Genomic DNA, 57,671 nt, shown 5'->3' on the forward strand with positions numbered 1-57,671 from the left:
GACAATCTATTTTGCCTGACCTTTTCTAGCCTGCTCTTGATAACAGGACTTTCGATAGCTTTCTCAAGATCTTTTTCTTCGATCCATAAGCAATAACGTGAATTACCTTTTATAAACTCTTGGCCTCCATACATTGGTCGAATATATTCCTTTGAAATGCTATCTAAAGACGACAGCTCAGAAAATGTAAAAAGAAGGTGACCACCATCCTTAGCAAAATTCCCAAGGAGCATTTCTGACAATCCTGAAAGTGGAGTCTTTCTGGATTTGATAAACACCGTTTTCCCGGGAACTAAATAGGGAGTGATGTTTGATGTTCTAGAGACGATACTTTCGCCATAAGCATTCTCATCGTATAATTCTTTAGAGTTGCCTGTATTCTTTGAAATACCGACTATCACAACTATTACCCCAGCGTTATGACTAGCAAGATTTTTCCACTTGAACGAGGTGTGCGCAAAAGAAATGGAATGGTTCATTTTAAAAATCAAAGGCCATAATACTGGAACTTGTTGTCCTTGACAGATTGAATTTGTAGAAACAAATGCAGAGGATGCTTGTGAATTATAACCGTATTCAGCTGCTTTAAAAAACCATCCTGCTACATAGTCCAATGACTTCCATTTCTTAGTTTTTTTTGAAAGCAAAGATTCAATATCAGCTTTTTGCTCTTTTGATTGTTTCTTGTCACCAATATACGGCGGATTCCCACAAATAAATGTCTCCCCGCCTTCGTTCTCAAAATCAATCTGTGCCTGATGCAGTGGCGTGCTAAACAAGTCATCCCCATACAATTTCACCCCCGTCCCCGTAGGCGGGCAGACCGTCAGCCAGTTGATGCGCAGGGCATTGCCGCAGGTAATCCAGTTTTCCGCATCCAGCGGCAGGAACTCCGCCAGGGCCAGTTGCTGCCCCAGGTAGAGCACATCGCATTGGTACTCCGCTATAATGAGGGCCAGGCGGGCAATCTCGGCCGAAAAGCCTTTGATTTCGATGCCCCGGAAGTTGGTCAGGGGGATTTCGGTGGGGCGGTCCGGCTCTCCCCGCCGGCGGTTGATTTCGTTTTCGATCTCCCGCAGCTGCTTGTAGGCAATGACCAGGAAGTTGCCCGAGCCACAGGCCGGGTCAAAAACGCGGATGCGGGCGATGCGCTTGCGCAGGTTAAGCAGTTTACGGGGGTTGTCGCCCGCTTCCTCCAGTTGCTCCCGCAGCTCATCCAGGAAGAGCGGGTTGAGCACCTTCAGGATATTGGGCACGGAGGTATAGTGCATCCCCAGGGAGCCCCGCTCGTCCTCATCCGCCACCGCCTGTATCATAGAGCCGAAGATATCCGGGTTGATCTGCTGCCAGTCGAGCCGCCCCACATGCAGCAGGTAAGAGCGGGCAATCTTGGTAAAGCGGGGGCAGTCCGTCGCCCCGGAAAACAGCTCCCCATTGACGTAGGGGAATTTACGCGCCCAGGTACGGATGCCCTGTGCTTCCCGCTCCTCCGCTTTGACATCCATCGCCCGGAATAGTTCCCCTATGATCTCATGCATATTGGAAGCATCCGGCGCGCTCATCTGCTCTACCGTGCCCGTGAAGAGGTTGTCGCCCTCAAAAATATTCGTGTCTTCCGCAAAGAAGCAGAAGATGAGGCGAGCCATGAAGTGGTTCATGTCCTGCTTGCGCTCCGGGGTCGCCCAGTCGGGATTGGCGCGCAGCAGCTCCATGTAGAGCTTGTTGAGCCGCCCCGTAGCTTTGATATCGAAGGAGCTTTCCCGTATCTCCTTCACCGTACTGATGCCCGCCAGCTCAAAGAAGAAGGTAAAGTGCTGATGGAAATCGGGGTAGGCGCAAGCCAGGGTCTCTCCGCTGTTCAGGTTTTCGGCCTGCAGCTCTTCGCCATCGGTAGCGAGTACGAATTTGGCTTTATTTTTGGCGGTTTCCGGGGCTTCCTGCAGCTGCCGCAGCGTATTGGCTACCGCGCCCGGTTCGCAGGTCGCAATGTGGATGTTGTTGCGCTGCAGTACCCCGCCTTCCATTTTAGACTTATTGGAGTTGCCCTTCCGCAGGCGCTTGACCGTCGTTTCCTTATTCCCATAGGCTTCCAGGAAGGCAAAGGGGAACTCGCCTGGGTCAAAGGGTTGGCTGACCAGTTGGGATACGGCTTCTTCTATTTCTACTGCGTTCATGATTGGCGCTGCAAGTTAAAGGCGGTTTAGGGCTCCTCCGGCTTGGAGATTTCAAACATGGGATTGTTGGGTTCGTCGCGTAAGGTTTGTCTGCCAAAATAGGAAAAACGGGGCAATTGCGCCTGTTTTTATTACGCTTTCCCTATTTTCACCCTATTAAACAGACGGTGACTGCACCATTAAGTGAGAGTGATGAACTTAGATACCTCTAACAGAACCTACCGGCAACTTATGGGAAACGGGCTGATTTACACCGTGCCCCGTTTTCAGCGCGACTACAGCTGGACGAGTACGGAGTGGGATGACCTGTGGCAGGATATTGAGGCGCTCTTTGAAGAAGGAGGAGAGCAGGAGCATTATATGGGGTATTTGGTCTTGCAATCGAGAGACAGCAAAAACTTTGATGTCATAGACGGTCAGCAGCGTTTAACGACTTTAAGTATATTGGTGCTGGCGGTTTTAGGGAATTTGCAGAATCTGATTGATAATGATATTGAGTCGGATCCGAATCAACGGCGCTTAGACCAATTGCGCAGTGCCTTTATTGGCTATCTTGATCCGGTCACGCTCATTCCAAAAAGCAAGCTCTACCTCAACCGGAATAACAACAACCTGTATCAGCGCTATCTGGTGCCACTTGAACCGGCTCCAAGACGAAACCTGAAAGCAACGGAGCACCTGATGCGGAAGGCTTACGACTGGCTCTATGATCAGGTGAGAAAGCGCTTTGCCTCCAATCAAAAGGGAGCGGAACTGGCACAGTTTATTGATTCTTTATCGGACAAACTCTTCTTCACGGTCATCACGGTAAATGACGAGCTTAATGCCTACAAGGTTTTTGAGACCTTAAATGCGAGAGGGGTCAAACTCTCCTCGACTGACCTGCTGAAGAATTACCTGTTTTCGGTGGTGCACAGTCAGGAAGGCGACGAGCACGAACTGCGCGAAATCGAAGATCAGTGGGAACGGCTGGTTGGGGTGATCGGTAACGAAAGCCTGCCCGACTTCCTGCGTGCCTATTGGAACAGTAAAAATCGGTTTGTACGCCATGCAGAACTTTTTAAACGGGTAAGGGAGCGGATAGCCGGAAAAAAAGCGGTCTTTGATTTGATCCGGGATGTAGAGCAAAATGCGCAGGTCTATGCCGCTTTGCCTCATGCGGAGGATAGCCTTTGGAATAATGAGCAGGCTGAATACATCAAATATCTGCGGATGTTCAATGTCCGGCAGTTGTACCCACTGCTGCTGGCCGCTCACCACAAACTACAGCCGGGCGACTTTACGGGCTTGCTGCGCGCCTGTTGTATCATTTCATTCCGGTACAATGTCATCGGAAGTTTAGCGGCAAATGAGCAGGAAAGAGTGTACAACCGGGTTGCTGTGCAGCTTTCATCTGACGAAATCAGGGGGTTACAGCAAGTGCTTACCGCTTTAAAGCCCATTTATATTGCCGATGATAAATTCAGAGGCGATTTTACAGATAAGGTTATGCGGACGACTCAGGCCAGAAACAAGCGGATCGTCCGGTACATCCTGTTCGAGATCGAACGGCATACTTCGGGAAGCAGCTATGATTTTGAGAGCGATGCGTACAATATTGAACACATCATGCCGGAGTCGTTACAGGAAGCATGGGATCATATCGGCGACAGAGATCACGAACAGTTCCTGTACCGTCTGGGTAATATGACGATACTCAACAAATCAGCAAATCGGGAGATAGGCAATAAAGGGTTTGAAACCAAGCGGGAGGCTTTTGCACAAAGTGAATTCAAAATCACCCAACGAATAGCCAGTGAGAACAACCGGTGGGATCCCGACCGAATCGTAGCTCACCAAAAATGGCTGGCCCGGCAGGCAACGGCTATTTGGAGGATCGCTCAGTTGAGTGACTGAAGCAGAACAACATGCCCGGCGACTACTTCATGATCCCCATCTCCGAAGTCAAAAACATCAACATTACCTACTACGGGGCTTTACCGGAGGCGTAAGTGGCAGATATCGAATGAGCACAACCGGATTATTACTATTTTAGCTTCCAACCACACCTCGTCCATGCAATACATCTCCGTCAGCCTGTACCGCAAAATGATCAACCACGCGCTGAGCGAGGGCATCGACCGTAGTGCCTTTGACGATCTGCCGGTGCCAATGGCAACACTCGATAACATACAAGCCGTGCCCGCTGAGGTGTTCTTTGCCCTGCACGAGCAGCTTGATAACGCCCTGGGGCCTGGCTTTTCCGTAAGGGTAGGGCAGCAGATGAAGATGGACGACTACGGCGTGCTGGGCTTGTCCTGGAAGACCTGCGCCAAGGCCGGCGAAATCTACGAGCGCAGCGAGCGCTACTTCAAGCTGTTGTCCAATACCTATGTTTTCAAAGTGGAAGCCGCCGGGGAGGTGTCCCGGGTGCATTTGCTGCGCGAGCCCTACCGCCGGGGCGTAGCTTTGTCCAATGAGGCGACCTTCGCGGCAACGGTGGTGGTGCTGCAAGCCATGACAGAGACCAATATACATCCGGTAGAAGTAGCCTTTCAGCACCAAGCGCCTGCTGACCTGAGCAGTCATGAAGCAGCCTTTCAATGTCCGGTAAAATTTGGTCAGCCCCACAATTACATTACCTACCGTACCGCCGACCTCAATCGCCGCACCGCCAAAGCCGATGTCAGCATCAACCGTTTCCTGGTGGAAAGGGTAGAGGAGGAGGCCAAAGGGATTGAGGTCAGCCCTTTAAAGGTGGCTGCTGATGTGGAAGCCCTCATCAAAGACGCCCTGCCCGGGGGCATTCCCGGCATCCTTCAAATCGGGGAGCATATGGGCATGAGCAGCCGGACGCTCACCCGCCGCCTGTCTGAAAGCGGGCTGTCCTTTCGGGAAATGGTGCGCCTTACACAGGAAAAAGTAGCCCGTGAGCTGCTGCGGGACACCGCTCACTCCATTGGTGAAATCGCATTCGAGACCGGCTTTTCCGAACAAAGCGCCTTCAGCCGGGCCTTCAAGCGGTGGACGGGGCAGTCTCCGGTGGCCTACCGGAACAACCTTTAGCGATTGAATATTAGGTTAGGTCAAGTGATAAAGAGGAAACCCAACGCTTCTGAGTGACTTCGTAGAAGTCCCATGCTTATAACCCATGCCCCCCTATGGCAGACCGACTTCGTAGAAGTCGCACCTTAAACCAACGCCATAAACGCAGCGTTTCCCCGCCACACCTCATCCTTCAGCCAAAGCCTCACGCCAATTGGCTTAAAGTGTCATAAGATTGGCAGGCAGGGTCAAGCGTACCCTCTCTTTTTGCCCCAATTTTGCTGCTGTAACTAATCAATAGCAAAATGAAAAAGCCAATCACCCCACTGTTCTTTTCCGGGCTGCTCTTTATGGCAACCCTGATTTTCCCGGCTTCAAACCTGCCTGTTTCACCTGCCCTTTACCCGGTGGGTGGAACAACAGGCTTTTCCGCCACCGACCTTAAAGCCGAAGCTTTCGCCATTCTGGATGCGAAGTGCAATACCTGCCACCGCAGACAGAACCCTTTTCGGGTCTTTACGCTGAAGAATATGAACCGCCATGGCGCTCGTATTTACAAGCAGGTGTTTGTCTTACGGCGCATGCCCAAAGGCAACGCCCCCCGGCTGACCGACCTGGAATACCGAACGCTGAAGCTTTGGATAGATACACTAAACCTCTAAAACCCTATTCAACATGGACTTTTCAATCAAATCCTTTACCCTGTTTGTCGCAGTGGTCCTTACCGGACTTTCTGCAGGTCTGTTCTACGCCTGGTCCGTATCCGTCATTCCCGGCACTCGCAAAATTCCGGACCCGGTTTATCTGGAAACCATGCAGTCTATCAACCGGGCGATCCTGAACCCTGCCTTTTTCCTGATCTTTTTTGGGAGCCCCCTGGCTTTGGGCATCAGCACCTTTCAGCAGGTGGGCGGCGGTTGGGCCTTCGGGCTGCTGCTTGGCGCAACATTGACCTACCTGGCCGGCACTTTCGGTGTAACCGCCCTGGGCAATGTCCCCCTAAATGACGCCCTGGACATCCTCGATTTGGCCGAGCTGAGCCAACAGGAAGCCACCGACTTCCGGCAACACTACGAGCAAAAGTGGAACCGCCTGCATCAGCTGCGGATGGCCTGCTCCGTACTGGCTTTTGCCTTGTCGCTGTTAGCGCTTTTTAAAGTTTAAAATCAACGAATTTTATTTTTTAACCATAGTGAGTAGTGTCAAGCAGGAGCGATCAATACCAGGTCCGCTACCCAACGCAAACGGGTACCGTTCCAACGGCTTTAGGGACCCATCACCAAATGCGCTGTGGCCTTTGCGAGTCCCTTCGCGCCCTTAGCGTGAACCCCCTTGATACCCCACTCATCCAAACCCAATTCTTATGAAAAATCCAAGTAACATCCTCGTCATCGGCGGTACCGGCAAGACCGGGCGCAAGGTCGTTAAAGGCCTGCAAAAGCACGGTCAAAAGGTCCGCATCGGCGGCCGTAACAGCCATCCCGCATTCGATTGGAGCAAGCCTGATACCTGGGCAGAAGCTTTGGAAGGCATGGACAAGGTCTACATCGTTTTCTACCCCGACCTGGCTGTGCCCGGTGCCCTGCAAGCCATCGAAAAGCTGACGGAAATGGCCAAACAGGCGGGCGTGCAAAAAGCCGTCCTCCTCTCTGGCAAAGGGGAGCAGGAAGCGGAACGCTGCGAGCAGGTAGTGGCCCAATCCGGTATGGACTACACCCTGGTGCGCGCTTCCTGGTTCAGCCAAAACTTCAGCGAAAGCTTCCTGATGGAGCCCATCCTTGCCGGTTATGTTGCCCTGCCCATGCCTGATGCTAAAATCCCGTTTGTGGATACCGGCGACATCGCTGAGGTCGTTGTGGAAGCTTTACTGGATGATACCCATAACGGACAAACCTATGAAGTTACCGGTCCACGGGCATTAACCTTCCGGGCCGCAGTACGGGAGATTGAAGCAGCTACCGGGAAGTCCATCGTCTACCGCGCGGTTTCCCTACAGGACTATAAGGCATCGATGGAGGCTGCGGGCCTTCCTGGCGACTACGTTTGGCTGATCGATTACCTTTTCCGCGAAGTGCTCAGTGTACCGGCCAATCAGGATGTCACCCGCGATGTGGAGCGCGTGCTCGGGCGACCGGCGACCGACTTTGCCGATTACGCGAAAAAGACTGCAGCAAGTGGGATTTGGGGGGAAACCGTCCCACAGTCTGTTTAATACGTGGAAATGCAAGGCTGAAGGGTTGTTTTCAGCCTTGCCAACCAACTCCTTAACCTTATGGACCAGCCTGTATTCCGAAGCGCAACCCGTATTGATGTGGCTGCAATCGTTTAGCTGTCCTACTGTTTTTAAAGCCACAGAGGATTGTGGCTTCTCGTGAATGGATGAAGTTGCATTTGGATTAGATTTTAAATGTATCCACATTGATTCAACAGATCCTACTGAATGTTCTTCCGGCTTTTTGATAGCCCCCGATTAAACCCTAATCCCAGGGGATTGTCAAATGGTACAAATATCATCAAGTATGAAACCAAGTGCATTCTGCCTTTTTTTGTTCTGCCTTATAGGGGCTGCAAATGCGCAAACCAGCTTTTGTCCCAATGACCCGCCCCTGAATCCATGGCTGGCAGATTCGCCCTATCCCATTTACCACAGGAACAGCTATGCGCAGGCCTCAACTTGCATTACAGGGGTATTGCCACAAGATAGTGTCGCCGTCCGAATGAGAAGAGATATTACGGGAGGCACCTCTCCATGGATCTATTTGTCCGAGGAGTACCCCGGCGGAGTAAGGACCATTCTCTACTCCAACTCAACGCATATTTTCAAATTCATTGATGATGGCACAGCACTGTTAGCGGTCGATAGCTTCCGGCTTGATTTCAATACCCTGACGTCGAATGGCTATAATCACCTGCTCAGCAAAAACAGGATTTGGTTCTCCTACGAACCCACCTATGATCCGGCAGATAACCGCTACTCCCGCTTATTTAAATTTTCTGATGCGGATACCACGGACCCGTATTCGCCAATTGTGGCGTTGGACACGCTGGACTTCGGAGACTATGGGATTAATCGGGTCAATATGTACAACCTTAATTACAATGGCGAAATTGTCTGGTATTCAGAAGAAGACGAAGTCAATAACATAGCCTACGCTGGTGTCATTGACCAGGATTTCAATATGCTCGACACCTTGGTCTTTGCCCGCCTGCCTAATGAAAGGATCAACCACAATTCTATTTCCGTTGACGAGAATAACACCTTCTACATCGTCACTTCGCACCGCCTGATTGCATTTGAATGGGATGGTACGGAAGTGGTCATCGGGTGGGAAGCCCCTTATGATTTTGTGCATGACGGACCGACCGGGAACTTTGCATACGGAAGCGGGACCACCCCCACCTTGATCGGCTGGGGAGCAGGGAATGACAAGCTCGTCGTCGTTGCTGATGGCCATGCCAATAATAACTTAGTCGCTTTCTGGCGGGAGCTCCCTGCCGGATGGACGGGGGTTCCGGGTATGCCGGTTCGTTTTGCCGACTCCATTGCCATTCCCAACGCACAGTCCTTTAGCAATTTATTTCAGTCGATTGAAAACTCCCCTACTGCGTATGGGTATGATGTCGCCATAGCCCAGTTTAATGGTTTTCTGGGTTATGATTGCAACAATTTCAAAGGGGTCTCGAAATTCAGATGGGATACTACCGCTAATGCATTCAATCTGGAGTGGACCAATAACAGCGTCAACATGAATGGCGTGCTGGCCTATTCTTCAGGCAGCAACTTAGTCTACGGAACAGGAAAGGAAACGGATTGCATTTATTACTACTATGGGTTAAATTGGGAGAATGGAGCGCTCGAACTAAGCATTCCGCTGGGGCCTGAAGAAGACTTTCCTGATGACCCGCTTTACGATCAGGGCGTTAACCACGTTATTGATGAAGACGGCAGTATTTATTATTCGGGGTCAAGGTCATTGGTTAAGCTGCAGCGGTTCCCCCGATTGACTTCCGTCAAAGGGGCAGAACGGGCTGCACCGGAATTTATCGTTTATCCGAACCCGGCCGGAAACGCGGCATGGGTTGACGGCATATCCCTGGAGGGAAATGCGTATCGGATATTCTCTGCTGAAGGGCGCTGCCTGAAGCAGGCCACAATCGTCAACCAGCGTATCGACTTGTCCGGAGTACCGGATGGATTGGTGTTTGTACAGTTTGTTGTCGGGGGGCAATTGGTGACGAAAAAAGTAATAAAGGCCAGTCAGGAGTAAGCCTTGCACTCTTTATTCTATGAAATTTGACGGGACAGCTCTGCCGCCGGAATCCAGATTTAAAAGATTTTGATTGCATCAGAGCCTGATGTCTCACAAAAGCCCTTCCATAGACTGCTTTAGTACGGAGGCAGAATGGTGCAGCGCCTGTTGTTCCGCCTCGCTCAGGTTGGCTACGAGCACTTTCTCAATGCCGTCTTTGGAGACCAGGCAGGGCACGCTCAGGCAGATATCATCCAGGCCGTACTCTCCCTTCAGCTTTACCGAAACGGTGAGTATGCTGTGGCTGTCGCGCAAAATGGCTTTCACGATACGCACGAGGGCCTGCCCAACGGCGAAGTTGGTCGCGCCCTTATAGTCGATGATGTGGTAGGCAGAGTTTTTGACCGCCTCGAAGATGCTGCGGCTGCGTTCCGGCCAGTGCTCTTGCAGCCCGTTAGACTGCACATATTGTTGAATAGATACGCCGCCCAGGTTGGTCAGCGACCAGGCCGGGAGTTCACTGTCGCCGTGCTCGCCAAGAATATAGGCATGCACGCTCTTGACATCCACCCCCATTTCCTGACTGATGAAGTAGCGGAACCGGGCACTGTCCAGTACGGTGCCGGAGCCAAAAATATGGCTGCGCGACCAACGCGAATGGTTGAGCGCCACCTGCGTCAGTACATCCACCGGATTGGTGACGATGACGACGATGGCGCGGGACTGCTGCTCAATGATGTCATCCATGATGCCCTCGATGATACTGGCGTTGCGCTTTAGTAAATCAAGACGGGTTTCTCCGGAGCGCTGGGCGCTGCCCGCTGTGATGACGATGACATTTGCATCGCCGTAGTCAGTCGCATCTCCCACTTCAATGGATACAGACGGGTAGAAAGGCAGCCCATGCGAGAGGTCGGCCACCTGCCCCTCTGCCAGGTTCTGGTTTTGGTCAATTAGGCAGATGTTGCTGGCGGCACCACTTTGTGCCAGCGCGTAGGCAAAGGTGGCACCAACGGCACCAGCGCCAACAATAACAACTTTACGGGGGGAGGATGGGGTGGGCATGAGGTTTAGGTTTTTATTTTGAAAAGCAAAACCACAAGGGAGCTCCTAATGTTCAGACGGGTTGAACGCCTTCAGCCTTATTCCTGCCTTCGTCTACCTGGCTTTCCAGTGCCAGGGTACAAAAAAATTAACAAAAAATTAGCCTCCGCCGCTCACTGCACATCAGAATTCCCCCGTTCTTTGCAAAAACCTTAAGCCATGGTAGTTCTGACCATTTTGGGGTGGGCGATATTGGGATTTTTCCTTTTTGTCGCTCTGTACAGCCTCATCGGCCTTCTGTGCTTCACCATTCCCGTGAACCGGCGATTCCGGAATATCAAGCGGGACGTGGAAATCTTCGTGGTGTCCAATGGGGTTCACGTGGACTATATCGTGCCCAGTATTTCTTCCGTTTTTAACTGGAAAAAGGTCTTGGACGACCGCCATTACGAAACACCTTTCACCGCAAACAGTTACCTTGGCATCGGCTGGGGCGACCGCGGATTTTACCTGGAGGTCGACGAATGGGCCAACCTAAAGCCCAGCGTGGCGGCACGGGCCATGCTGATCCCTACGCCTACTCTCATGCACATCACTTCCCACCCGGAGCTGCCCAAAGACCAAAAACGCCTGGAGCGCATTCACCTGAGCAATGCACAGTACCTACAGCTGTGCGACTACATTTGCAGCTACTTTCAGGAAAAAGACGGTAAAGTTATCCACCTGCCGGGCAAAGGCTACACTGCCAATGACAACTTCTACGAAGCCCGGGGGCATTACCATGCCTTCGGTACCTGCAATTTCTGGATCAACCGGGGGCTGATTCGGATTGGGGTGCGTGCACCGGTTTGGTCGCACGGTGGTGCCGGTATTTTTTATCAGCTGAAAAAAGCTTTGCCGGAGCCGGTGACCGCTTGATGCTTACACTGCCCCGGAGGCTGAAATACAATCTGTAACAGCAGCCGCCTGCCATGAGAGGTTTACCACCATTTTCCGTTTCCCCTCCAGCTGTTTATCCATATACAGCTGGTTAAAGATAGGTGCCTGAAGGCAATTGGCTTAGCCGTACTTCTACCTGGAAAACATCATGAACATCATCGGTACCATGAAAAAGACCACTAGAATGTACATCAGCCCTACCATACGGTTGTTTTGCGATAGCTGCCCCAGCTTGCCTGCCATGCGGACTGGTATATTTCTGATATACTCAATGGGGAAAAATAGGAATACACCTGCTAAATTGAAGATCACATGACAAATGGCAATGGCGAGGGCTATTTCATTCTGCGATAATGCCGCAATCAGTGCAGTAATGGTCGTGCCTACATTGGCTCCAATAAGAAAGGGGAAGACCTTCTGTAGGGTCGCCCGGTTGGAAGCGACAAGCGGTACGGTCAAAGAGGCGGTAACTGAACTCGATTGCACCCCTGCTGTAATGGCAATGCCCCAGAAAAGCGAGCGCAGGGGATGACCAAACACATATTTGTCGACGACTTCCTGCGACTTTCCAATCAGAAAGCCGCGCAGCACCATAGAAAAACCACGAAGAGAAATCAGCAGCAGGAAAAGGGAAAGGCTCAAAACCAGCACGACATTACTGTTAAGGCTGTCAATAATCCAGGCAGTAGCCGGTTTGATCGTCGCGCCTAAAATGCTGAACCCACCGCCAGAGTTGTCGTAAAGGGGGATCAGCGCAGCAAGATAGGTGGCCGCCTGACTGAGATAGCCGGTCAGCAGCTCAAATGGTAATAAGAATATAACAACCAGTATATTGAAAAAATCGTGAACAGTAGCCGCACTGATGGCATGCCCGTATTCGTCTTTATTGTGAATATGCCCCAAAGCCACAATCGTGCTGGTCACGCTGGTCCCAATATTGGCACCCATAATCATGGGGATGGCATTTTGAAAGGATAAGGTACCTGCCGCAACCAGGGTGACGATGATGGAAGTGGTCGTTGAGCTGCTTTGCATCAGCGCAGTGGCAAATAACCCAATGAATAGGGAAGTGATAGGATTGCTAGTTACCTTAAAAACGTCAGCGACTAAATCCTTGCTCATTAGCTTGAAGCCACTGCCCAGCATCGATAAGGATAGTAAGAATATGGATAAGATGATCAAAACCAGAGCAATGCGGTAGGTTTTCTTGAGTGTGGTATGGTATTGTGATTCCATGGATTCGGAAAGTGAAGTATCAAGGGGATAAGATGAAACACGTGCTCAAAATAGGAGTTTAATCGCTATTTTGATAGTAAATCTATCGAAAAGGCCAAGCGAATTCATACGGAGTAAATGGGTAGCACCGCTCTACTGAAAATAATCCCCAGGCTTCTTTCCAAAGCGCTGATGGTACACTTTGGTCAGGTAGCTGCCTGAGCTGTAGCCGGCAGCCTGTGCGACTTCATTGACGGTGGTGTAGACCTGCCGTTCGAGGAGTTGCCGGGCAAGCTGAAGCCGGGCTTCCTGAATGTAGTTGTTGGGGGTAAGGCCGGTGAGTTTTTTGAGCCTGCGGGCGAATTGCCGTTCGCTGAGGAAGACTTGCTCAGCCAGCAACAGCGTATTGAGCTTAATCCCTTTTTCAAGGGCTGCTACAGCGGCTGCTTCCACTTCTTTTAGCCAGTCCTGATCGGCAGAAGTTGATTTGGTCTGGAATTCAAAATCCGGCTGGGCCAATGGTGTAAGATCCGGCTCGGGGACAGCCTGCCGGGTTTGGTAGTTGCGGATGAGGTTTTCCATTCGGGCTTTGAGCTCGTCCGGAGAGAAGGGCTTGAGCAGATAGTCGTCCACCCCCATGCGCAGGGCCTGTAGCTTGTCTTCCTCGGCAGACCGGGCGGTGAGCATGATGACGGGCAACTGTTGCCAGTCTGCATGTGCTTTTATTTTTTCCAGAAGGGTATAGCCGTCCATCTCCGGCATCATAACATCAGAGACGATTAACTCAATATCCTGGACTTCAGCACTCTTCGACTCCAGCCAGGACCAGGCTTCTGCGCCATGGTTGGCCACCTGGCAGTGGTAGGTATCGGAAAGGAGCTCCAGGAGCAACTGCTGCATATCGGGATTGTCCTCTACAATCAGGACTTTCGGGTGCCCGCTGCCATTTGGGGAGGCTGGGCGTTCGACCGTTTGCGGGGACGAAAGTGCTGGTATTGGTTTGGAAAAAAGTGGGTGTGCTGCTTTTTCGTCCTCAGCCCGCTTTGCAGGAAGAGTTAATGTAAAGGTGGCGCCCTCACCCCATTTGCTCTCTACGGTGATCGCCCCATTCATCAGTTCTGCCATTTCCTGGGACAGGGCCAGGCCAATGCCGGTGCCGCCTTCGGTGGCTATTTCGGCCTTCCGGGTTTGGAAGTACCGTTCAAATATATGGGGGAGGTCCTCTCCGGGGATGCCCCGTCCGCTATCGGCAAGCTCAATGACAAGGTTCCTGGCGGCTTGTCGGATCCGCATTGTAATGACCCCGTTTTTAGGCGTGAATTTTAGCGCATTGGACAGGAAGTTATTGATGATTTTCTCAAAACGCTTGCGGTCAATCAGGTAGAGGGCATCTTCCTCCAGTTCGCATTCCAAACGGTATTCGATATGCTTTAAATGGGCACCGGACTCATAGGCGGCAAACAGTTGACGGCAAAATATGGCAAGGGGGGTAGGCACTTCCTTTAGTTCGGCTTTTTTGGCTTCCAGTCTGGAGAGTTCGAGCAATTCTTCAATCAGCCGGCTTAGCTTGCCAGCGTTGTTGAGTACTTTTTGCAGGCCCTCTTTTATAGTGTGTGTTAGGGAGGAACCCTGGGCTTGGATTAGATGTTCCAGTGGGGCTTTGATCAGCGTGACAGGCGTGCGCAGCTCATGGGAAATATTAGTAAAAAACCGGGACTTCAGCTCATCCAGCTGTTTCAGTTCTTCAGCTTGCTGCTCGATGAGCTTTTTATCCTTACGGATCTGTCGGGTGCGTAGCCTCACCTCGCGTTCCAGCCGCCTGGACTCCAGCTGTTTGTTGCGGGCCCAGAGCAGACCAAAGGCTATAAATGGAAGGGCAAGCAGCAAATAGAACCAGGCTTGCTTGTAAAAGAATTCCCGGGCGTGGATATCTATGGCAATAGGGTTGGTGGTCCAGTTATTCCTGAAATCAGCTCCCTTTATCAGCAACCGGTATTTTCCGGCAGGCAAACGGCTGATGTTCAGTTCCGGCTGAGTGCCCAGGTAGCGCCAGTCTTTGTCTTTGCCTTCGATCATATAGGCATACCGGTTGTCCTCCGGCTTCAGATAGCTGGAAAGCCCAAACCTGAGGCGCAGGTGGGGGTGCTCGGGTGTGATCTCCAGTACACCCAAATGGCCCAGATTCCGGTGCCGGACGACTTCGGCATTCAATTCCGTATCGTAATAACCGATCTCCGTCAGATAAATCTTGACCTCTTCTTCGGATTGGAGTTCATTCTTTAAGGCAACAGGATCAAGAATACTGGCCCCTTCCCGGCTGCCAAACCATAACTTGCCATCTTCATCCTTAAATGGGTCAAAGCGCTCAAAAACGTCAGAAGTGAGCCCATCTTCTTTGTGGAAGCTATTGAGGACTACCCCTTCTTTTGAAACCAGATTAATTCCATATTCTGTACCCACCCAAATATCTCCTTCCCCGTCCTCAGTGACACTCATGACGGTATTGCTGGAAAGGCCCTGACCTTTATTGATCACCTTGATCGTTTTTGATTTTGGGTCATAGAGGTTCAAACCTCCAAGAAGTGTACCCAGCCACAACTGTCCCCGTTGGTCTTCCCAAATGGAAGTAAAGCGGAAGTCTGAAAAGCCTTGTTCGGTACTCAGCTTTTCGCTTTGTTCCTTTTCGAGATCTATTCTCCACAAACCATTATTGGTGGGTATCCAAACTATTCCATTGCCGGCTACCAGGATATCCCGGACAAAGCCCTGAAAACTTCGCTGAACCCCCGGGCCAAAGGTTACCTCTTTATTCGTCTTTAAATCCAAAAAGAAAATCTCAGCCCGGTTATATTGTATAATTGCAAGGTCGTCCCGCACCAACGCAAAAAGAGCTGACTGGATTTTCAAAGGGTAGGTTTTACAGCTTTGGGTGCGGGGGTCAAAGCGCACAAGATGGCTATGAGAAAGTAGCCATAAACGCCCTTTGTCATCAGGAATAATTTGCTGCCTCATCCCTTTGCCAAACGGAGGAGGGGTGATGTGGCAGTCCGGACCCTTGAACGCAGTGGTTTCACCTGTCTCCTGATTATATGCGAACCAGCCCTCCCCAATGGTATTGACGAGTACACGTCGGTCCGGGAGCTGAGCCATGGAGCTGATCCATTTACCCTGTAGCGTTTGCTGGATCAACTTTTGGTTTCGGACCCCTGCGGTGACCAAGCCTTTGCCTGTGATCATGAAAACCTGTTCCATGAAATTTTGGCTTGCGAGGCTTCTGATTTCCTTCTGGTCTGCGATCACCTCTGAATAATCAAACCACGCACCGCTGCTGGTGGAAAGGAGCGCATGATAATCTCCGGAGCGGTCCATGAACAGCAGGCAAATTTGCCCGGCTTGATCCTGGAAGATGTTCTTGGGCTGCCAGTTAGGAGGGAAATCAGCCTTTGTTGAGATAAAGTGGTCCCGGACAGGATCATATTTCAGTAACTGCAAGCCTTCTGCTGCGGGTAATAGTAGAAAGGTTGCTCCCTGTGGTTTTTTGCAAACAATGGGCAAGGGGCGATTATCTCTGGAATCAGGGACAGAGATTGGGGTTCCTGCCTTAAAATCCTGCAGCGTATAGACTTTTTTCTCTGACGACCTGAGGTCAAATTGAATGACTTCGAAATCAGGGGTGCCAATCCATACAGCCTGCGATTCATTCCGCATAAAATAACTGCCCAAAACACCGGTGCAAAGCCGGTGCCTGAAAGAAGAAATAGGGGTGAGCTGGTCGTCCTCCAGTTGGAATAATGCAAGGGTACTGTCTTGTTTCATGCCGAGAACATGGGATTTTCCATATTCTGTGGATACGGCAAGCGTACGAAGGATTTGGAAAGCGTTGTCTGTGAATAAATTTGTTTTGCTTATCCGGGTATCAGGGTTCATTACGAAAAAGCCGTTTTGCCTTTCAGTACCCAGAATACGCCCGCTTTCTTCAACTGCTCTGACCCATGGAACGTCTAGTATACTTCCATCTTCTTTGAATGCTTCAATAGGCTGAAAGCTATATCCGTCAAACTGGAACAAACCAATAGAGTTGATCAGGATGTCAACGCCGCAGGGCTTGAGCCATAGCCGGCCATTCCCATCCATCAAAGTGCCTTCGAAACACTTTTTGGAGTAAGGGTCATTTTCTTTGTAGAAGGTGTTGAGGTAGGAGCGCTCCAACTTGGGCAAAGCCTGCACCTGTTGTGCAACAGCACCGGGTATTGCACAGCCCCAAATGATCAAGAGAAGGAACAGGATGCGCTCTCGCATCTTCATCGTGTTATTTGCCTATGTTAGATTTGAATCGCTTCTCAAATATAGCGTAAAGTAGGAAGGGAGCAGGCTGTTTTCCAATTTTGTTGAGCGTATTTCCAGTTTTTTGACCCATTGGTATTCCTGCTAAGTGTTTGGTTTTTAATGGTTTGTTGCTTTGTGTCCGGGTTTTGTCCAATAATGTCCGGATTTTGGCCTTCACCTGCCCCCATCTTTGCTTCAACAAATTTATTGATCACCTAAACTATAATACAGATGAAAACGCAAACCCTGACTTTCGATGCACAGCCAAAAACAGAAACTAAGGTTGACCTCAAAAAAGCTGTAGTATGCACAGCCTGCCTTTCCTTTTTTCCACTTGTCTACGTCATAGGTAAACTTTTTATGTCGCTCGGTTAAGGGCAATTGCTGCGTTCAACCCCACCACACAGATGATACGAACTGGAAATGACCGCTCCAACCGAGGTTGGTCAGATGTATTGCCTGTCGTTTCCGCCCCCTTACTTAGGCGCTTCTTGCTCCGCCAGGTGGGTGGGGGAGAGCTAGATAGGCGTTGGCGTTTCGTGAAAGGAGTAGACGCTGGTCCAAGGAGCACTAAAGGTTTTTTGTCAACGATTTGTATACTGACAATTAAGTGGTCTCCGATAAAGATCGGAGCAGCAAACCTACTCAATGCCTGTCCGTGTCTCGCCCCCTGTGGCTTTGGCCACCGGAGACTGTACTTAAAGGCAGGCGGGTCAGCGTTGGCGCTGGGAAGTGGCTTGCACTTGCCCTGATAAGCTTGACTTCATCAGCGGACTGTCCTGACAAGCTGCGCTTCGTCAGTGGCCGATGTCGCAAATCCAAGATTCCAGACGATGAGTGTCTGGATCCAAGACCCAGACGATGAGTGTCTGGATCAATGACCCCAGACGATGAATGTCTGGATCATTGACCCGACATTTATCGTTCCCCCGTGCGGGCTGACAGCGCCAGTAGGTGACCACTTCGTATTGTGTATAAATAGGGAATGTATTGAAAGTAGAAAACCCCTGAATACTTTGATATTCAGGGGTTTTTCTTGTAGACCTACTAGGTCCACATATCAGTGCAATTATACGGGATAATCCGGTATTTCTACCTAAAAACCCCTCTATTTTGCTCCATTTCTAGCGAAACCTCTTCTTGAAGCGGAAAAGGCAGGAACACTTCTGTCAACTATTCTGTCAACGCAGTTGGCGTGGGAATCGAAAATTATTTTCGAAACCATAAACCACGCTCAACATGGCAAAACTGCCCAAACCTAAGTTTTATTTACGCCTGCCTAATGGCGATTCTGAGACGCTTATCTCTTTGATGGTAAGCTATTGCGGAAAGCGGCTTGTATACTCCACTGGCTATTCTATTCACCCGCAGGACTGGGATGCTAAGACGCAACGTCCGATCATCCAAACGGGACGTGCTGACCTTTTCGAGATCAGGCGACAACTCGATGAGTTAGCAACCCATTGCCTCAACATATTTATTGAGGCAGGCGGCATCGCTGTATCGCTGAAAGACTTCCGTGAAAGGTTAGACCTGCGAAATGAAAAAAACAGCACTCCAGAGTCTTTAAAATCCGATCCTGACACTAGATCAACTTTCCTTGAATTTCTCGACATCGAGGTAGCCGAAATGAAAGCCGCCAAGATGAAGCGCGGTAGCTGGAAGGTCTTTGAGCTACACGCCGGTCGGCTGAAGAAGTTTGCTGCTGATGTATATGGTACTCGCGGCTTTACTTATGAGGATGTAGACTGGAATTTCCGCTTAAAGCTGATCGACTGGCTAGCGAAGCAGAATACTCAGCTTGCATACGGCAATAAGACGCTAAAAGTGCTGCGGCAATTTTTGGAGCGGGCGCGACGAAAGAAACTCCATTCCCACACTGACTATCTCGGGGAAGGGTGGGTTGTCTCGAAGAAGAAAGCGGAAGGGCAACTGGTAACACTTTCCAATGATGAACTCGGCATCCTCGCCGAAATAAAACTGGCTGGCTTTCTTGCAAAGGTCAGAGATATATGTCTGATCGGGGCAGGGACGGGGCAACGATGGAGCGACTTTTCGCGCTACAGCCAAGACCACTTCTACCGCACCTTAAAGGGCGTGACCATACTTTCGGTCATCTCCACCAAGACCGATACGCCGGTCAAAGTACCCGTCAATCTTTTCCCCTGGCTGATCCCTGTTTTGGAGCGTAACGATTACGCTACGCCCAAAATGTCGATGCAGAAGTTCAATGACGGACTGAAGCAGCTTTGCGAGCTGGCAGGCTTTGATGAACGCCTGCTGGTAGTGGAGCAGTATTTCGGGCGCAAGGCAACGGTAAAGAAGTCCTTCGCGCCAAAATACGAACTGGTCTCTTCTCACATCTGCCGCAGAAGTTTTGCCACCAATCTATACCGTATGGGCTACAGTCTCGCCCAAATCATGCCAATGACCGGCCATGCTACCGAGTCACAGCTTAGGAAATATATCGGTATCGATGGTGAGATGAACGCAGAAGAAATAGCCCTTCAGATCATGCAACAAAAACAGGCCGGTACTTATCAGTACGGTTCCGGCTTACGGATCGTGAACGGCTAATTATTTCAGTGCTCTTGAAAAGAAAAAAGAAATGAAAGATTCATATAACACCTTCATCAACGATGATTTCAGCAGATCGGTAAAACGGCTTCGCTCGATTTTACCTAAACTCAGCTTCGGTCTGCTCATTGCTACTTACCTTATCTCAGCTATTATCATGGGCATCTTCCATGCCCAGAACGCTCCCAATATCGGATTTATCATTGCGGCCTTTCTGGTGCCGCTGGCGATACAAACGGGTAGGGGAACGCTGGTTTTCTTCTTCCAGCTAAACCCCGCTCATATACAGGGAAGGTTCTCTTTCGGTATCGTGGCCGCAACTGTATTACTGTTGCTCTCAATAGCGGAAGCTTGCCTTGTCCTATACCCCTATGGTATTTCTTGGATAGTATCCGTTTGTACCCTCATGCTCATCGGCTGGGTGATCGAGATAATGATACTTAGGGAGACCATCTTTTCTACTCAGATGGAGCTATTTCAAGATCAGGAAAGGTGGCAGCAGGTAAGACAATTTTATACCGCCAAAAATGACCTAAATAATTTCATCAAAGGAATAGGGTCAGAGCAGAGCGAAGAGATTAAATCCCTTCCTGAACCTGAAGCGGAACAGCCTGAACCCTCCGAAGAAGAAAAAGAGTTGGCAAAGCTTCTTTCAGAATTAAAAGGACTTTTGGAGGGAAACGCATAAAGCCCTCCGTCAATCCATCAGACGGGGGGCTGAGCAAGCCCTTAATTTTCTACGGTGTGGAACTGGATAAAGATGACTCCTATCTACGGCATAATCTTTCCAGGCTCGAAAAACGCTTTAAAGAGCGATACCTGAATTCTTTAGAAAAGAATAAGAAGCGGCAAGAGGAGGGGAAGGCACCTCACCAGACTACGCTTAAATCGGCTACTAACAATAAAAGACGGCTTCAGATGGTACGCCTATTAAGGCACCTTCTACTAGCTGAACCGCTCGATCTTTCTCTGTAAAATTGGGGCTAAAATGTTAAAAAGTGTTAAAGTTTGACATTTTAGCCCCTTTTCGGAATTTCCCAGATTATCCCATTTGGCAACAGATGGTTTCAAAGCCAAAAACCAATGATGCCATATTGTGTCATTTGATATCAAATCAAGTCATTATTCACTGATTTTCAGTTATTTGTATCGAACATTAGTTTTCCATAGGTTGCGAGAAATTCATCAAAAACAATCTAAATATCATGGAAAACAATGTCATGTTACACTCCATCACACCACATCAGTTGAAGGAGATTTTACGAGAAATGATCCGCGAAGAATTTGAAGCGGTTAATGAGGAAGTACAGCGGGTTATTGGGGAAGATGACCTAGTCAGCACCGGCACAGCCTGCCGTCTGCTCGGTATGTGTTCGAAGCAACTCCGCTACTTAGTCAACGAGGGGCATTTCACCGTTTATCACCACATGAAAGAAAAGCGATATGCTAGGGCTGAGTTATTGGACTTTCGGAATAAGCACAAGATCAGTAGGCTATCCAGAAAATGATCGTGCTTGCTCTGAATCATGTATTTAGGACAAAAGGCTGCAACATCTCGCGCAAATCGGTCGGTATTTCCATCACTTGCAGTGGCGGCACATCAGCTCCTCCGGTATTACCCGTAGGAATTTTGCCTACAAAAGATTTAACCCCGCCGAATACTAACCGAAGTATCTGACCTCTTATTTCTTTCCAGCTTTTAATGGCAAAGCCAAACTTTAGCATCTTCCAGTGTACTTCCGAATGCTCCACTGCCCAGGGCTGTCCTAGTATGTGTGCTCTTTCTAGGTGTCGCCATGCTAGCGGTAAATTACTTTGCTTAAAAGCATCCTGGTAACTGGTTAGTTCTTTTTCGTAATACGGACGAAGTCCGTCAGGCATTGTCCAGTAGAATTTCATATTTAGCGGTATTTGATTCTGTATAGTGATTTCGAAATCATAAAAATCTCCTCATAATCTTACAGCATTAGTTAGATGGACTTAATGTACAAGACTCTGAGTCTAATTCAGTTTCAATAGTATAGTGAGTGAAGGGATATTCCTGGAGTATACTTTTTACCTTACTCTTGACGGAAAGAATTTCCTGAAAAGAATCAATCTGTTCCAAGCATAAATGTGTAGTGAACACATGATGCTCTCCCTCGAGAGACCAAAGGTGGGTATGGTGTAACGACTTAACGTGCTCTACTTCCAATAATCTTGATTCTAATGCTTCTAAGTCGACATCATCAGGAACGCCTTGCAGAAAAAGGTGGAGGGTTTCGCGCAAGCGTTTAACAACATTCCACAACACATATAACGTAATGAGTAAGGACAAGGCAGGATCAAGGTAGTGTATGTCCTTCACGAGTAAAATCAAGGCAACGATCAATACGCCTACCCACCCCAATACATCTTCTAGCAAGTGCCAAGAAACTACCCGTTCATTGAGGGTCTTACCTTTAGAAACTTTCCATGCGGCATAACCGTTGACTGTCACCCCAAGTACTGCGAAAGCGACCATTCCTAAGGCATCTGAATGTTGGGGATTAAGGATACGCTCTATTGCTTCGCTAATAATAAATATCGAACCACCAATTAGTACCAGACTATTGACTAAAGCCCCCAACAAGGATAGTCGGCGATAACCAAAGGTATAGCGTTGATCGGGGGCTTGCTCCGCTTTTCGACTAAGATACCAAGACAAACCCAAGCTAATACTATCGCCAAGATCGTGCAATGCATCCGAGAGTATAGCCACACTATTTACCCAAAAGCCTCCGATTATCTCAAGAATGGTAAACCCAAGATTGAGAAAAAAGGCAAGCTTCAGATTCTGATTACTATCGTGATGATGGTGATGTTCCATAAGTTCTTTTCCTTGCATTTTATTTGCTACAACCAGCGGCGTACTCGTTTTCTATATTCGATATAATCCTCTCCGTGTACGGTAGTCAAATACGCTTCTTCGAGTCGAACCTGCGTTTGAATGACGACAATGGACAATACACCTATCAGTAACGTAAAAGCATTGGGTGCTACCAAAAACAAGCCTATATCAGCCAAGATAATCCCTAGAAAAATTGGATTTCTTGACATGGAGAACAGGCCAGTTGCCACCAACTCCGTATCATTTTTAGTATCAATGCCAATGCGCCAAGCATCAGCCATTTGTAGCTGGGCAGTAAATGTCCAGACCAAAGAAAGGACAAGAAATACCCAACCAGCTACCTGTAATTCCCAATGCTCTAGGTACCAAAATGGAAGTAGATACTCATATACCTCTCCTCCGAATGCATAAATGGCAACAATGAGTACTTCTAGCGCAACGATGAACTTGAATAGCCGCCCATTATAACCATGTGCATCATCCGTATCATCGAATGTAAATGGATTGACCCCTGTTCTTTTCCACAATAGCCAAGACCGCACTACAAATACGATCAGGAAGTATAGCACCAGAAATGCGAATAAGTAGATGCGGCTAGTCATGTCTATCGGTTTTAACACTACAAACATAGCTGCCTTTCCAGTGCAATGCCATTGCAAAGTTAGGATTGGCATTGGGCACAGATGCCTTTCACCGTCATACTCACTTCTTGGACAAGATAACCATTGGGATATTCCAATACTGGTACTTCCAAAGCTTCCAGACAAATAATTCGCTGGCATTTTTGGCAATGGAAATGGGGGTGTTTATCTAAATGCTTACTGGCTGTACAGTAGGCTCTACACAAAGCATATTTGACCTCCGTGTTTCCATTTTCTATGGGATGCACGATTCCGTTTTCACTGAAGGTTTTTAAAGTGCGGTAGATGGTAATACGATCCGCACGGGGTAAAGCAGTCTGTAATGCGTTTAATCCACTAGGTGTTTGCTGTAACAGTAACTGCTCCAAAACCAAAAGCCGCATGGCGGTAATACGTAATCCTTTTTGGTCTAGTATTTTTTCCGACTCACTCATTGGCTTAAGATTTTCCAAGTTGTAGAATACTACGGGCACCACGCATGACCAGTAAGAAGACGATCAGGCCAATCAGTAAGTCCGGTAAGCTAGAATGAGTCCAATGCACCAATATACCTGCAACAATAACACCTGTATTGATAATAATATCGTTGGAAGTAAAGATCATACTGGCTTGCATATGTGCCTCTTGACTTTTAGATTTTTGTAGCAAATACAAGCAGATACCATTGGCCAGTAGCGCAAATAACGAAACCATAATCATCGTCTGAAATACCGGTACCTCCGCAAAACCAAAAAATCGCCGTAATACTTCAACAAATCCCACAATGGCGAGCGTCATCTGAAAATACCCAGCTAATCTTGCTATTTGCTTTTTCTTAGCAACGGCTGCGCCTACGGCCAGTAAACTAATGCCATACACAAGCGCATCGGCTAGCATATCCAGGCTATCGGCAACTAAGCCCATCGAATTGGCGAGTAGACCAAAGGTCATTTCGACAAAGAAAAAGGCCGCATTAATCAGCAGGACAATCCAGAGTACTGATCGTTGTTGGCGTGTATCTTCGATAATGACATCACCAGCAGCTTCGGTCTTTAATCGTTTACTGCCTAATCGGAGTTCATCGAGTAATTGTTCGATCGTACTAATACCTCCCTTGTGAAAAACCACGAGTTCCCGCTGATTCAAATCGAATTGTAACTGAACAACTGCGGGCATCTCTTCGAGTTGGAGGCGAATGAGGTTTTCTTCGGCAGCACAATCCATTTTGGGTATATTAAAAGTAGATTTTTCCATCCTTTTTATTTATTGGGAGCGAAATAATACCATTCCGCTCCCTACAATAATTAATGCTCGTGTTCTAATTCTCCTGCCTTCGATTGGGCATATACATAATAAGCACCATCCGTCACTATCTTCATCCCTGTAGGTATTTCATCAATCAATTTTACAGCAGTAAAACCTTTATCGGTAGTACCGGGAATTACCATTACCTGTTCAAATTTTACTTCATCCTCATTTTCTTGTTCATTCGTCATATAGATATAAGAGGAAGCCCCGTCTTTGATAATCGCTTTTTCGGGCAACGCTTGTACTGTTTGGTCATTCAGCCAAATTTTTGCTTCTACAAATAGTTCTTTGATGAATCTCGGACGGTCTTTATCCAAATGCCCGTGAATGCGAACAGTCTTGTTTTCCGTGTTAAATTCTTTTCCTATAATATGAACTTCCCCCTCATAAACTTGATTACCTAAAGCGGGTACGGTATAGCTAATTCGCTGTTCTTCCTTAACGGTAGCAATATCCTTTTCAAAAACATCCAATTCCAGATGTAGGTGCTTTTCATCAACAATTTCCATCAACTCTAATTCAGGGGTTACATACATTCCGTTGTGCATTTTGATAGAAGTAATATAACCTCCCATCGGAGCGTATATAGGGATTCTTTCTACAATATTATCTGATGATAAATTTTCAACCTTGATCCCCAAGTAAGCTAATTGTTTAGCGATACCCTTTAGTGTTGCCGTTTTGCTATTCACTTCGGCTTGAAGCCTTTGTACATTTTTTTCGACACCAGCATTCGATTCGACCAATACTTTTTGGCGCGCTAATTCCTGATTATCAAAAACTAATTCAGCAGCTATCTCAAGGTATTCTCGTTGGTGTTGGATAAAGTCTGGATTTTCCAAATACGCCATGATGACTCCTCTTTTTACATAACTCCCTTCGACGTATTTATTACTGTTTTTAATAAAACCACTTGCCTTTGCACTTACTGAAGTCAATGCATTAGGTGGCAAACCCAATGTTCCGGTAGCACTTACATAGTCATTGATTTTGATTTGAGAAAAATCGCCAAATTGAATGCCCATCGTTTCGATTTGCTCTTGGGTGAGGTGAATTTCTCCCTCTTCGTGTTCTTCGCCGTGACCATGACCGTCGTCTTCACCATGGGCTTCGCTACCGTGGTCGTGGCCATCCTCTTCGCTATGTTGTTCCGTTCCGTGGTCGTGACCGTCGCCTTCGGTGTGTTCGTGACCACAAGAGAAAATCAATAGCATGATAGCTACTGAAATTATGGATAGAATTGATTTATTTATGAATTTCATTTTAGAAATATTTTTATTGATTTGACAAAAAATCATGCAGCACCACCGCTTTATTGTGTGCTAAAACCTGCTCCCAATACTGCTTGTTGTTTTTGGAAAGCAGGTTGAGGGTGTTGAGTAATTCGAGATAGGAAATTTCACCTGCCTGATAATTCAGTTCAGACATTCGTTCCATCTCAGGATTAATGATTTCCAATTGTTCCCGATAATAGTCTACTCCTGCTGCATAAAGTTGAATGGTGTTTTCGACAGACAGCAATTCCTGTTTTGTTCGCAATCGAACTGCCTCCAAATTGGCTTGGGCAACATCAACTTGTATCCGTTGGGCAGTAATTCTTTGCTTCGTGCTTTTGTTAAAAAGTGGAATTTGAACCCCTGCCTGTAAGCCATGTAACCAACCATCCTCCAAGTAATTTTGAGCAGCATAACCCAGGTTGAAATCAGGTTTCAACCTTGCTTGCAGCACATCGGTATATGCCTGTTCAATTTGAATTTGTTGATTGGCTAATTGTACTCGAAAGGAATTGATGCTATCGGTTATTGCAAATGGGATTAGGACAAGACTGTCTGTTGAAGTAATCGCTTCGTTGGTATTTAGTAAACCAGCTAATTGCTTTTCCAAGTTGGCAATTTCCAATTTCACCTGATTAACCAATAAACTGTATTCGTTCAAAGAAGATTGAATAGTCAATAATTCCATACGATTGGCTGCTCCAACGTCTGTCCTAACCTTTGCTATTTGTGCGTATTGCTGATACGTTTGTACCAGACTTTCGTATAACTTACGTAATTCCTTCCGCTGTTGTAAGTCCAGATAGATTTGTTGCACCTGCAAGCGCAATTCTTTTTCCGTTAGTTGCTTTTGCAAAACGCTTTGAGTTACCTGTTCATTTTGCCAACTATTCTGCGCTTTAATGGAAGCAGGATTCGGAATATTTTGCACGATCCCGATTTGATTGACCTGTTGTCCATTTTTCCTAAATAATCCGTCACCCTGATAGCTGATTTCTGTATCGCCGAGTGAGTAAGGCAGGTTTTCCAGACTTTGCCCTTGTTGAATTTGCAAGTCTGCTGCCCGTATGGAAGGATGGTTTTTTACCGCCATTTCGACCGCTTCATTCATGGTTATTGGTCGCTGTTGTGCTTCGGCTGATAAGCTAAAAAACAACATTGGTAATAAAATTAAAGCGGTATTTGGAGAGATAGAATTCCCGCCTTTTCGTTCTTGCCATTGCGCCAACCAACTATATAAAATTGGCAATACTACTAAGGTGAGAAAGGTAGCGGTTATTAAACCTCCAATCACAACGGTTGCCAACGGTCGCTGCACTTCTGCACCGCCAGAATTAGAAAGCGCCATTGGCAAAAAGCCCAATGAAGCGACGGAAGCAGTCAAAAGCACCGGACGTAAACGAACACTTGTACCCTTGATAATGCGCTCTCTAATATTGGTAACGCCCTCTTTTTTAAGTTGATTAAAGTAGCCAATCAGGACAATACCATTTAAAACGGCTACTCCAAACAAGGCAATAAATCCAATACCTGCGGAAATGCTAAATGGCATTCCTCGTAACTCCAAAGCCCAAATTCCACCAATCGCAGAAAGCGGAATAGCAGTAAAAATCAAGGCTGCCTGTGAAACCGAACCGAAAGTAAAAAATAGTAGAATGAAAATTAACGCTAGTGCTAAGGGAACAGCAATGGCTAAACGAGCATTCGCAGCTTTGAGGTTTTCAAATTGACCGCCGTAAGTGAAATAATACCCTGCGGGTAGTTCTACTTTTGCATCGAGTTCCGTTTGGATGTTTCCGACTAGTGTTTCTACATCAGTATCCCCTACATTTACCCCAATCACAATTCGTCGGTTGGTGTTTTCTCTGGAAATCTGCATCGGAGCATCTATCAATTCTACATCTGCTACGGCAGTCAAAGGCACTTGTGTGCCGTTGTCCAGGGTGATATATAAGTTTCGGACATCTTCGATACCATTACGGTATTTTTCATCCATCCGCACCACTAAGTCAAAGCGTTTTTCTCCCTCGTAAATAATCCCCGCACTTTCTCCCGCAAATGCTGCCCGTACTACCTGATTGACCTCTTTGACTTGCAAACCATATTGCGCCATTTTATCATATTTGAAATTGATGATAATCTGTGGCATCCCAATCGTTTGCTCTACATTGACCGTGCCGACACCGCCCAGTTGAGTAATAACGGCTTCGGCTTCTTTGGCTTTGCTGTACAATAACTCCAAATCTTGCCCGTATAATTTAATGGCAATATCCGCCTTGGACCCCGTCATTAACTCATTGAAGCGCAACTGGATAGGCTGCGAAAATTCATAACCGACCCCAGGAATAACGCTCAACGATTGTTCAATTTTTTCAAACATTTCCTGTCGGTTATCGGCAGAAGTCCATTCACTTTTAGGTTTCATCACCAAAGTATAATCTCCGATCTCAACGGGCATGGGGTCAGTCGGAATTTCGGCTGCACCTATATTGACGACGACATCTTTGATTTCTGGAAAATCTTTGAGTAATTTCCGCTGAATGATTTTGGACATTTCGATGCTCTGCGATAAAGAAGTGCCAGGAGGAAGTATTTGCTGCATGGCTAAATCGCCTTCGTCCAAAGTGGGAATAAACTCACCGCCCATTCTACTAAAAACGACGAAGCTAATGACAAACAAGGCTACGGTCGCTAAGACGAAAACGGTTTTTAAGCGCAGAGCCAAATTCAAAACAGGCGTATATAAACGTTGGAAAAAGTCAATGATACGGTCGGCAATAGTTCTTTTATCCGATATTTTTTTATTTAAAAACAAAGCAGACATCATTGGTACATAGGTCAGCGACAAAATTAATGCGCCACCAATTGCCAACATAACCGTCTGCGCCATCGGCTTGAACATTTTGCCCTCAATACCCACCAAAGCGAGAATAGGGATGTAAACCATCAGGATGATGATTTCGCCAAAAGCAGCGGAACTTCGGATTTTGATTGATGCTTTTTTGACTTCTTCGTTCATACGGGCTTGGGTCAATTTTTGCCCGGCAAAACCCACTTGCAAACGGTGTACAATGGATTCTACGATAATCACCGCCCCATCTACAATTAATCCAAAGTCAATTGCCCCCAAAGACATTAAATTGGCAGAAATACCAAAGACATTCATCATCGAAACGGCGAACAACATTGCCAAGGGAATGACGGAGGCTACAATTAAACCTGCCCTCCAATTACCCAGCATCAATACCAGGATGAAAATTACAATCAAGCCTCCTTCTATCAAATTGGTTCTAACTGTTCCGATAGCGGTAGAAACCAATTTATCCCGCACCAAATAAGGTTCGATGATTACCCCTTTTGGTAAAGATTTTTCAATCTGTATAACTCGTTCTTTCACTCTTTCCGTCACCGCAGCAGAGTTTGCTCCTTTCAACATCATTACCCGACCGCCTACGGCTTCCTCTCCATCCCTGACCAATGCACCGTAACGAGGTGCTTTGCCAAATTGTACCGTAGCCACATCTTTAATTAAAATTGGTCTGCCGTTGCGCACATCCACCACAATATTGCCTATATCATCCAACTGTTGAGCGATTCCATTGGTACGGATGTAATAGGTGCTGGTATGTTTTTCGATATATGCTCCGCCTGTATTTTCGTTACTGTTTTCCAAGGCAGTAAAAATATCGGTAATACTAATGCCTACTGATTTGAGCAAATTAGGATCAACGGCAACTTCGTATTGCTTCAAAAATCCGCCCATTGTATTTACTTCTACCACTCCCTCTATTCCAGACAGTTGGCGACTAACGATCCAATCTTGAATACTCCGTAATTCAGTGAGCGAATATTTATCTTCGTACCCTTCTTGGGGGCGAATGACATATTGATATATTTCTCCCAAACCTGTAGAAATCGGAGCCATTTCGGGCGTACCTAAGCCGTCAGGGATATTACTTTCTGCCTCTTTGAGGTATTCGCTGACCAATTGGCGAGATAAATAAACATCCATATCTTCCTCAAAAACCACCGTCACCACCGATAGCCCAAAACGAGAAATAGAACGAATCTCTACCAACTGCTGTATGTTCTGCAACGCCAGCTCGACAGGCGTAGTAATGAACTGTTCCACTTCTTGTGTAGCAAGGGTAGGTGAAATGGTAATGACCTGCACCTGATTGTTGGTAATGTCAGGTACTGCATCAATAGGTAATTGTCTTAAGGAGAATACCCCCCAGACGATTAGAGCGACTACCAATAGCCCTATTACAAACTTATTCTCTATAGAATAAGCGATAATCTTATCAAACATAGATAATTTGAATTTTAGTTAAACCAAGAATTTACGATAGGAGTGGGCGTAGATAGCCCACGAAAAGCGGTTCAACTAAATTTCGGCGGCTGCCAGATGTCATCCAAACAAGCGAAGTCTCGCACGTCGGATTGGGTGATAGGAGTTTTGGTCAAAATAAGTAGGGGGAGGTCAAGCTGCCAACCTGTCTTTACCGGGGGGCGAATGGTAATATGACAACAGCTACAACTACAAAGTGGAGAACAGTAATCGGTGGCACCGTGATCGTGATCGTGACCTGCTGTGCCTGACCATTCCAAGGCTAAGGATTCATCTGTATCATATCCACCCATTGTCGTGCCGTCGGCACAAGGTATAATGGCCAAAGCCAAAAGGTAAAAACCCAATATGATAGGGAGATACTTCATTGGAGCGCAAAGGTAGGGTAAATTATGATGCAACACAATGGCATAAAGGAGCATAAAAAGCAATGTAGAATAGTGTTTCGATTTTTTCTTTTGAAAGTTTTCGCCAGATCAAATTCACCATCGTACTCACCTCTGTGAAAAAAGTAATCACCCTTACAACACCATTGATAGACATATGTGGGACTTACACCCACCACAAAGTATGGTTTTCACACCTTATTCAAGGATGAATAATTGAGGGTTTTCTCATCCCTCTTTTGGTAAAACTTTATGCCCTAAAACTTTGTATCCGGTCGAGGCAATTGCCTCTTCAATTGCTGCAACAGTCGTTTTGCTATCATCGAATTTGACGACGGTATTCTCATTTTCATAAGAAGCCGTTACCTCTATAACCCCTTCCAAATCATACACCGCATCGGAGACGTGTTTTTCACAACCTCCACAGGTCATGCCTTCTACCTCAAATTCTACGGAGACAATGTTTTCATCGGCAACATCTGCCATCAACACAGCATTGGCAGGACTACTCGCAAATAAACTCCCAGAATAATAAGGAAACGCCATCATCGCAATAGCAAAGACCGTCACAATACTCAAAAATTTCTTGGATTGAAAAAAAGACGTTGCTTCGATTTCACAACCGCAATCATCTTCTGCTACGGGTTTTAGTTGTTGATACCAAGCAAAACCCAAAGCGAGGATACTGATGCCATATAAATAGGGTTGGGCGGGTTCTATCCATGAAAAATTAGCCGCCAAGCTACTTGTGCCGGCTATGACCGCGATCAATGGAACAATACAACAAAGTGAAGATGCAAAGGCGGTTAAAACCCCCAAACCAACTGCTGAATTTTGTGCTTTCATGATATTAAAATTTTCAATTTTTTAATTGAATTACAGAAACCGTATTGTCTCCATAGTTGGAAACATATAACTTAAAGAAAATTTTAGCTGGCGCAACAGCTTAGTTTTGACACATCCTTACCAAAAGTTATCGCAGCTAGTTTGATACCTTCTCCCAGTGTGAGATATGGGTAAAAACTTTCTGCCAATTCTTGTACCGTAATGCCATATTTAATTGCCATACTCAACTGTTGAATCAATTCGCCGCCTTCGGGAGCGACCACTCTTGCGCCAATCAGTTTATCCGTTTTGGTATTGCGAATGAGTTTGATAAAGCCTCTGGTATCTTGTGCTGCTAAGGCTCTGGGTACGTGTGTTAAATCCAGCTTACTAACTTCAAAAGGTATACCCTGCTTTTCAGCTTCAATTTCATCCATTCCTGCACCGGCAATTTGTGGGTCGGTAAACACTACCCAAGGTAAGGAGGAATAATCTACCACTTTGATTTCTCCCGTAAAGGCGTTTGAAACTGCTGTACTTCCTTCAGTTGCTGCGGTATAAACAAAGGGTGGCGTATTAGTAGTGTCACCAACTGCATAGATATTAGGGAGATTTGTCTCCATTTTTTCGTTTACGATAATGTGACCGCTCTTTGTTAAGTTCAAGCCAATATTATCTAAGCCTAACTTTGAAGTATTTGGTTTTGTACCCGTGGCAACAACAACATATTCTTTTTCAACCAATTGAGTAGTAGAGCCATCAGGACATTTACAGTGGATAATGGTGTCCGAACCTGATTTTTCAAATTTGAAAGCCCTGAAGTTTGGTAATATTTCAATGCCTTCATTTTCATATTGTGCTACCAAAACATCTGTAATATCCTTGGTTTGACTTCTTAGTGGTCGGTCAGTAAATTCAATGATGCGAACTTTCACCCCTAAGCGGTTATAGGCTTGAGCTATTTCCAGGCCAATGTAACCTGCACCCATTATGGTTAAACTGTCAGGTTTTTCCTCTAAATCAAACAATGACACATTGGTCAAATAACCCGCATCATTTAATCCTTCAATATTTGGAATATTGGTGGTAGCTCCTGTTGCAATAACAAATTTGAGGGCGGTGTATTTATCTTCACCGTTTACCACAATCGTTTTTTTATCTATAAATTCTGCCCAACCCTTTAACATGGTCAGGTGTTTAAAATCACTTACCACATCCATATATTTTTGTTGCTGAAGTGTGGCAACCAGTTGTTTTTTATCCTTTATCAATTGTGGGAAATCAATGGTTGCCCCCTTGGGTTGGATGCTTCCGAAATTGGAATGGGTGGCATGATAAGCGGTTTCTGCTGCTCTGATTAAATTTTTAGATGGTACACATCCCACATTTACACAAGTACCACCGAAGTCTAAACCACCATTGACCATTAATGTGGTTAGTCCTAAGTTTTCTGCCTTGATCGCTGCGGAAAATGCGGCTGAACCACCGCCAATGATGATAAGGTCATATTGCCCTTTCCCTGCTTTTTCAATCGGATTGTCCTGACCGATAACGCCTTTTACTTTGAAGTTTCCTTGATTGATAATACTTGTAATTTCCTCAAGGGAGATTTTATTGGAATCATAAGTAAAAGCCCCTTTCCCATTAGGATAACTTATTGACTTTGATATAACGCCATCCTTCCCAGCAAAGCGACCCTCTATAGAGGTGGCACAATGGTCGCAGGTCATCCCTGCTATTTCAAACTCAACTGATTCTTTGTTTTGGTTATCAGGGTCGTTTAGCATTCCATTGTCTGAAAACGCCTTTTTGATTTTATCGAACATAATAAGTCGTTATTAAAGTGAAGGTCGTTGTCTTGATGATCACTACTTATACAGCTTCAACAAGAATGAATGGAAACAATGCCTGTACTAATGATTTCGCTTTATCCGTCAGGTAATAATAGATCGTTGATCCCTCTCGTTGTGTTTGCACCAAATCTGCATCCTTCATCTTCCTCAAATGCTGTGAAATAGCGGGAACCTCCATTTCCAGTATTTCGCCCAGATCGCAAACACAAAGTCTATCTTCTTCCTGAAGAAGAATAAATATCTTCATTCTGACTTGATTACCAGCCAAGCTCAATGTTCTGGACAAATCAGAAACAGAAGTGCTAACTTCTTCCATCTTTAACTTACAACGGCTTATTTGCTTTGCGTCCCTATCTATCCTGATACAGGCGTTGTTATCTTTTTTCATAACGCAATATTAAGCTCATTTAATCATTTAAGCAAATACTTAAATAACTTTAACAAAACATATACAAAGGAACAAACCTAAAGTCTTTTCTATGAAGCCGTAACTAGCCCATGTCGAAAGGGGCGTAAATATTGTGGAGGCAGGAACTATCCCATGTTTCTAAGCTTTATTCGAGGACAGTGACTCCATCATATTTTGGAATACTAAACTGTAGTAAAGATTAGGTGATTCGCTAGAATGAACCTTGCATACAATTTACTCCATCGCATAAATGTATCTTTTTATCGCTAAAAGATATTTTCAAATAGGGAGTAAGCCGCTTTCACCCGCGCCAGCGGGTCGCGCAAATTGCGAATAGCGCATTCCTTTAGTCAGAATCCCTGGGTGCGTTATTTAAGTGTTAGCTGTTTGGAAGGTTGGGATTCATCCCCAACCGCCCAAGCTTCTAAAAGCTGTTGCTTTGCATCATAGAGAGAAAGCGTAATAGGTAAGGCCGTACAACCATTTTTAAGCCTGTTTAAAAAATTCTGCGCTTCTTCCAGTGTATCAAAACACCAATAGCAGATTAATAATTCTTCCCCTGCTTTATCCATTTCTACCGAATAGAAATTATCTGATTGACTGTTTTCTGAGTTCATGCGTTTAAAATTTATCTGCGACTGCGCATAATGCAGATAAATTCCTGCACTCATGTAACCGCTTCACTCTCACATAATTTTCTTTAATCATTCCCTAGCGTGATGTTGTGATTAAACAAAATCATGCTCGTTTCATAACCCTTAGTTTATCAAAGATGAGCTAGGGCAGGGAGGTTTTAGGCTCCCTGCTAGGTTCGTTTTATTAACCTAAAATGTAGTTCACCGCTTTCTGTGCATCTGCGGCGGCTTTAAAGATCAGTTTGTTATCCTCCTTCAGCACCTTTAACCATCCTTCCAGATAGGCGGCACTATTGTCTATCTCGTCGTCTCCATCAATACCCGTATGACCTGCTAAAAAGGCGGCTCCCATTTCTGCTATCAGTTCCTCTCGGCTGTATCGCTCGCTCTTGAACTTGGCAGGTTTGGTGATGCCCTCACGGTTCAGCCTGCTTTCGTGGCCGGTGCTATGGGTCATCTCGTGGAATAAGGTCAGATAGTACGCTTCGGGGGTCTTGAACTGCTCAAGCTGCGGCATATTGAGTTTGTCCGAGCTAGGAGCGTAATAAGCTTGGTCGGCGTTTTCGTGTACTAACTCGGGGGAATTCTGATAACCTGCTACAACAGCCTCACAAGCTGCTATTCTCTCGTGTGAGGTGAGGGTGATTTCTGGCGTTTCTACTTCTACGCCTTCCACATCGGCGATATTAAAAACGTGGTAGAACTTCAGAAAGGCAATGCGCTGTGTTTCTCCGCCCATTTCGTTAATGGTCTGCGCCTGTTCCGCGTTGATGTTCTTCCCGCTCTCATCCTTGTAATAGGACTTATAAAAATAGACCCGTTCGGCTTTGGCTCCCTTCCTAATCTTGCCGCCCATCGCTTTGGCTTGCTTAAAACTCATATAGTAGGGAATCGGATGCTCACAGAACAGATTGAGAATAAAGGCATTTACCCCGCTGTAAATATGCCCCGTGGCGGCATTACGGGCAAGACCGTAGCGGCTCCAGTTCGGCTGCCAAGGCTTAACACCTGCTTCCAATTTGGCAATAATACGGTCGGTGAGTTCCTGATAAACGTCTCTTTTAATGGCTTGCTTAGTCATCGTTCAATCCTTTATTAATTGTTTGTGAATGGTTTTAACCGTTCTGCCTTTCGGCGAGAAAAAAGGGGGAGCAGGCGCAAGCGGGTAGGGGAACAGCAATAGCTGTCACCGTTTGCACAAATGAACTTTTGGGAAAGCGGAAAATGGGGATGCCCTTGCGCCTGTGGGGGAACTATGTCCCCCTAGTAGATTTGCAGGAGCTAATGATTAATTAGTCCTTCATCAGCGAAGGAGTAAAAACCGCCTTCCGGGGCTAGAATTAAATGATCCAGCAAGGGAAGGTCTAAAGCCTTTCCGGCGGTGAATAGCTTTTGGGTGAGTTCGCTATCTGCTTTGGATGGGCGTAATTGCCCGCTTGGGTGGTTATGAGCGAGGATAATGGAACTTGCCCGTGCTTTTAAAGCAGTAGCAAAAATGACCTTAGCATCTACGACCGTTCCGGCCATTCCTCCTTGAGATACTTTAAACCACCCCATCACTCGGTTAGCCCGGTCTAGTAAAAGCAAATAGGCCGTTTCAAAAAGCCCGATAGTATCCTCCTCCCAGTTATCCCAAAAGACCTGATAGGCGTGGTGAGAACTGCGAATCTGCGGACGGTCGGCAGCATACACTTTATTGCGGTAGGTTAATCTAACTTCTGCTACTTCGGTTGGAATTTGGACACTCATCTTAACTGATTTAACCGGATTCATAATTAGGAAGATTCCCTTCTACAGTGAGCGGCGGGTATTCCGCTGGGGCAGTTTTGCTTGCTGCCGGATATCGTAATTGAGGTTGCTTCCCTTTTGCGAAAGCCAGTTTCACGCAGGATGTGGAGACCCTAGCCAGGGTGGAGGGCTTATTATTTATTGGAGCTTGTGAAAAGAAAAAATCAGTCTGGAAAGGGAGTACGCGACCGGCCCTTGAGAGGGTTTGGAGCAGACCAGTTTCTTGGCGACAGCAAAAAAGAGGGAAGGAAACAGCAATTACGGGCTGGCAAGGAAAATGACAAGACCGAGAGGGATATCCAAAGCAAAACCATCAGCACGCTGATCGCTCCCCTGGTGCCTGAATTGGCAGCGGTTTTTGGATGAAAACCATGACAGTTTAGGGGGAGTGTGAGGTGGGATGAAATGTCTAATCCTCTAATTTTCTAGGGATTAAGAATTTTTTTATTCATATGCGGGAACTATTTATTAACTGGGAGTGTAGTAATTTGCTATTCACTAACCATAGTTCTCTGATATCTAAACTTAATAAGGAAATTGCGCTCGGACTTACTGTTGGTGCTGTACTACTTCTAATTCTCTGGTTGGTAACCGAAAATCAGAAAAAACAAGAGGTGATAGAAGAATTAGAAATAGACCAACTTAAGATTATCAAAGATTCTATTGAAAACTCTAATCAAATCACCCCAGCGCCAATATTATGTAAATAACAACCAAAATTATGCAACAAGCTTAGAGTGAATTAAGGGTACCTTTGTTCAAAATTCGTTCATTATGATCACCAAGGCATTTCACATCCTTCTTGCTGTGCTACTACTTATCAGTTCTACTGGGCTGGTATTGAGTAAGCATTATTGCAATGGAGACTTGAAAAGCACTGCTCTATTTGCAGAAGCTGCGCCTTGCCATCAAAACAAGAAATTAAAGAGCTGCCCAGCCCACGGAACAATGCCGGTATCTGATGAGGATGCCCCTCAAAAAAAAGGTTGCTGTGATACCGAAACTGACTTCGTCAAGGTAGATGATGATCAGGTAGAAGCTTCCTTAGAATTTAATCTCTTCGATTATCCGGCATTGTTTGCTACTTTGGTTGTACTTGCTGGCTTTTCGCCAGTTGATGAGGATGACAAGTCACGTCATTATTTCACCTATAAACCACCTCTCCTTATCTGTGACCTCCCTGTGAGATTGCAGACCTTCCTTTGTTAGTCTAATACTTCAGTCTATGCCGCTGTTACCAGTCTTGGTTAATAGTGGCTAATGCTATTTATGCACTTCCTTCCTGGCTTGCGTCAGGTATTATCACTGCTGAAGTTTAAATTATGTTAGCTAAATATATTCGTTTCTTTTTGGAGAATAAGCTGGTTGCTTATCTATTATTACTCCTGTTTGTCGGTTGGGGACTTGTTACCGCTCCCTTTGATTTTGGAATTGAACAACTTCCAAGAGACCCTGTCGCGGTAGACGCCATTCCAGATATTGGTGAAAATCAACAGATTGTATTTACTAAGTGGATGGGCCGCTCTCCACAAGATGTAGAAGATCAGATAACCTACCCGCTCACTACAGCGCTACTTGGTATCCCGGGCGTGAAGAGTATTCGTAGTAATTCTATGTTCGGGTTCTCCAGTATCTACATCATCTTCAATGATGAGGTGGAGTTTTATTGGAGCCGCAGTCGTATCCTGGAAAAACTAAACTCCCTCCCTGCTAATACACTCCCTGAAGGAGTACAACCTACACTCGGGCCTGATGCTACTGCGCTCGGACAAATATACTGGTACACACTGGAAGGAAGAGACAATGACGGTAATCCTACCGGAGGGTGGGATCTGCACGAACTCCGAACTATTCAGGATTTCTATGTCCGCTATGGGTTATCCGCAGCGGAAGGAGTAGCGGAAGTGGCCTCCATTGGTGGCTTTGTAAAAGAATACCAAGTGGATGTGGACCCCGAAGCAATGAAGGCCAATGACATCTCTTTGGAAGAAGTGATGAAGGCCATCAAAAACAGTAACATTGATATTGGTGCGCAAACTATTGAGATCAACCTTGCAGAGTATTTCGTAAGAGGCTTAGGATATGTAGAGAGTATCGAGGACATTGAAAACAGTGTCGTAAAAGTCAATAATAATGTCCCACTTCGTATCGGAGATGTTGCAACAGTGAACCTTGGCCCCGCTACCCGGAGGGGAATTCTTGACAAATCAGGCGCAGAGGCTGTCGGAGGAGTCGTGGTTGCACGCTATGGCGCAAATCCACTGGAAGTCATTGAAAATGTAAAAACAAAGGTCGCTGAGTTAGAACCTGGTTTACCAACCAAGACTCTAAGTGACGGTACTATCTCGCAAGTCAACATCGTACCGTTCTACGACCGTACACAACTCATTAATGAAACCATTGGCACACTGCAAGAGGCCCTAACTTTAGAGATCCTCATCACCATCATTGTGGTTATCTTAATGTTGCTCAACCTGAAGTCCTCTCTTCTGGTTTCGGGCACCTTGCCGGTTGCTGTACTTATGTGTTTCATAGCTATGCGGTACTTCGGAGTAGATGCCAACATTGTAGCCCTCTCCGGTATTGCCATCGCTATTGGTACAATGGTTGACATGGGCATTGTACTTACTGAAAGCATGGTTAAACGATTAGAGGAAGCACCGCCGGATGAGAGTCTGCTGACCAGTATATACGAAGCTACCATTGAAGTAGCTTCAGCCGTGATTACAGCGGTAGCTACCACCGTAATAAGCTTCATTCCAGTATTTACAATGGAAGCTGCCGAGGGTAAATTATTCCGGCCATTGGCTTATACCAAAACTTTTGCTCTGGTTGCTTCCATTATAGTGGCCATAACCATAATCCCTCCACTAGCTCACTCCGTGTTTTCAATCAAAACCAGGAACCGAGGTATTGCCTTTGCTGCTAATACTCTTGCTTTAGTTGCAGGTATCGTTCTTGCATTGGTATACCAGCCAACTTTAGGCGCAATCTTAGCAATTGTCGGCCTTGCTGGCAATGCTTCGCTATGGCTTAAAAACAGGAGTCACGCTGATAGAAATCTACAATTGCTGAGTTGGATCACGAATGTGATATATGCTCTCATTATTGCCTGGTTGCTCGCAAATGTATGGATGCCGTTGGGCGTAAACAAAAGCAGCTTGACCAATTTCAGCTTCGTAGCCTTACTGGCAGGCGGGTTGATTGGTTTCTTTTATGTTATCATTCATTTCTACGAGCGAATTTTACGATTCCTACTACGATTTAAAATACTCTTTCTATTAGTGGTAGGCTTCATTGTTTATCAAGGATTCTTGGTTTATCAGAATACTGGCGAAGAATTCATGCCATCTCTGGATGAAGGCTCATTTCTCTTAATGCCAACTTCCATGCCACACTCCGGAATGCAGGAAAACATTAAAAACCTGCGTCTGTTAGATATGGCTGTTACAGCTATCCCTGAAGTGGAGTCTGTGGTGGGTAAGGCTGGCAGGGTGAATAGTGCTTTAGACCCGGCACCGATGTCGATGTATGAAAATGTTATTCTGTACCAATCAGAATACAAAACCGACCAAAACGGCCATCGTATTCGTTTTCGCTACAAGGATGGAGAATATGTCAGGGATGAAGCAGGAGCGTTAATCCCTGACGAGAACGGCCAGTATTTCCGACAGTGGCGCGATCATATTAAGAGTCCGGACGACATTTGGAATGAGATTGTCAAAGCCACCAGGATACCAGGCGTGACATCGGCGCCACGGTTACAACCCATTGAGACCCGTCTTGTAATGTTGCAAACCGGTATGCGGGCTCCAATGGGTATTAAAGTACAGGGTACTGATTTAGATGCAATCGAAGCATTTGGGTTAGAGCTGGAAAAGCACCTCAAAGATGTTGATGGGGTGAAGGATGCTGCCGTATTTGCCGACCGTATTGTCGGAAAGCCATACCTCCTATTGGACATTGACCGAGAAGCTATTGCTCGCTATGGACTCACCATTTACAAAGTACAGCAATATATACAAGCTGCTGTAGGTGGCATGGCCATGACCACAACCGTAGAAGGTCGTGAGCGTTACTCTATCCGAATTCGCTACCCACGCGAATTACGCGATGATCCAGAGATGCTGAAACGGATCTATATATCTACGGCAAGCAAGCAGCAAATCCCGCTAGGTGATCTAGTGGAGATCAAATATGAACCAGGTGCGCAGTCAATCAAAAGTGAAGATGGCTTCCTTATTGGCTATGTGCTGTTCGACCGAGAAAAAGAATATTCCGAAGTAGAGGTGGTTAATAATGCACAAGACCATTTTGCCGAGCTTATTTCAAGAAATGATTTAGATGTCCCTGCGGGAATCAGCTACCGCTTCGCAGGAAATTATGAACAGCAAGTCAGAGCAAGCAAGCGGCTAGCCATAGTGGTTCCCATTGCTCTGGCCATTATTTTCCTCATTCTGTATTTTCAGTTCAGTTCCGTAACCATTTCTCTAATGGTGTTTACCGGGGTGTTCATTGCTTTTGCCGGAGGGTTCATCATGATTGGTCTGTACGATACCTCCTGGTTCCTAAATTTTGAACTGTTCGGCACCAATATGCGTGAACTGTTCCAAATCAGGGCAATCAATCTGAGTGTAGCCGTATGGGTTGGTTTCTTAGCTTTATTTGGTATCGCTACGGACGATGGGGTATTAGTTGCCACATTCCTGCGCGATAGTTTTAAGCGGAATAAGCCTGATACAGTACCAGGTATTCGAGATGCCGTAGTAGAGGGTGGTTTAAGGCGTGTTCGCCCAGCCATGATGACTACCGCTACCACGATTCTTGCTCTTTTACCTGTTCTCACTTCCACCGGACGTGGTGCCGACATCATGCTGCCGATGGCTATTCCTTCCTTTGGAGGGATGACCTTGCAAATGATCACCATGTTCACAGTGCCAGTACTGTATTCACTTTGGCAAGAATGGAGCCTCCGGATCGATCAGGGATTTAAAACCGGAGGGAAATGGAAAAAAATGTTAGGAGTCAGTTTGATTTTGATCATATCCTTTACTCCAACGGCACAAGGCCAAAGCTTGCAAGAACTCTCAGATGAAATCAAAGCGGCTAACCCTAGCTTAAAAATGCTCCGCACTGAACATTTTGCAGCTCTAGAGCGGATTCCTCAGGTAGGGCAATTACCTGATCCCGAATTTGGATTAGGCGTATTTCCACTGCCTGTCGAAACTCGAATCGGGAGTCAACAGGCTCGACTGAGTGCAACCCAGATGTTTCCCTGGTTCGGAACATTGAGGCAACGGGAATCAGTGGAGGCTGCAAAGGCTAGCGCCATATACGAGCGAATTGATGTGCAAGCTCTCAATCTTATTTTCCAGGCCGAGCAAGCTTATTTTACACTGTATAATTTACGTCGCAGCCAAGTGATCATTGAGGAGAATATTGAACTGCTCCATGCCCTAGAGCAATTAGCACTTGCGAAAGTAAGAAGTGGAAAGGCAACAGCTGCAGATGTGCTACGAGTGCAACTGAAAACCGAGGAGTTGGAACAAGAACTAAATATTCTGAATTCCGCAGAACGTGGCCCATTAGCCACTATCAACCAACTTCGAAGCCAGGCGGTTGATGCTCCTTTTGAAATTACAGAAAACTTGGATTTGGCAGTTCTCCCATTTTCAAAAGATACACTCCTTAACAATATAACTGCCCATCACCCGATGATCAGGATGTTTCGAAAAGAGCAAGAGGTCGCACAAGCGGCTCTTGCCCTTAACGAATTAAATGGAAAGCCATCTTTTGGGTTAGGCCTTGATTACATCTCTGTAAATGAGCGAACGGATGCCATTCCGGAAAACAACGGACGTGATATCCTGCAACTACGCGCCAGTGTGAAAATTCCTTTGTTCCGTGAGCAGTATGCTGCGAAGGAAAGAGAGGAGAACCTTCGCATACAGGCTTTAGACTATGAACAGGAAGCAACGCTAGACCAATTCATTGCCATTATTGAACAGGCCTATGCCCAGTATGAGACGGCACAGCTTCAATTTGAGCTATACGAAAAGCAGATTGAAATTACAGAGTCCGCCATTCGCATTTTGCGGGACAATTACAGTGGAGAAGGGAGTGATTTTGATGAGTTGCTCCGTCTTGAAGGAGATTTGATCAATTATGATCTCAAAAAACTGCGGGCAATTGTACAAAGTCGCATGGCCCAAAGCAGTATCCAACGATTTATCATCCAATAATAAGAATCATGAAAAGCAATATAAAAATAATTCTCATTAGCCTGGCAACACTAATTGCAGGACTTGCCCTTGGCTATTTAATATTTGGTGCTAACAACACATCCAATGCGCCAATGGACGAACAAGAGCATCAACACGATGACTCCGAAACAACAGTTGGTGAAGGAGAAATCTGGACCTGTTCCATGCACCCGCAGATTCGCCAGAATGAGCCGGGAGATTGCCCCATTTGCGGAATGGACTTGATTCCACTTGCAGAAAATACATCCAATGACCCATTGGTGCTGGAAATGACCTCGGAAGCCGTTAAATTGGCTAATGTGCAGACTACCGTAATTGGTGGAAGCACAGAGGTGTCCAGTCAAACCTTGCGTTTGTCTGGTAAAGTACAAGCAGACGAACGCTTAGCATCCAGTCAGGTAGCCCACATACCGGGGCGGATTGAAAAACTATACGTTTCCTTTACTGGTGAGCAAGTACGTAAAGGGCAGCGACTGGCTGACCTCTATTCCCCCGAAATGATCACTGCTCAACGCGAACTACTGGAGGCCAAAAAAATGACGGACATCAGTCCGGAGTTACTGGCAGCCGCCCGCGATAAGCTACGCTACTGGAAAATCCCTGATGCCACTATTGAGCAAATAGAAGCAGAAGGTGAGATTAGGGAAACCTTTCCGATCTATGCCGACGCTGGAGGTGTAGTGACCAATCGGCGGGTAGCAGTAGGAGATTACGTTCGGCAAGGAGAAGTGCTTTTCGACCTAGTGAACCTAAGCAGAGTTTGGGTATTATTCGATGCTTACGAAGAAGACCTGAAGAACATCCGTCTAGGTAGTAAAATAGCATTTACTACCCCTGCTATTCCCAATCAGACTTTTACGGCCAACGTTTCCTTTATCGATCCGGTCATCAATCCTCAGACCAGAGTAGCAGCTATTCGAGTGGAAGTTAAGAATCCCGGTGGTCGTTTAAAGCCGGAAATGCTTGTTTACGGGACACTGGAAAACCGGCAGGGTTCGTCCGCAGCACTTACAGTTCCTAAATCTGCGATTCTTTGGACGGGCACACGTTCAGTTGTTTATTTAAAACTACCTGATACGGCAGTGCCGAGTTTTCAATTCCGTGAAATTGAAATCGGTGACCGACTGGGTCAAAGCTACCAATTGATCTCGGGCTTGGAAACGGGTGAGGAAGTGGTTACCAATGGCAACTTTGCAATTGATGCCGCAGCTCAACTCAATAATCAGGCAAGTATGATGAACAAAGATGTAATGCTTAAGGGAGCTGATCATTCCGAGCATTTACCAGATTACACAAGTGTAAGCCCTGTAGCCTTTAAGCAACAGTTAGCCGAAGTAGCAGATAGCTATCTTTTATTAAAAGATGCCTTCGTAGCAACTAATGCAAAGTTAGCTGGTGAGCAAGCAGCTAAATTGGTCGCTTCGCTGGAAAAAGTAGACATGTCATTGCTTGATGGTGATGCTCACCTTTATTGGATGGAGCAGCTTTCTGCTTTGGAGGCTCATACTGCCCAGATTCAGACATCAAATGAGATAGAACAACAACGGACACAATTTTCTTTTCTGTCTCAAGCCCTGATTAAAAGCCTTAAAGTGTTTGGGGTACCAGCATCGACTTTTTACGTACAACACTGCCCCATGGCCAATGACAATGAGGGAGCTGATTGGTTGAGTAGGGAAGAGCAAGTGCAAAATCCTTACTTCGGGGACAAAATGCTTACTTGTGGAACGGTGCAGGAAACTATTACCAAGAATTTTAAAAACCCAGCTATCGAGGCAACTTCAACACCTCGAATGACGGGCCATAATCATTAATTATCTCTTGACGGGATAGACCGTCAACTATTTTTTAATCATCAATATTACCAAAATGAACTATTTGAAAATTTCTTTGGCTGTTTTAGTAGTAGCACTTTTTGCTACACCAGCCTTTAGTCAAAGCTGCCATAGCAACAACGCTAAAGCAGGTGAGACGGAAGCGGCCAGTAGTGCCAGTATCCTTGAAAACGTGCCTACTGACTTTGAAGCAGGGCAATTTATCGTAGGTGGCGAATGTGGCATGTGTAAACGCACTATTGAAGGCGCCGTAAACAGTCTTACGGGTATCCAAGCCGTGAACTGGGATGTAGAAAGTAAAATGCTAACTGTAAGCTATAACCCCAAGGCACTCACGGTACAAACGATTCAAGAAAAGATTGCGAGTGTGGGTTATGATGCTGGAACTGTTCGGGCCACCGACGAAGCTTACAACAACCTACACGGTTGCTGCCAGTATGAACGAGTAAAGCTATGATAATTTAGTAGTGTGATTGATGAGGGAGCGAAATTCTGTTTCGCTTCTTCGTCTCTAATCAAGTTTTCTAAGGGTATGATTCCACGAACCATTCCTACAACCATGAAAGAAAAAATAAAGATGAAAAGCATAATTCCTTTTGTTATTCTCTTGTTCTGCTTCACCACTGTTTTAGCTCAGTTTCGGGTAGAAGGGGTTGTTAGTGAAAGTTCAACGATTGTACCAAATGCCCGGGTGACCCTATTTAATGAGGATTTATCGATCTTTTTTGAAACACGAACTAATGAAACAGGAAACTACGAGTTCAATGAAATACCTGAAGGTAATTATACAATAGGAGTAACGGCCTTAGAAAGGGACTATCAAACGACCTTGCTGAGTATCGATAGCAACCTGGCATCGATAAATTTTTCGCTGGGACCAGAAACTCACGTTGGTCGTTGGGAGGTTGTCATGGAAAGCCCAGAACCTTTGGGAGGCACTGATCTTGGAATTTTACTGCCTAATGGGAAGATTTTTTATTGCCATAACTCAAAGGACCCGTTTTTATTCGATCCAGTCACAAACGACACCGCATTCGTTTTCGGTGATGATGAGGTATTGGGATGTGTTGCTCCTGCCTTACTTCCAAACGGAGATTTAATTTTTCTGGGAGGAACCGATCAGGAAATTTACGGACCAGGAACCAAAATCGTAAAGACCTTCGATGCACAAAGTGAAACATGGGAAAACCGGCCAGATTTATCAGATTTTCGTTGGTATCCCACTTTAGTCCAATTAGCAGATGGGAAATTGCTCCTCACGGGAGGAGGGGGCCTAGATAATCCAATAAGAGTAACGACTTCGGAAATTTATGATCCCGTAGATTTCACCTCAACGCCAGTAGATGAAATAGCAATAGGTAACGAGGTTTCACCAATAGTACTATTATATAACGGTGAAGCATTAATGACACACCGGCCTCCTCAATTGTTTTCACCACCAACGGAAGAATGGGATTTGGCCGCCGATTTTGTGCAAAACAATCGCATGCCAAACGGAGATCATTCCGATCACGAATTAGTACTGCTTCCCGAAGGAAAAGTCGTAGCTATTGGTTACAAATCATTCAATCCTCCAAATTATGGAAGTATTGTTGAAGTATACGACCCTGAATTAAATCAATGGTCATTAGGCCAGAATTTCCTGCCGATTAGGAGTAGAGCTAAGACCGTTTTGCTACCCAATAAAAAAGTATTGGTTATGGGTGGTGAAAAGGAAGATCCTACTGATCCTACCCATACGAACCAGTGGAATTATATGGGAATAACGGACCTCTACAATCCCTATGCGGATACCTGGAGGAGATTGGAGGACTTGAATATACCTCGGGAGTATCATTGTACTACAATTCTGGTGCCAGATGGAAGAATCATTGCAGTAGGTGGAGAAGGATCTCCGGGCAACGAACCCGCGACGAGTACGATTGAGGCTTTTGAACCTCCTTATCTATTTAAAGGCGTTCGACCTGAAATTCACAACCTGAATAAAGATGATTTTTCACGCGGCGAAAACATTGTTTTCAATATTGAAAAAACGAACTTTCCTACCTCTGTAATCCTCGTGTCTCTGCAATCAGTTACCCATTTTATGAATACGGGGAATAACCGTTTTTTAGAGCTCGATTTTTCTCAAGTAGAGAATATGGTAACGGCCCAAGTTCCATTGGATAGCATGGCAGCACTATCAGGATACTATATGCTTTATGCGATGGTTGATGATATTCCTTCTATAGCAAGAATTATCAAGATCAACTCTGAGCAAGTAATTACAGGGATAACTACATCTTCAAGTACTTCACGAGTAAAACTTTACCCGAATCCAACAACAAATTCAGTTATCCTAAGTGGGCTCAGTGGTGGAGAACTTGAAATATTCAATATCTCCGGACAGTTAATCGATAATCATACGATTAGAGGTGATCAAACCGAAATAGATATCTCAGCTTATCCGAAAGGGACTTATTCATTCCGAATCAGAACAGCTTCATTTAATCTAGTCCGTCAAATTATCAAACAATAACAACTAGTCTGATGAAGAAAAAGAAAAAATATACTCCATTACTAATCGGTACCAAATGAAATTTACAAAAAAAACTAATAACGCATAAAAAATTACGCATCATTTTAGTGGGCTTGCTATTATTAATAGCAGGTTCACCTTTTGCGCACGGCGATGAAGGGCACAAAGCAAAACAGGACTCTGTTACAACAGATACACTGATAGAAACTACGACTACAGTAGTAGCTCATCCGCATACAGATAACCATCTGATGGTTACAGAAAGTGAAATCGTAGATGCATCGATGAGTGATTTTTCTAATCTGCATCCTTTGGTTGTGCATTTTCCGATTGTTTTACTTCTCTTGGCTGTACTAACCCAAATAGCTAGTTTATTTATCTGGAAAAAGCAGTTGGACTGGGCTACCTTATTGCTTTTGTTCGGCGGTCTTTTGAGTGCTTACTTAGCTTCGGTTTTTGTACACCCTCATACCACAGGACTTTCTGAGGCAGCATTAATGGTACTCGAAAAACACGACCAATTTGCTTACTACACGCTTTGGTTTAGTGGCATAGGACTCTTATTGAAAGTGATTAGTCTTTTCTTACTGAAGGACAAACTTTGGTTGGAACTGACAATTGTTTTATTACTTGCCGGTGCTGCGTTTAGTGTATCCAAAGCGGGGCATTATGGAGCTACGCTTGCTCATATACATGGAGTGGGTGTACAGGGCAAATTTATTGAATCAAATGATGCTCAACACAGCCATGAGCATTAAGACTTGTGGCTGAATTACTTCCTTAATTTAAAGACCAATTATGCGGTTACTTATTATTTCTTCCTTATTACTATTGACCTCTTTCAGTTGCCAAAACAGCGCAGTCAATACAACTGATACTGCTCCCGCTGAAAAGCCGTTGAGTCCGCACGAAACCGCCATGATTATGATTGGCGATGCTCATATCCATCTGGATTATTCTTCACCTGGCGTTCGGGGGCGAACCATTTTTGGCGAGCTGATCCCTTATGGCGAATTGTGGAGAGCAGGTGCAAATGACGCTACTTGGATAGAAACAAACCGAGATTTATTAATCAACAATCAAGTTTTACCAGCAGGGAAGTACGGTTTTTTTGTTGTACCCAATACGGATAAGTGGACCATTGTCATTAACCAGCGCTGGGACCAGCACGGGGCCAATAAATACCAGGAAAATGAGGATGTACTGAGGGTCGATGTAAAGCCTGTTTTACTGACTGAGGTGAAAGAACATCTAATATATGAGCTTGTTCAAGTTAGTGAAGATTCGGGGCTCTTAAGTTTAGCCTGGGAGAAGATTCGGGTAGAACTGCCCTTTGCAGTTAGTGAACTAAACCAATAGCATGAAATACGTCATAAGTTTTTTAATTATACTTCTTCATTTAACTGGCCTGCTTGCTCAAACAAAAGCTTCGGAGGAGGGCAATATTGACAATTTGCCTGTTCGACAATACGAGCTCACAATTGAGCAAAAGGGAGTCAATATTACTGGAAAGGAAGTCATGGGGATGACCGTCAATGGTTCTATTCCGGGGCCAACATTACGATTTACAGAAGGTGAATATGCCGTGATAAAAGTAACCAATTTGATGGAGGTTGAAACCTCTGTACACTGGCACGGATTATTGTTACCCAATTTCTATGATGGCGTCCCTTATCTGAATACTCCTCCTATTAAGCCCGGAGAATCCTTTACTTATGAATTTGCAATTAAGCAGTCTGGTACTTATTGGTATCACTCCCATACGATGCTTCAGGAACAAGCTGGTGTTTACGGTTCTATCGTCATCGAACCTAAGGAAAAAAAACTGGAATACGATACTGATTTGGTAATGGTACTCTCGGACTGGACCAATGATAAGCCCATGCAAGTATTACGTAACCTGAAGAGAGGCAACGAATGGTTTGGTATCAAAAAAGGTACAGCTACACCTCTTAATCAGGTCATTGCTCAAGGTGCATTGGGGGCTCAGTTCAATTTCTGGAAACAGCGTATGGAGGGTGCCGACATTGCCGATGTGTACTATCCTGCTTTTCTAACCAATGGCGAGCCTAGTCAAGATTACCCTGATTTTGAAGCAGGAGAAAGAATTCGTTTGCGATTTATCAATGCTGCTGCTTCTACATATTTCTGGCTCACCTTTGGGGGGGAAGACCCCTTATTAGTGGCAGCTGACGGCTTAGATGTAGTTCCTGTAAATAGGAATAAAACGTTGATTGCTATTGCGGAAACCTATGACTTTATCATCACTATTCCAGAGAACGGAAAGTTGGAAGTCAGAGCAATGGCTCAAGACGGCTCAGGATTCACCAATAGCTTTTTGGGGAAAGGAAAGGTAATTCCAGCCCCTGTAGTACCACGGCCAGACAAAATTGGAATGATGAAAATGATGGCCCAAATGGATATGAAAATGGGTGCTCCCGCACTTAAATATCGTCCTGGCATGGATGAGCGTCTCGAAATGAAAGAGACATACGGTATGCAGATGAATGCAGAGAAGGGAATGAAAGGTATGGCTGGTATGAAACATCACGACAGCAAAAATGCTGCCGAAGCTCCACAGAAGGATTCGATGCAGATGGAACAGATGGATATGTCCAACAATGGAGATGCACCCATGAAAGAGATGGAAGCAGAGCAGGTGCCGATGACAGGAATGAACATGTATAGCGAGTTTAACTACGATTATTTGCAATCCCCTGCTGAAACAACATTTCCAGAAGATTTACCAGTAAAGGAGGTTTTACTTAATCTGACGGGTAATATGAATCGCTACGTATGGAGTATGAACGGTGTGCCAATATCGGAAACGGATGAAATAAAAATAGCCCAGGGCGAGGTAACGAGAATCCGGCTCAATAATCTGACGATGATGCACCATCCTATGCATTTACACGGTCATTTTTTCCGGGTTCTTAATAAAAATGGCAGTTATTCTCCCCTTAAACATACCGTCAATGTACCTCCGATGCAAGAGGTGACGATTGAATTTTATGGCAATGAATACGGAGATTGGTTCTTTCATTGTCATATTCTGTACCATATGATGGGCGGGATGGCGAGGGTTTTTAGCTATGACACACCTCGTGATGAACGCATGGAACCGTTTCCCACGGAAGAAATCACTAAGGAAACCGACTTGTTCTATACCTGGGGAATGGTTGATCTTGCTTCACAGATGACAGCTCTGAATGTAACCTCGGCCAATATTCGTAATCAGTTCAATCTAAGTGCGGAATTTGGGTATAATAACAATATGGAGGCAGAGGTCTCCTACGAGCGGTACCTCTATGATTATGTTCGAGTTTTTGGGGGTGTCAATGTAGAAAATACAATTCCTGATAATTTAGACTCGCTTAGTATTACTGCCGTAGCCGGGCTAAGATTTTTAACGCCCTATCTCTTTAATCTGGATGTTAGAATAGACGATCGATTACGTCCTCGAATAGGAATAGGAAGGAGTGTTATGATTTTTCCCCGCCTTTCTGTTTTTGGCTATTATGAATACCAGGCTGATTTTGGAGTGATTACCGATTTTGAGAATCAGGTCAATTATGAATCTGAAACGGTATGGAGTGCAGGGCTGGAATACCTATTGGGAAAAAATATTTCACTACTGGCCAGTTATGACAATCGATTTGGAGCTGGTGGTGGATTAAGTTTAAGATTTTAAAAAACGGACAATATGAAACAGTGTTGTCAAACCAATGATAAGCCTTCGAAGGCTAGAGTGCTATATAACAAGCTTATAAAGCTGATTCTTGTCCTTTTGTTGCTTGCAATCATTGTCTCTTACATCAATTGTTAATCTAAAAATATTAAGATGAAGACTTTAAAAATTATGTTTTTGACACTATCACTGCTGGGAATAGGTGTTGCCTTTAGTGCCTGTGGTAGTAGTAGTCATGTCGATGAAATGAAACAACAAACTAAAGAATACACCTCTGCTTATGTATGTCCAATGCACTGCGAAGGAAGTGGAAGCGAAGAACCCGGTAAATGCCCCGTTTGTGGGATGGAGTATGTGGAAAATGAATCTCACAATTCTGAGGGCGCTGCTGGTCATGAAGGACATGACCATTAAGGTACTTAGAGGGAGGTCTTATAAAATAATTCCTCCCCCTAGTTTTAGGAACTAATTGTTGATGTTTATCAAAGAACAAGATTTTCTATAAATGACCAACCTTCCACGGCAGTCTTCTTTGAAGCCTCAGGTATTGACCAAAGGAGCTTTTATCTACAATGAAGGTGATCCGGCAAAGTACTTGTTTACGGTACTTAAAGGAAGAGTAAAACTACTAAAGAGAGGAAAGAGAGGCAGTGCTCGTAATGTCATTTTAAGAGTTGTTCAACCTAATGAGAGATTTGGAATACTTGATTTTTTTGATGCTTCACATATTCGCCGGTACGACGCAGTGGCCATGGATGATGAGGTGATATTAAGTCTCACGTTGTTTTCTAAGTTCAAGACCTTACTGGACAACGACCTAGAGCTACAAACAGAGCTATGTCGAGAGTTTATTCAGATGAACAATAACTTATGGTTTACCTATAAAAATTTGCAGCTCAACTATACAATAGAGAGAGTCACTATTGCACTGGAAAACCTTGCTGCCTTATATGGGAAACCAACAGATGATGGGGTAGAGGTACTGGGATATACTCATCAGGAATTGGCTGAAGTGATTGGGATATCACGCCAAAGTGTTTCAACGTCCTTAGCTTACCTACAAAAAGAAAAATTTCTTCGCTATCAGAGAGCTAGCTTTGAAATCCTAACTTCTGGAAAAGAGAAAAACTAGGTTTTTACAATTATATCAAAACTACTTAAAATTTAACTATGAAAAATTTACAGCAAAATAAATTCGCCATTGCATCAGGGGGAGCCTCCGTAGTTGTTTACCTGGGCTGTTTTTTGGTTATGCAATTATTGGGAACAGAGAGCCTAGTTAAATTTTCGAATCTCTTGTTTCATGGAATGGATTTTTCAACGATTATCCGAACAGATATTACGCTTCTTGAAACCCTGATAGGCACTGCGGCCTCATTTGTTTTCTGGGCTGTTATTGGTTATGTAATTGCGTTCATTTACAATAAATTGAATTAGTAACTACGAAAAAAACAGAATATGAAACAGTACAAAATAAGGTGGTTTGATGAAAAAAATATTGATTAAGAATATGGTTTGTGACCGCTGTATCACTGTGGTTAAGCAACAAGTTGAAACCTTAGGCCATCAGATTGCTCAAATAGAGTTGGGGCGAGTTGAGCTTGTACAACCTATCGAAGCCTCTAGCCTCAAAGAGATTGAAACAGCATTGATAGATCACGGATTTGAACTACTCAAAGGAACGGATGCGGTGGCAGTTGAAAAAGTAAAAAAGCTAATCCTTGATCACCTGTACAAACGCGAACAAAAACCAAGTAGCATGAACTTCTCGGATTACTTGGCCAAAGAAATAGGCATGAATTATTTCGCCATATCAAAGTTGTTCTCATCAACTGAAGGCCTAACGATTGAAAAATTCTTGATCCTGCAAAAAACCGAACGGGTGAAAGAACTATTAGTGTACAATCAAAAAAGCCTAAGTGAAATCGCCTTTGAACTAGAATACAGTAGTGTATCTCACCTATCCAGACAATTCAAAAGTGTAACAGGGCTAACTCCCTCCTCATTTAGAAAACTTGGTGTTGAAGGACGTAGGTCATTAGATAAAGTTTGTTCAAATAATATTGAGGTTAGCTCCCCAAAAGAATGACAAAAATCACCGAAAAATCGAGTTAATTAAGCTATCTTACAATTAATGTAGTCTTAATCATAAATCATCACACTTGTTAAAGGCCTTCTCAAATATTACTCTTGCGTTTTTAATCTTCATAAGCTCGACGGGCTTTTGGATAGAAGGGCATTATTGCCAAGAGCAAAATGAGAAGATAAGCCTGTTTTCATTCTTCGGTAGTTGTTGTGATGATGAAGATCAATCATCCTGTTCTCACGATTCCCAAAAAGAAGCAGACCATAGTGAACATGGAGATTGCTGTAAACTCTCTTTTAGCTTTCATAAATCTGACCTCAAACCAAGCGTTTTAAGCCAGGATCTAAGCACTTCTTACGAATTATTTGCAGTCCCTCCGAGTTGTCTGCCTATAGTTAATTCTACTATTCCTAGAGGACACGATCTTCCACTAAGGATATACGTCCCTCCTCCTATCTTGACGGATTACCAAGCTCAGTTTCAAGTCTTTATTTGTTAGCCTCTCTTTTCTTCGATCAGTTGAAGGCTTTATCCATGTTGCTACCTGTATCTGGGGCGAGGTGTGTCGTGTTGTAGGTGAATTTTACGCACGATACCTTCTTTCTTTATTGCAGTAACTAAAGCTACTGTGGAGTAATCATCTCCACGTATAACGGGATAAAGCTTCAACTTCATAGGCTATCATTTTAGAAATTTCAAACAACACTATTATGAATACCAATTCATTGAGTACTCGGGAGCTAGTACTAAAAAACATGATCTGTACGAGATGCATAAAGGTCATTCGACAAGAGCTTGAACAATTAGGTGTTGAGGTGCTGTATTTACAACTAGGTAAGTTGAGAATACGATATGCAAGTCAAAAGGTTTCTTTTGATAAAATTCGAAACATTCTAGAAAAAGACGGTTTTGAATTAGCGAAGAACAAAGAGGAGGTTCTTGTAGAAAGAATCAAGCGGGTACTGATCGAAACCGTGAATTCAATGCCAATTACCATAGACAAGAACCTATCTGATTTTCTTGGTAAAACTCTTAATAAGGACTATTGGACACTCAGTAAAACCTTTTCTAGAGTAGAGGGAACTACGATTGAGAAGTACTTCATCAAGTTAAAGATTGAGAAAGCAAAAGAGTTGATTGAATATGGAGAAATGAATTTTTCTGAAATCGCATTCGGATTAGGTTATGCCAATCTCAATCATCTGTCTAATCAATTTAAAAAGCTTACAAATATGAGCATGAGTGATTATAAAAAGGTGGAGTTTAAACGCAGACTCCCGTTAGACAAAATTTTATAAACATTACCCCAAAAGACATAAGCCCAGTGCTTTTAACATGCATAACTTTATAGAAGAGGGTGGGGTGTTAAGGAAAGGGTACTATTTCTTTACTAAGGCCCAAGCCTGATGTTCTCCTCCTCTATCAAACTTTAGAACACTAAAACATTAGTGACAACAAGAAGTGAAATGACAATAAAATTATTTTTTTTCTTTACCCTTTTCGCATCATCAGCATTGCTAGTTAACGTCAATGCTCAGGGGACATTTAGTACCACTAATGGTACTATCCAGATTGTTACTCTGCTTAATGGTGAATCACTTATCGCTAAAAGTAACTTCTTGGTTGTAGCAATCAACTACGAATCGGCTCATTTTGAAATTCGCTTGGACAAATCCACCCTTCGAACTGGTGTGGATTCACTTGATGAGAAACTGAAAGATCTTCGGGGCGAGTTACTGATTTTTCAAGGAAAGCTAGGGGTCGAATTTGTTCAGACTCAAAGCCACCCACCACAAGATTTTGAGGTAGCAGGTTATTTGACATGTGCTCCACATTACGACTATATTGTTGGGCGGGGGCATTTGGAACATATTTTTGATGGTGTGTATTCCTGCATTCTCAATATGAGTTTTGATATTGATCTTAGGGAAACGATGATCGATATTGGCCTCGCCGGGTTGTCAAACGAAATTTATGTGGAAATCGTGCAAACGGTGCTTAAAAACGAATATGAATAATTCCTACATGATGGATGTGATACAAGAAATTAAAGGTGTAGGTATGTAGATAACGAAATTATTAATCAACAAACTATGAATAGACATACAATTTGGATGGTCATTGGATGCGGGCTTCCACTCTTGCTAATATTTATTGCTCCTGCACTCGGGTTGAGCGGAAATACATCTCTGTTCATCTTCATCATTATCATGTTTGGCTGCCATTTGCTCATGCCACATGGTCATAGTGAAAATCATGACAATAACTTACCTCAAGACAAAAATAGACATGAATCACATCAACATTAGAAAATTTGGCTTCGCCGTTGGCTCCACTGGAGTCCTTTTGTACCTAGGCTGCATTCTTGTGATGTGGACTGTGGGCAGAGAAGGCACTGCACAGTTTTTCAATAACCTGCTGCATGGTTTGGATACGAGTTCTATCATCAGAATGAATATACCTGTATCAGAAGCATTAATAGGGATAGGACAAACCTTTTTGGTCGGCTGGCTGATAGGAGCCTGCATAGCTGGATTCTATAATGCAGTAACAAAGGTCGATTAATGCAATACGCTTGGTTCATATGGTCAATAGTTTACTCATGAAAGCATGTAGAATAGGCGATGAGGTATGTATACCTGACAGTCAACTTCCTAGAGTAGTTATCATCGGCGGGGGCTTTGCTGGTATATCGTTGGCCAAGAAACTCAGAAACAAGCCTGTTCAGGTGGTGATGTTGGACAAAAATAACTTTCACCAGTTTCAGCCTCTCTTATACCAGGTGGCCACCAGCGGCCTCGAACCTGATAATATTGTTTTTCCCCTTAGAAAGCAATTCATTGGATATGATAATTTATGCTACCGAATGACAGAAGTAGAGACCGTTGTGTCGGATAAAAATATTCTGCTCACAAGCATAGGTTCGATAGAATATGACTACTTGGTGATCGCAACTGGCAGTAGTACGAATTTCTTCGGATTGCAGGATATTCAACACAATAGCCTGGGAATGAAAACGATACAAGAAGCCTTGAATATACGCAGTTTGATCTTGCAAAATCTTGAAAAAGCGGTGGTGAGCTGCGATGAAAAAGAGCGGGAAGCACTTACCAATTTTGCTATCGTAGGCGGTGGCCCGGCAGGGGTAGAAGCTGCGGGAGCTATTGCAGAATTTAAAAAGTATATCCTTCCCAAAGATTACCGGGAGCTGGATAACTCCATCGTGTCTATCTATTTGCTTGAAGCAGGAAGTGAGCTATTGAATACCATGTCAGATAAAGCTTCAGCACGTGCGTTGGCGTACCTCACCGAGATGGGAGTTGAGGTAATACTGAATACTGCAGTAGAGTCCTATGATGGTCAATTTATCGAAACGAACAGCAAAACTATTTTGCAGGCAAATACGGTGATTTGGACAGCCGGAGTAAGTGGGAATGTTCCTAATGGCATTAAAAAGGAAGCGATCATTAAAGGCCAACGGATATTAGTAAATGATTATTCAAGGGTGGAAGGTACGGATAACATTTATGCCATTGGAGACATCGCGGCCATGATCTCAGGAGCATATCCCAAGGGACATCCAATGGTTGCACAGGTAGCTATTCAACAAGGCAAACAATTGGCAAACAACCTGTTACTTCGGTTGCAACAAGATAAAGAAGTGAAATTCACTTATCGTGACAAAGGGGCGTTGGCCACCGTAGGAAAGCGAAAGGCAGTAGCAGATTTGGGGCGTTTTAGCTTTGGTGGGAGACTAGCTTGGTTGCTATGGTCGGTAGTACATCTATTCTCCATCAGTGGATTCAGAAATAGATTGATAATAGCGCTTAATTGGGCATGGAGTTATTTCACCTATGACAAAGGGAACAGATTAATCATTCGAAAATATATAAAACAAAAAGATCAGGAATATGAACAAAATTAAAGTGGCGGTAAATGGGTATGGTGTCATTGGTAAGCGAGTAGCAGATGCTGTTCTTGCTCAAGACGACATGGAGCTAGTTGGTGTTTGTGATGTGGTTTCAGACTGGCGAATAAATATGGCAGTAGAAAAAGAATACCCTGTTTTTGCTTTTGATGATTTGCATAAAAATCAAATAGAGGATGCAGGCATTCCAGTGGAAGGGACGTTAGCTAAACTGATTGCTGTTTCCAATCTTATTGTGGATTGTACCCCAAAGAAAATAGCCGCAGGCAACATCGAAAAGTACAAAGCTGCTAACCTTAAATTCATAGTTCACGGAGGGGAAAAACACGAGGTCACTGGTCATTCTTTCAGTGCCGAAAATAATTACGCGACCGCAATTGGCCGAGATTCCACCCGCGTAGTATCCTGTAATACTACCTCAATACTACGAACGCTCACTGCTTTGAAAAGAGCTGGCCTACTCAAAAAAGCAAGAGGTACTTTGTTGCGTAGGGCTACTGATCCCTGGGAAAGTCATTTAGGTGGAATTATGAATACCCTGGTTCCAGAGCAAGAAATTCCAAGTCACCAGGGACCAGATGCGCAAACAGTAGACCCAGAACTAGATGTCATCACGGCAGCAGTAAAAGTACCGCAAACCCTAAGTCATTTACACTATTGGAATGTACAATTGACCAGAAATGCTAGCAAAGAAGAAGTGTTGGCTGCGATGAAGTCGTCGACAAGAACTCTCTTCATTAATTACGATGACGGCCTCTCGGCTAATAATGCCATCAAAGAATGGATGCTTGCCAAAGGTAGACCTTATGGAGATATGTATGAAGTGGCTTTATGGCAGGATATGCTTAAAGTTGTGAATGACGAATTGTTTTATGCCTATGTCGTTGACAATCAGGCCATCGTAATTCCGGAAACTATTGATGCAATCCGTGCACTGACTAGCATCGAAACAAACGCTCAGAACTCTATTCTAAAAACCAATCAGAGCTTAGGAATCTGACATATACCATGCTTTTTCGAATTCGGTATAGGTCATTCTCTTTTTTAACAAAACAAGGAAATAGCAAAATGAAATTTATTCTAATTATCCCCGCAATTGCCGTTTTAATGATAATGAGTACATGTAATAACGACAAGCAGGGCAGTTTTGATCGCGAACAGAATAATGAAATGGACACTAATGAAAGTGAACATAAAACTACAACTATGCTTCCCCCACATTCGATGGATGTTGGAGGAAGTACTAACGATAATTTAGCAGGCCGCCAAGTGATAGCGCAACAAGTATGTATGGTCAATGATACTTATATGGGTAAAGACCAGATCGCTGTCCCTGTGAATGGAAAAACTTACTATGGCTGTTGTCAGATGTGTGTTACTACCCTTAATGAACAGGAAAGTTCCCGACAGGCTTCAGATCCGTTGACTGGAGAGGAGGTGGACAAGGCGGAAGCAATCATTGCTGTGCTCAATCAAGATGGTTCTG

The 57,671-nt window shown here is 45.0% G+C and carries 46 protein-coding genes (2 of these 46 running past the window's edge); 28 read left to right on the plus strand and 18 right to left on the minus strand.

Annotated elements, in window-relative coordinates; translation table 11 throughout:
* Positions 1-2,174: the 5' portion of a DNA methyltransferase gene (locus tag MRY86_RS16960; RefSeq protein ID WP_293566988.1), read on the minus strand. It extends 571 nt beyond the left edge of the window; only the first 2,174 of its 2,745 coding nucleotides appear in the window; it begins with the start codon at positions 2,172-2,174; its stop codon lies off the left edge, out of view.
* Between the two features lie 192 nt (positions 2,175-2,366).
* Between MRY86_RS16960 and MRY86_RS16965 the strand changes: the two genes are divergently transcribed.
* The 6 genes from MRY86_RS16965 (at position 2,367) to MRY86_RS16990 (ending at position 9,466) form a co-directional block, all read left to right on the plus strand.
* On the plus strand, positions 2,367-4,070 hold the full coding sequence (locus tag MRY86_RS16965) for a DUF262 domain-containing HNH endonuclease family protein (RefSeq protein ID WP_293566989.1): 1,704 nt from the start codon (positions 2,367-2,369) through the stop codon (positions 4,068-4,070).
* Between the two features lie 159 nt (positions 4,071-4,229).
* Positions 4,230-5,219, plus strand: a complete 990-nt coding sequence (locus MRY86_RS16970) for an AraC family transcriptional regulator (protein ID WP_293566990.1) — start codon at positions 4,230-4,232, stop codon at positions 5,217-5,219.
* Positions 5,220-5,503: 284 nt separating this feature from the next.
* Positions 5,504-5,860 (plus strand): hypothetical protein, encoded by a 357-nt coding sequence (locus tag MRY86_RS16975; RefSeq protein ID WP_293566991.1) that lies wholly within the window; start codon positions 5,504-5,506, stop codon positions 5,858-5,860.
* 13 nt (positions 5,861-5,873) lie between these two features.
* Positions 5,874-6,362: an anthrone oxygenase family protein gene (locus MRY86_RS16980; protein WP_293566992.1), complete on the plus strand. Its 489-nt coding sequence runs from the start codon at positions 5,874-5,876 to the stop codon at positions 6,360-6,362.
* A gap of 199 nt (positions 6,363-6,561) precedes the next feature.
* Complete coding sequence (locus MRY86_RS16985) at positions 6,562-7,410, plus strand: NmrA family NAD(P)-binding protein (RefSeq protein WP_293566993.1); 849 nt, start codon at positions 6,562-6,564, stop codon at positions 7,408-7,410.
* A 307-nt stretch (positions 7,411-7,717) separates the two neighbouring features.
* Positions 7,718-9,466 carry a T9SS type A sorting domain-containing protein gene (locus MRY86_RS16990; protein WP_293566994.1) on the plus strand — a complete coding sequence of 583 codons (1,749 nt, stop codon included), beginning with the start codon at positions 7,718-7,720 and terminating at the stop codon, positions 9,464-9,466.
* A 93-nt stretch (positions 9,467-9,559) separates the two neighbouring features.
* On the opposite strand, the gene MRY86_RS16995 is transcribed toward MRY86_RS16990, so the two are convergent.
* Complete coding sequence (locus MRY86_RS16995) at positions 9,560-10,513, minus strand: L-lactate dehydrogenase (protein ID WP_293566995.1); 954 nt, start codon at positions 10,511-10,513, stop codon at positions 9,560-9,562.
* A gap of 198 nt (positions 10,514-10,711) precedes the next feature.
* Between MRY86_RS16995 and MRY86_RS17000 the strand changes: the two genes are divergently transcribed.
* Positions 10,712-11,410, plus strand: coding sequence for a TIGR02117 family protein (locus MRY86_RS17000; protein WP_293566996.1), 699 nt, complete (start codon positions 10,712-10,714; stop codon positions 11,408-11,410).
* A gap of 153 nt (positions 11,411-11,563) precedes the next feature.
* Here the strand turns inward: MRY86_RS17000 and MRY86_RS17005 are convergent, their stop codons facing one another.
* Entirely contained in the window at positions 11,564-12,667 is a 1,104-nt protein-coding gene (locus MRY86_RS17005) for a Na/Pi symporter (protein ID WP_293566997.1), read from the minus strand.
* Between the two features lie 132 nt (positions 12,668-12,799).
* Positions 12,800-16,945 (minus strand): ATP-binding protein, encoded by a 4,146-nt coding sequence (locus MRY86_RS17010; protein WP_293566998.1) that lies wholly within the window; start codon positions 16,943-16,945, stop codon positions 12,800-12,802.
* A 1,266-nt stretch (positions 16,946-18,211) separates the two neighbouring features.
* Here MRY86_RS17010 and MRY86_RS17015 point away from each other — a divergent pair.
* The 3 genes from MRY86_RS17015 (at position 18,212) to MRY86_RS17025 (ending at position 21,057) form a co-directional block, all read left to right on the plus strand.
* Positions 18,212-19,549: a phage integrase SAM-like domain-containing protein gene (locus MRY86_RS17015; protein ID WP_293566999.1), complete on the plus strand. Its 1,338-nt coding sequence runs from the start codon at positions 18,212-18,214 to the stop codon at positions 19,547-19,549.
* Positions 19,550-19,580: 31 nt separating this feature from the next.
* Positions 19,581-20,237, plus strand: coding sequence for a hypothetical protein (locus MRY86_RS17020; RefSeq protein WP_293567000.1), 657 nt, complete (start codon positions 19,581-19,583; stop codon positions 20,235-20,237).
* A 517-nt stretch (positions 20,238-20,754) separates the two neighbouring features.
* A complete protein-coding gene (locus MRY86_RS17025; protein ID WP_293571677.1) occupies positions 20,755-21,057 on the plus strand; it encodes a hypothetical protein in 303 nt (100 codons plus the stop codon).
* A 16-nt stretch (positions 21,058-21,073) separates the two neighbouring features.
* Here the strand turns inward: MRY86_RS17025 and MRY86_RS17030 are convergent, their stop codons facing one another.
* The 14 genes from MRY86_RS17030 to MRY86_RS17090 form a co-directional block, all read right to left on the minus strand.
* Positions 21,074-21,448, minus strand: coding sequence for a DUF3703 domain-containing protein (locus tag MRY86_RS17030; RefSeq protein WP_293571679.1), 375 nt, complete (start codon positions 21,446-21,448; stop codon positions 21,074-21,076).
* Between the two features lie 67 nt (positions 21,449-21,515).
* Positions 21,516-22,397, minus strand: a complete 882-nt coding sequence (locus MRY86_RS17035; RefSeq protein WP_366145566.1) for a cation diffusion facilitator family transporter — start codon at positions 22,395-22,397, stop codon at positions 21,516-21,518.
* Between the two features lie 26 nt (positions 22,398-22,423).
* Entirely contained in the window at positions 22,424-23,020 is a 597-nt protein-coding gene (locus tag MRY86_RS17040; RefSeq protein ID WP_293571682.1) for an isoprenylcysteine carboxylmethyltransferase family protein, read from the minus strand.
* Between the two features lie 59 nt (positions 23,021-23,079).
* Positions 23,080-23,493 carry a transcriptional repressor gene (locus MRY86_RS17045; protein WP_293571683.1) on the minus strand — a complete coding sequence of 138 codons (414 nt, stop codon included), beginning with the start codon at positions 23,491-23,493 and terminating at the stop codon, positions 23,080-23,082.
* 4 nt (positions 23,494-23,497) lie between these two features.
* Complete coding sequence (locus tag MRY86_RS17050; RefSeq protein ID WP_293571685.1) at positions 23,498-24,292, minus strand: cation transporter; 795 nt, start codon at positions 24,290-24,292, stop codon at positions 23,498-23,500.
* Positions 24,293-24,342: 50 nt separating this feature from the next.
* Entirely contained in the window at positions 24,343-25,608 is a 1,266-nt protein-coding gene (locus tag MRY86_RS17055) for an efflux RND transporter periplasmic adaptor subunit (RefSeq protein ID WP_293571687.1), read from the minus strand.
* Positions 25,609-25,621: 13 nt separating this feature from the next.
* Positions 25,622-29,932, minus strand: a complete 4,311-nt coding sequence (locus tag MRY86_RS17060; RefSeq protein WP_293571689.1) for a CusA/CzcA family heavy metal efflux RND transporter — start codon at positions 29,930-29,932, stop codon at positions 25,622-25,624.
* A 71-nt stretch (positions 29,933-30,003) separates the two neighbouring features.
* Positions 30,004-30,393 (minus strand): DUF6660 family protein, encoded by a 390-nt coding sequence (locus MRY86_RS27195; protein ID WP_366145565.1) that lies wholly within the window; start codon positions 30,391-30,393, stop codon positions 30,004-30,006.
* Positions 30,394-30,585: 192 nt separating this feature from the next.
* A complete protein-coding gene (gene merTP, locus MRY86_RS17065; RefSeq protein ID WP_293571691.1) occupies positions 30,586-31,203 on the minus strand; it encodes a mercuric transport protein MerTP in 618 nt (205 codons plus the stop codon).
* An 83-nt stretch (positions 31,204-31,286) separates the two neighbouring features.
* Positions 31,287-32,969: a mercury(II) reductase gene (gene merA, locus MRY86_RS17070; RefSeq protein ID WP_366145567.1), complete on the minus strand. Its 1,683-nt coding sequence runs from the start codon at positions 32,967-32,969 to the stop codon at positions 31,287-31,289.
* 85 nt (positions 32,970-33,054) lie between these two features.
* A complete protein-coding gene (locus MRY86_RS17075) occupies positions 33,055-33,423 on the minus strand; it encodes a metalloregulator ArsR/SmtB family transcription factor (protein ID WP_293571695.1) in 369 nt (122 codons plus the stop codon).
* A gap of 389 nt (positions 33,424-33,812) precedes the next feature.
* Positions 33,813-34,061 carry a hypothetical protein gene (locus tag MRY86_RS17080; protein WP_293571697.1) on the minus strand — a complete coding sequence of 83 codons (249 nt, stop codon included), beginning with the start codon at positions 34,059-34,061 and terminating at the stop codon, positions 33,813-33,815.
* Between the two features lie 202 nt (positions 34,062-34,263).
* Positions 34,264-35,160 carry a zincin-like metallopeptidase domain-containing protein gene (locus tag MRY86_RS17085; protein WP_293571698.1) on the minus strand — a complete coding sequence of 299 codons (897 nt, stop codon included), beginning with the start codon at positions 35,158-35,160 and terminating at the stop codon, positions 34,264-34,266.
* Between the two features lie 200 nt (positions 35,161-35,360).
* Positions 35,361-35,852, minus strand: coding sequence for a JAB domain-containing protein (locus MRY86_RS17090; RefSeq protein WP_293571699.1), 492 nt, complete (start codon positions 35,850-35,852; stop codon positions 35,361-35,363).
* Between the two features lie 789 nt (positions 35,853-36,641).
* Here MRY86_RS17090 and MRY86_RS17095 point away from each other — a divergent pair.
* The 18 genes from MRY86_RS17095 to MRY86_RS17180 all read left to right on the plus strand — a co-directional run.
* Positions 36,642-37,076, plus strand: a complete 435-nt coding sequence (locus MRY86_RS17095) for a hypothetical protein (protein ID WP_293571701.1) — start codon at positions 36,642-36,644, stop codon at positions 37,074-37,076.
* A gap of 113 nt (positions 37,077-37,189) precedes the next feature.
* Entirely contained in the window at positions 37,190-42,109 is a 4,920-nt protein-coding gene (locus MRY86_RS17100) for an efflux RND transporter permease subunit (RefSeq protein ID WP_293571703.1), read from the plus strand.
* 8 nt (positions 42,110-42,117) lie between these two features.
* Positions 42,118-43,944, plus strand: coding sequence for an efflux RND transporter periplasmic adaptor subunit (locus MRY86_RS17105; protein ID WP_293571705.1), 1,827 nt, complete (start codon positions 42,118-42,120; stop codon positions 43,942-43,944).
* Between the two features lie 55 nt (positions 43,945-43,999).
* Positions 44,000-44,422, plus strand: a complete 423-nt coding sequence (locus tag MRY86_RS17110; protein ID WP_293571707.1) for a heavy metal-associated domain-containing protein — start codon at positions 44,000-44,002, stop codon at positions 44,420-44,422.
* Positions 44,423-44,524: 102 nt separating this feature from the next.
* Positions 44,525-46,483, plus strand: a complete 1,959-nt coding sequence (locus MRY86_RS17115; RefSeq protein ID WP_293571709.1) for a galactose oxidase-like domain-containing protein — start codon at positions 44,525-44,527, stop codon at positions 46,481-46,483.
* Between the two features lie 107 nt (positions 46,484-46,590).
* Positions 46,591-47,241: a DUF2231 domain-containing protein gene (locus MRY86_RS17120; protein WP_293571711.1), complete on the plus strand. Its 651-nt coding sequence runs from the start codon at positions 46,591-46,593 to the stop codon at positions 47,239-47,241.
* 40 nt (positions 47,242-47,281) lie between these two features.
* Complete coding sequence (locus MRY86_RS17125; RefSeq protein ID WP_293571713.1) at positions 47,282-47,842, plus strand: DUF2911 domain-containing protein; 561 nt, start codon at positions 47,282-47,284, stop codon at positions 47,840-47,842.
* A 1-nt stretch (position 47,843) separates the two neighbouring features.
* Positions 47,844-50,174 carry a multicopper oxidase domain-containing protein gene (locus MRY86_RS17130; protein WP_293571715.1) on the plus strand — a complete coding sequence of 777 codons (2,331 nt, stop codon included), beginning with the start codon at positions 47,844-47,846 and terminating at the stop codon, positions 50,172-50,174.
* Positions 50,175-50,324: 150 nt separating this feature from the next.
* Positions 50,325-50,585, plus strand: a complete 261-nt coding sequence (locus MRY86_RS17135; protein ID WP_293571717.1) for a heavy metal-binding domain-containing protein — start codon at positions 50,325-50,327, stop codon at positions 50,583-50,585.
* A gap of 91 nt (positions 50,586-50,676) precedes the next feature.
* Positions 50,677-51,303, plus strand: a complete 627-nt coding sequence (locus tag MRY86_RS17140; protein WP_293571719.1) for a Crp/Fnr family transcriptional regulator — start codon at positions 50,677-50,679, stop codon at positions 51,301-51,303.
* Between the two features lie 38 nt (positions 51,304-51,341).
* Complete coding sequence (locus MRY86_RS17145) at positions 51,342-51,608, plus strand: DUF5676 family membrane protein (RefSeq protein ID WP_293571721.1); 267 nt, start codon at positions 51,342-51,344, stop codon at positions 51,606-51,608.
* Positions 51,609-51,657: 49 nt separating this feature from the next.
* Entirely contained in the window at positions 51,658-52,260 is a 603-nt protein-coding gene (locus tag MRY86_RS17150; protein WP_293571723.1) for an AraC family transcriptional regulator, read from the plus strand.
* Positions 52,261-52,967: 707 nt separating this feature from the next.
* A complete protein-coding gene (locus MRY86_RS17155) occupies positions 52,968-53,555 on the plus strand; it encodes an AraC family transcriptional regulator (protein WP_293571725.1) in 588 nt (195 codons plus the stop codon).
* Between the two features lie 168 nt (positions 53,556-53,723).
* Positions 53,724-54,275, plus strand: coding sequence for a hypothetical protein (locus MRY86_RS17160; RefSeq protein WP_293571727.1), 552 nt, complete (start codon positions 53,724-53,726; stop codon positions 54,273-54,275).
* A 271-nt stretch (positions 54,276-54,546) separates the two neighbouring features.
* Complete coding sequence (locus MRY86_RS17165) at positions 54,547-54,822, plus strand: DUF5676 family membrane protein (protein ID WP_026211212.1); 276 nt, start codon at positions 54,547-54,549, stop codon at positions 54,820-54,822.
* A 37-nt stretch (positions 54,823-54,859) separates the two neighbouring features.
* On the plus strand, positions 54,860-56,182 hold the full coding sequence (locus MRY86_RS17170; protein WP_293571731.1) for an NAD(P)/FAD-dependent oxidoreductase: 1,323 nt from the start codon (positions 54,860-54,862) through the stop codon (positions 56,180-56,182).
* Positions 56,169-57,185 carry a type II glyceraldehyde-3-phosphate dehydrogenase gene (locus MRY86_RS17175; RefSeq protein WP_293571733.1) on the plus strand — a complete coding sequence of 339 codons (1,017 nt, stop codon included), beginning with the start codon at positions 56,169-56,171 and terminating at the stop codon, positions 57,183-57,185. The genes MRY86_RS17170 and MRY86_RS17175 overlap by 14 nt, the downstream gene beginning before the upstream one ends.
* A gap of 68 nt (positions 57,186-57,253) precedes the next feature.
* Positions 57,254-57,671, plus strand: the 5' portion of a protein-coding gene (locus MRY86_RS17180; RefSeq protein WP_293571735.1) for a hypothetical protein. 56 nt of this gene lie beyond the right edge of the window; the window shows 418 of its 474 coding nt (coding positions 1-418); it begins with the start codon at positions 57,254-57,256; its stop codon lies beyond the right edge, outside the window.

The organism is Phaeodactylibacter sp. (genome assembly GCF_022763345.1).
Classification (GTDB): domain Bacteria; phylum Bacteroidota; class Bacteroidia; order Chitinophagales; family Saprospiraceae; genus Phaeodactylibacter.

Excerpts from the sequence above, each read along its gene's own strand:
- MRY86_RS17075 (WP_293571695.1), bottom strand. The coding sequence starts at position 33,423 with ATGAAAAAAGATAACAACGCCTGTATCAGGATAGATAGGGACGCAAAG.
- MRY86_RS17040 (WP_293571682.1), bottom strand. The coding sequence starts at position 23,020 with ATGACTAGCCGCATCTACTTATTCGCATTTCTGGTGCTATACTTCCTG.
- MRY86_RS16995 (WP_293566995.1), bottom strand. The coding sequence starts at position 10,513 with ATGCCCACCCCATCCTCCCCCCGTAAAGTTGTTATTGTTGGCGCTGGT.
- MRY86_RS16990 (WP_293566994.1), top strand. The coding sequence starts at position 7,718 with ATGAAACCAAGTGCATTCTGCCTTTTTTTGTTCTGCCTTATAGGGGCT.
- MRY86_RS17060 (WP_293571689.1), bottom strand. The coding sequence starts at position 29,932 with ATGTTTGATAAGATTATCGCTTATTCTATAGAGAATAAGTTTGTAATA.
- MRY86_RS17080 (WP_293571697.1), bottom strand. The coding sequence starts at position 34,061 with ATGAACTCAGAAAACAGTCAATCAGATAATTTCTATTCGGTAGAAATG.
- MRY86_RS17035 (WP_366145566.1), bottom strand. The coding sequence starts at position 22,397 with ATGGAACATCACCATCATCACGATAGTAATCAGAATCTGAAGCTTGCC.
- MRY86_RS17010 (WP_293566998.1), bottom strand. The coding sequence starts at position 16,945 with ATGCGAGAGCGCATCCTGTTCCTTCTCTTGATCATTTGGGGCTGTGCA.
- MRY86_RS17165 (WP_026211212.1), top strand. The coding sequence starts at position 54,547 with ATGAATCACATCAACATTAGAAAATTTGGCTTCGCCGTTGGCTCCACT.
- MRY86_RS16980 (WP_293566992.1), top strand. The coding sequence starts at position 5,874 with ATGGACTTTTCAATCAAATCCTTTACCCTGTTTGTCGCAGTGGTCCTT.
- MRY86_RS17110 (WP_293571707.1), top strand. The coding sequence starts at position 44,000 with ATGAACTATTTGAAAATTTCTTTGGCTGTTTTAGTAGTAGCACTTTTT.
- MRY86_RS17020 (WP_293567000.1), top strand. The coding sequence starts at position 19,581 with ATGAAAGATTCATATAACACCTTCATCAACGATGATTTCAGCAGATCG.
- merTP (WP_293571691.1), bottom strand. The coding sequence starts at position 31,203 with ATGAAAGCACAAAATTCAGCAGTTGGTTTGGGGGTTTTAACCGCCTTT.
- MRY86_RS17025 (WP_293571677.1), top strand. The coding sequence starts at position 20,755 with ATGGAAAACAATGTCATGTTACACTCCATCACACCACATCAGTTGAAG.
- MRY86_RS17150 (WP_293571723.1), top strand. The coding sequence starts at position 51,658 with ATGAAAAAAATATTGATTAAGAATATGGTTTGTGACCGCTGTATCACT.
- MRY86_RS17085 (WP_293571698.1), bottom strand. The coding sequence starts at position 35,160 with ATGACTAAGCAAGCCATTAAAAGAGACGTTTATCAGGAACTCACCGAC.
- MRY86_RS17115 (WP_293571709.1), top strand. The coding sequence starts at position 44,525 with ATGAAAGAAAAAATAAAGATGAAAAGCATAATTCCTTTTGTTATTCTC.
- MRY86_RS17125 (WP_293571713.1), top strand. The coding sequence starts at position 47,282 with ATGCGGTTACTTATTATTTCTTCCTTATTACTATTGACCTCTTTCAGT.
- MRY86_RS16975 (WP_293566991.1), top strand. The coding sequence starts at position 5,504 with ATGAAAAAGCCAATCACCCCACTGTTCTTTTCCGGGCTGCTCTTTATG.
- MRY86_RS17090 (WP_293571699.1), bottom strand. The coding sequence starts at position 35,852 with ATGAATCCGGTTAAATCAGTTAAGATGAGTGTCCAAATTCCAACCGAA.
- MRY86_RS17135 (WP_293571717.1), top strand. The coding sequence starts at position 50,325 with ATGAAGACTTTAAAAATTATGTTTTTGACACTATCACTGCTGGGAATA.
- MRY86_RS17050 (WP_293571685.1), bottom strand. The coding sequence starts at position 24,292 with ATGGAAAAATCTACTTTTAATATACCCAAAATGGATTGTGCTGCCGAA.
- MRY86_RS17045 (WP_293571683.1), bottom strand. The coding sequence starts at position 23,493 with ATGAGTGAGTCGGAAAAAATACTAGACCAAAAAGGATTACGTATTACC.
- MRY86_RS17000 (WP_293566996.1), top strand. The coding sequence starts at position 10,712 with ATGGTAGTTCTGACCATTTTGGGGTGGGCGATATTGGGATTTTTCCTT.
- MRY86_RS17130 (WP_293571715.1), top strand. The coding sequence starts at position 47,844 with ATGAAATACGTCATAAGTTTTTTAATTATACTTCTTCATTTAACTGGC.
- MRY86_RS16970 (WP_293566990.1), top strand. The coding sequence starts at position 4,230 with ATGCAATACATCTCCGTCAGCCTGTACCGCAAAATGATCAACCACGCG.
- MRY86_RS17055 (WP_293571687.1), bottom strand. The coding sequence starts at position 25,608 with ATGAAATTCATAAATAAATCAATTCTATCCATAATTTCAGTAGCTATC.
- merA (WP_366145567.1), bottom strand. The coding sequence starts at position 32,969 with ATGCTAAACGACCCTGATAACCAAAACAAAGAATCAGTTGAGTTTGAA.
- MRY86_RS16985 (WP_293566993.1), top strand. The coding sequence starts at position 6,562 with ATGAAAAATCCAAGTAACATCCTCGTCATCGGCGGTACCGGCAAGACC.
- MRY86_RS27195 (WP_366145565.1), bottom strand. The coding sequence starts at position 30,393 with ATGCTCCTTTATGCCATTGTGTTGCATCATAATTTACCCTACCTTTGC.
- MRY86_RS17175 (WP_293571733.1), top strand. The coding sequence starts at position 56,169 with ATGAACAAAATTAAAGTGGCGGTAAATGGGTATGGTGTCATTGGTAAG.
- MRY86_RS17140 (WP_293571719.1), top strand. The coding sequence starts at position 50,677 with ATGACCAACCTTCCACGGCAGTCTTCTTTGAAGCCTCAGGTATTGACC.
- MRY86_RS17155 (WP_293571725.1), top strand. The coding sequence starts at position 52,968 with ATGAATACCAATTCATTGAGTACTCGGGAGCTAGTACTAAAAAACATG.
- MRY86_RS17095 (WP_293571701.1), top strand. The coding sequence starts at position 36,642 with ATGATCACCAAGGCATTTCACATCCTTCTTGCTGTGCTACTACTTATC.
- MRY86_RS17145 (WP_293571721.1), top strand. The coding sequence starts at position 51,342 with ATGAAAAATTTACAGCAAAATAAATTCGCCATTGCATCAGGGGGAGCC.
- MRY86_RS17170 (WP_293571731.1), top strand. The coding sequence starts at position 54,860 with ATGAAAGCATGTAGAATAGGCGATGAGGTATGTATACCTGACAGTCAA.
- MRY86_RS17015 (WP_293566999.1), top strand. The coding sequence starts at position 18,212 with ATGGCAAAACTGCCCAAACCTAAGTTTTATTTACGCCTGCCTAATGGC.
- MRY86_RS17005 (WP_293566997.1), bottom strand. The coding sequence starts at position 12,667 with ATGGAATCACAATACCATACCACACTCAAGAAAACCTACCGCATTGCT.
- MRY86_RS17160 (WP_293571727.1), top strand. The coding sequence starts at position 53,724 with ATGACAATAAAATTATTTTTTTTCTTTACCCTTTTCGCATCATCAGCA.
- MRY86_RS16965 (WP_293566989.1), top strand. The coding sequence starts at position 2,367 with ATGAACTTAGATACCTCTAACAGAACCTACCGGCAACTTATGGGAAAC.
- MRY86_RS17105 (WP_293571705.1), top strand. The coding sequence starts at position 42,118 with ATGAAAAGCAATATAAAAATAATTCTCATTAGCCTGGCAACACTAATT.
- MRY86_RS17030 (WP_293571679.1), bottom strand. The coding sequence starts at position 21,448 with ATGAAATTCTACTGGACAATGCCTGACGGACTTCGTCCGTATTACGAA.
- MRY86_RS17100 (WP_293571703.1), top strand. The coding sequence starts at position 37,190 with ATGTTAGCTAAATATATTCGTTTCTTTTTGGAGAATAAGCTGGTTGCT.